Consider the following 56,271-nt stretch of genomic DNA (forward strand, 5'->3'; position numbering starts at 1 on the left):
GGTGACCTGCCACTGAACTTTCATCCAGCGGCGGTTAGAGCCTCGGCGGCTTTGAATACGCCAAATGGCGCGGTGTGAGCAACCGGCGGAAACGCGAAGCTTTCATCTTGCGCAGCGTTGGAGCCGGTTGCGGCGATGGTCCCGGCATAGTCTGCCGGGGTCTGATATCCGAGCGATGAGTGCGGCCGGAAATGGTTATAATCGTCAGCCCATTCAGCGATGGCGCTGCGGGCATGATCGAGGCCGAAGAAGAGGCTCTCGTTGAGCAATTCGTCGCGCATGCGACCGTTGAAACTCTCGACATAACCGTTCTGCATTGGCTTTCCCGGCGCGATGTAGTGCCACTCGACCTTGTGATCTTTCGACCAGGCAAGAATGGCATTCGAGGTGAATTCGGTGCCGTTGTCGGAGACAATCATGTCAGGCTTGCCGCGTCGTTCGATCAGCGTCGTCAGTTCCCGAGCAACACGGCGACCGGAGATCGACGTGTCGGGGATTGCCGCCAGGCATTCGCGCGTCACATCATCGACAACGTTTAGCACCCGGAAGCGTCTACCGCAGGCAAACTGGTCGTGGACGAAATCCAGCGACCAGCGGGCATTGGCCTTCGCTTCGACCAGGATCGGCGCACGCGTGCCGACAGCACGCCGACGGGCCTTTCGCTTGCGAACGGAAAGCCCTTCCTCGCGATAAAGACGGTATATGCGATTGACCCCGGACGGCTCTCCGTCTCGCCGAAGCAGGATGAATAGCCGCCGGTAGCCGAAACGCCGTCGCTCATTAGCGAGGTCACGCAGCTTCGCTCGCAGATCGACCTCCGGCGGTCGATTGGACCGATAACGGATCGTCTTGCGGTCGGCGGATACGATCTGGCAGGCCCGCCGTTCCGAAAGACCCATGACGGCCTTCAGATGCGTGACGGCTTCACGCTTGGCGGCAGGCCCTACCATTTTTTTGCAAGAAGCTCGCGGAGCGCGGCTGCATCAAGCATCTGTTCGGCCAACAGCTTCTTCAGCCTGGTATTCTCGTCCTCAAGCGCCTTCAGCCGCTTCGCCTCGGACACTTCCATGCCGCCATATTTGGCTTTCCAGTTATAAAACGTCGCTTCTGAAATCCCGTGCTTGCGGCAGAGGTCGGCCGCCTTCGCGCCAGCCTCCTGCTCCTTCAGCACACCGATAATCTGCTCTTCCGTAAATCTCTGCTTCTTCATTCGTCCGTCCCTTAATAGGCCGGACTCTAATCCATTCTGGAGGAAATTCTCAGTGGCAGGTCAACCAGCGAATGACGGTGGCTGGTCCCGATGTCTTCCCCTTCGTTCTCCACTTTTACCAGGATACCGAGCACGAAGATGACCGGGCCGAGCATCAGGACGCGGACCAACTTGACCAGAGTACCGGTCTGGACAGCTAGGACGCCGACCGGTGCCGTTGCAGCCAGAACCTGTGGCACGGCATAGACCGAAAGACCTGCAAGCACGCCATATTGCGATGTACTCATCCCGGCATCGAAGTAAAGCATCGGCAGCAGGAATACGGCGAGCACGCCGAGCACAGCGGTAAACGATAGCGCTGCTGCTATCTCCTCCGAGCCTGCCTCGATGACCGGCGCAACGGCGACAATTGCTGAATTCCCGCAGATGGAATTGCCGCAGGCGATCAACGTTGCTAGTTTCGGTGGCAGTCCAAGCAGGCGACCTACCATGTAGCTGACTGCGATCGACAGGACGACGACGACCGCAATGCCGGCGATCAGCGCAACACCGGCACCACGGATGGCGGCGAGGCTGATAGATGCTCCAAGCAGGACAATGGCGATCTCGAGCAGGATCTTTGCGCTGAAATTGATGCCGGGGTGGTAGGAACTTGGCAGCGGCCGGATCGTGCAGACCGCGATCCCTAGAGCGATCGCCAGCACCAGACTCTCGATCCACTTGCGGCCGCACAGGATCATCTCTGCCCGTTCGCCGGCAAATGCGGCGATCGCGACAGCGGTGCAGAGAGTCAAGCCTGGGATGATGGGGGAGATGCGTTGGAGGTGGGTCATTTCTGTACTGCCGATCGGGCTGGTGTTTCCTGACGGCAGAATGTCTCACCTACAATCATCGACATCTATCGAATATTATCCTACGTTTTGTTAGATGAAATAGAATGATTCACTGATGACCTTTGAGCAGCTTGCAATTTTCGTCGCCGTCGCGGAGCGCGAACATCTGACCAATGCTGCAGACGCTATCCATCTCACGCCTTCTGCTGTCAGCACAGCTATCAAGAATCTCGAGGCGTATTACAGTGTGGAGCTCTTTCACCGCGTGGGACGTCGTATCGAGCTCACGCATACCGGCCGGACATTTCTCGACGAAGCCAGGGCGACGCTGGCACGCGTGCATTCCGCCGAGCTGATACTTTCGGAACTCGGCGGTCTGCAGCGCGGGCGCCTTACGCTTTGCGTCAGCCAGACGATCGCAAGCTACTGGCTTCCACCCATTCTGATGCGCTTCCATCGCGATTATCCAGGTATCGAACTCGATCTGGCGATCGGCAACACGCGAACGGTTTCCGATGCCGTGATCCAGGGGCAGGCGGAGCTTGGATTCGTCGAAGGCGAACTGGATGCCCCTGTGCTGTCTTCGCAGGTGGTCTCGCAGGATGCCTTGGTTGTCGTTGTTGGCGCCAGTCACCCTTGGGCCGACGGGCGAACCTTGTCCACGCAGGACCTCGTCGCCGGGAGCATGTGGGTGATGCGAGAGGAGGGATCCGGCACGCGGTCGGAATTCGAGAATGCGATCGACCAATCGGGTGGATCACACAGCGACCTGCAGATCGCACTGACGCTTCCCTCCAACGAGGCTGTGTTGTCGGCCGTCCGTTCTGGCGATTGCGCGGCAGCGATTTCGAGCGTTGCGGCCGGCCTTTATTTGCAACAAGGCTTGCTCGTTAAAGCGGCCTTCGATCTTCCGGTTCGAAATTTCCGGCTGCTACGCCATAAGGAACGCCACGCCAGCAAGGCGGCGTTGACGCTTGCGGCAATGTGCCGGTCTTGAAGCGGACCGAGCACGACCCGTTTTGTCAACTTTGTTGGCGGATCATGGAACACAATACCGCTCGGCCATTTTTCCCCGGGATGACGAGTCACGCCCTTGACGTGCTGGAACACGCCTGCACACCCCAGTAGCATCCTCCGGCGAGAATGGCCGTCTCGGACGTATCATTCACTGTTTCGTCTTGCGCTGGTGCGGGAATAACCCAGGCGTCTTCAGCGGCACATGAGGTCTGATAAAAGCCGAGCACGGCAATTGCTATCGCGAACACGCTGACGTATTCGGTCCCCTCTTTCCGCAGGATCGAATATTGGTCCCCGGTGAGGAGCTTGCGCCACGCCTCATCTGTGGCTTACGGGAAAAGTCCCGGCTGCCCTCGCAGTACCGGAGCTTGCCGCCAAACGGACACGAAGTCCGACAGCACCGACGCCGGCTGCCAGGATAAGAAGTCGTCTGTTGAGTTTCATGTCCATCACCAATGTCGCATGGTGGCTCGGTTGAGCCGTCTGCATGAGTGAACATCGCAGGCTTCGAATTATTCCAGCCGCCCGTATTTTCTGCGTACCGCCGCGACATTATCGCCCGCAATTTTCGTAGTTAGATGGAATAAACGCGCGTCCCGGATGTCCACATCGCTGGAAATCACTCCATGCATCGAAGGACATCTCGAATGAAACATACTTCTGTTCTCCTCGCGTTCGCCGGCGTCGGTGGCCTTTTTGCCGCCAGCCCAGCATTCGCGCATGCCCATCTCAAGAGCGCAAACCCCGCCGCCGACAAGGCGATCGTGTCGACCGCGCCGACGGCGTTGACCCTAGATTTCACAGAGGGTCTGAACCTTGCCTTTTCCGGCGCCGATCTGCTGGACGCTTCAGGTTCGCCGGCGCAGCAGGGCAAGGCGCAGCTGTCGAACGGAGACCACACCCTCAACATTCCTCTGCAGTCAACGCTCAAGCCCGGCGATTACACCGTCAAATGGCATGCTCTTTCGGCTGACGGTCACAAGACCGACGGTAGCTACAGCTTCACGGTCAAGCCTTGATTGATCCGCTAGGGCTTTGGATCTTCGGCCGTGTTGTTATCGACACGGCTCTCATGGTGCTCTGGGGGTGTACAGGATTCTTGTCCACCATCACTCCGCCACCGCTACGACCCGTACTCGCGCGGCGCGTATGGGGCATCTCCGTAATTTGCATAATGATGCTGGTCGTGGGGCTCCTGGCCATCCTTCCTGCGCAGATCGCGGTCGTGACCGATGATTGGCGCGCCACCGTCGACCCGCAAACGCTCTGGTCGTTTCTCACGCTGACGAGCGGTGGGCGGGTATGGGATATTCTTGCCGGGGGTTCGTTACTGCTTGGACTGGGCCGTTGGCTTCAGCCCCGCCGCCATGCTCTTGTGGCCGTTCTGGCCGGCTGCTGCTTGGCGAGCCTTTCCCTCACAGGGCATGCGGCGATGACGACCGGCCTTCAGCGCGCTCTACATGCCAGCATCGACATCGTCCATATTCTTTCCGCCGGAGCATGGCTCGGCGGTCTTGTCGCTTTCGTATTTATTATGGCGGCGACGCATGACATTCCTCAGCGGCCTCACGCAGTGGTGGCGTTGTCCCGATTCTCGACACTGGGCCACGTCGCCGTCGGACTTGCAATCTTGAGTGGGGTAGCCAATAGCCTGCTCATCCTGGGACATCTACCGACAAACTTGCAGTCGCCTTATCAAACACAGCTGCTCATCAAGATCGGGCTTGTTGTGATCATGACGCTTACAGCCGTCGTCAATCGATATGTTTTCGTTCCCCTCTTGCGGAAAAGGCAGCGGTTTGCGGAAACGGCGCTGCAGGCCGGTGCGACCTTCGAGCTCTTGCTTGGTGTGATCGCAGTCACACTCGTTGCCGCCTTTGGAACGATGGACCCGTCCTGATACTGCGGGATGCCGCGATCCGGTGCAGCATCCAGAAAAATTTCAGATTGACCGGAATAATCCGCTGTCGGCGATGTCTACCCCTCTGAACTCTTCGAGAGCGATCAGGAGATAACAATGACCGCCTTCTTTCGCAGTACCCGTATTCTTGTCACCACATCGCTGCTCGCCATCGTCTCGGTATCGGCGTTTGCCCAGGATGCACCAGCCCATCATCACGAAACCGCTTCCGGCACCACCGGCGAAGCACCGTTCCTGCAGGAAAACGACGCAGCCATGGTAAAAATGATGAACGACATGGCGGTCAAGCCGACAGGCGATGTCAATCGCGATTTCGTCGAGATGATGCTCCCGCATCACCAGGGCGCCATCGACATGGCCGTTGCCTATTTGCGCTACGGCAACAACGAGCAGCTCAAGCGGATCGCCCAGGAGATCATCGTCGATCAACAGCAGGAAATCGCCGCCATGCGCTTGGCGCTTGGCGATCCGCTCCCGGCCTTCGACGCGGCGCCGACGCAGGTCGATCCCAAAGAGACGAAGGCAGCACAGAACTCCGACCAAGAGACGTCATCGAAGGCCCCGGCCATGCAGATGATGATGATGAAACCGGCCAATTGAAAAGGACCGAGACATGAGAACCAACCTGAAGATCCTTGCACTTCTGGCAAGCACCGTGCTTGCCCCCGTGGCAGCCTTTGCGGGCCAGGCGCCTGGCCTTGCCTCCGATCCGGACATTCCGATCAGCCACAAGGACCGCGTCTATGCGGCCGAGCAGTTCTCCAATACGGTGTCGGTCTCCGATCCGGTCGACAACAAACTGCTTGGTGTCATCAAGCTCGGCGATCCCCAGCCCGGCAACCTGAGCCCCCTTTACAAGGGCCAGGTCCTCGTCCACGGCATGGGGTTCTCCCCGGATCACAAGACGCTCGCCATCGTGTCGATTGGTTCAAATTCGGTCACCTTTATCGATACGGCGACCAATGCCGTGAAGCACACGACCTATGTCGGCCGTTCCCCGCACGAGGCCTTCTTTACGCCTGACGGCAAAGAAGTCTGGGTGACGGTGCGTGGCGAGGACTATATCTCAGTCATTGATGCGAATACTTTCGAAGAAAAGACCCGCATCAAGGTTGCTTCCGGTCCGGGCATGCAGATATTCTCGCCGGATGGCAAGTATGGCTATATTTGCTCATCCTTCAATCCGGATGTCGCTGTGGTCACCGTCGCAGACCATCAGATCGTTGGCCATGTGAAACAGGCGAGCCCGTTCTGCCCGAACATCGCGGCTTCGGCTGATGGCAAGCAGGTCTGGTTTACGCTGAAGGATGTCGGCAAGACGCAGGTCTTCAATGCCGAGGCACCCTTTGACCTCATCAAGACGCTGGACACCGGCCCGATCACCAACCACGTCAACCTCGTCGTCAACAAGAACGGCAGCTTTGCTTATGTGACGGTTGGTGGCCTCAACGAAGTGAAGGTGTTTCGCACCGACAACTTCGAGCAGGTCGCCACTATCCCAGTCGGCAACCTGCCGCACGGTATCTGGCCGTCAGGCGATGGCACGCGCGTTTATGTCGGGCTTGAAAACGCCGACCAGTTCGCTGTCATCGATACTTTGACCAACAAGGTTATCGCCAACATCCCGATCGGCCAGGCGCCGCAGGCCGTAGCCTATGTTCCGAACGCCGTGCCCGAAGGCGATGGCATGCAGAATCTCGTGCCCCTCGGTGCCGCGGGTGATGCTGCCCATCTCAAGCTTGCAACCAAGGGAGACAAGAACAAGAAGCAGACAACGAGCGTGACCCTGTTCAATCAGGGGCTGACGCAGGTCGTCCAGGCTGCGGTTGCCGGTTTGGATCCCAAAAAGCCCTACATCCTTGCTCTCGCCGATAAACCAGACGGTAGTGGCGAGTTCCAGAGCCTCGCGGCCTTCATGACCAATCCGGCTGGTTCGGCTATTGTCAACGCCGTCGGTCCGATCCGGCAGATCGTCGAAGCCAAGCACAAGGACGAAAAGCGCTATCTCGTCGTCGCCACCTCGGCCGATGGAAAGCCAGGCGAAATCGTTCAGGTTCAGGCAGATTAAGTGAAAGTGGCCCGCCCGATCGGGGCGGGCCACCCCACAGGAAGCTGAATACGGATGGATGATCTTCTCTCTCAGGTCGAGCCGATGATCCCGGCATTGCGACGCTATGCCCGTAGTCTCGTTCACGACACGGTCGCCGCTGACGATCTTGTGCAGGACTGCCTTGAACGGGTGATCTCTCATTGGCAGCGGCGCCGCAATGATGACGCTCGCACCTGGGTCTTCACAATCCTGCATAATCTTGCGGTCAACCGACTGCGGCAGGCCGCCCGGCACGGCCGGCATGTCGGCATAGAAGACATCGCGGAAGATCTGATGTCACAACCCCCGACACAGGAGGACGATCTTGCAAGAGCCGATGTCTCCTCGGCGATCCAGCAACTGCCGGAGGAACAGCGAAGCGTGCTGCTGCTGGTATCGGTCGAAGACCTTAGTTACGCCCAGGTCGCCGAAGTCCTGGCAATTCCGATCGGAACCGTGATGTCGCGACTGTCGCGCGCACGTGAGCGCCTGCGGCAGATCTTGGAAAATCCCGCCAGGGGCGCTAGACCGGGCTCGCATCTGCGGAGAGTGAAATGACAGACAGGCCAATCACCGAAGACGATCTGCACGCCTATATCGACGGGCGGCTCGACGCTGCACGTGGGGACGAAGTTTCCGCATATCTCGAAAAGCATCCTGATGTCGCCAGCCGGACAGCGTCCTATAACGCACAGCGCACAATTCTTCACCGCGCCCTCGATCCAATTGCTGACGAGCCGATCCCGATCAGGCTCAATCTCAATCACATGATTGACACGCGTCGGAAAAACAGGGTCTCCACTTGGCGGCTTGCCGCGGCAGCCGTCGTGCTTCTGTTCGCTGGCGGATCCGGCGGCTGGTACATGCGCGATATGACGCTCCCCCCAACCGAAGGTGTGGTCGCCCTCGCCCGGGAAGCCTCTGACAGTTTCGCCACCTATGCGGCAGATCGGACCAGACCGGTGGAGCTCCGGGCCGACAATATGGTCGAGCTGGTAGACTGGGCGACGGAACGAATGGGGCAGAAGCCTGTCCTGCCGGACCTGTCCAAATCCGGATACCGGCTGATGGGCGGCCGAGTGGTCTCCACGCCTCATGGTGCCGGCTTAATGCTGATGTATGACAATGACCAGGGCACGCGCCTTGTCATGTTGACGAGACCGATGGCCGTGGACCAGACTCGGACGATGACGCCCCATTCTCAAGGCAAGGTAGACGGCTGGGCCTGGGCATCGAACGGGATGGGTTATAGTCTTGTAGGCTCGTTACCCTCCGAGGCGTTGCATCCACTCGCTGACGATATTCGCCGGCAGGTGCAGGGCGAGGCCTGAACTTCAGCCGGGATTTTAGATGCATAGTAATCCTGGGCGTAGATGCTCTCGCCACGGACCATCAGCGTCAATTGGCGCTTACCCTCGCCGCACTGGCTGCCAAATCCATTAGACGTGTCGAAACGACCAGGGGCAACGCCATCGCCGGTGAGAAGGGATGAGCCTTTACACCACTTGGAACGACAAAAAAGATACCTCAAATTCCTCGGGCGCTATTTGAGATGCCTTAAGATCGGCGGCTGGCGAAGCTAAGCGGATATCGCTTTGTCGCATCTTGCCGCGAGAATGGCTTGCAGATTCGGAAAGATGATAAGCTCACCTCCGCGCTTGACGAGGCGATTGGGCTTGTCTGCGGTGCTCGTGCGACCAGATGGCTTCGTCGCTTGGGTTAGTGATGCTGTCCCGAGCTATGAGGAATTTGGTAAAGCCGTGTCGCGTTGATTCGGCAGTGTCGATGCGTAGTTATTGAGATGTGCAACTAGCGCTCGTTCCACAAGCTTTGAACTTTTCGAACAGAAGGGCGGGCGACAAGCCGCTGCAAGTGAGTCTGTACGTTTACCGACAGTGTAATCCCATTTGGCGCGGCCCATCGCTCGACGTAAAACAACGCTGCGTCGGCCAGGGTGAACCGGTCACCGACTGCGTAGTCATGGCGGCCGAGTTGCGGATCAAGTATTGCAAACGCGGTTTCGACGACTTGCAAGCCCTGACGTTTTACCGAAGCATTTCCTAGCCCAAATGTTCCGTGCAGCATATCCTGCGGTTCAAACGCTTGTGGCACGAATATGCGTCCATAGCCCTGGCCGTGGATTGTACCCTCCACATAATCCAGAATCTCGACCATTCGAGATTCGGTGTCTGGATCACTCGGAACAAGCCCGGCATCTGGATTGGTGCGCGCCAGCCAAGTCGCGATTGCGCCGAATTCCGTCAAAACCGACCCGTCGTCGCGCACGAGCGTTGGAACTTTGCCTTTCGGATTAATCTCCAGGAAGGGTGGCGCTCTGGTTGCGCCACCCCCCACATCGATCTGCTCGGTTTCGTAAGGCTTGCCGATTTCCTCCAGCAAGACATGGATTCCAATCGCGCACGTGTGGGGACCCCAGTAGAGTTTCATCGCGCGGCGTCTCAGACGAGCAATTCGGTACGATATTTGGGCGAGAGCTCTTTCGCGAGCTTACCCTTAGCGGCCTGCTCTTCCGGGTTGAGTTTAGGTGGAGGTGCGTCGCGGCTTTCTACCGGGACTCCCACCGCCATGAAGAATTCATCCTGACCGGCCGGGGTACACATGCACAACATGTGGACGGTGCTACCAGAGATGTTCTTGAATACGTGCGGTGCATTCGCGGGAATGTTAACGCTCACAGGTGCTCTGACAGTCTGCGTCTCGCCGTGAAATGTGAATTCGAGTTCGCCCTCGAGAAGGGTGAACATTTCCTCGAAGTCGTGACGGTGGGGCGGCGGGCCGCTCCCGTCGGGAACGAGCATGTCGATCAAGCAATATCGGCCGTTTGTGTCTTGCCCGGAGACAAGGATCGTATAGGTATCTCCAACCACCGAAACATGGCGCACATCCGCGCCATCAGGATTGGAAACAGTGAGATTGCGGTTCTGGTCGTCGGCAGGAATCGAAGTTGCTGACATATCAATCTCCTTGGGTTTGCGTGTTTAATTGCGGATCCGGGCAGCCATTTCCAATATGCGGTCTATGACGGCCTTTGGCGCTTCCTCCGGCATGAAGTGCCCGCAGTTCGTCTCGACGGACGCTTCGACGTTTTGCGCCACAAGGCGAACAGCCTCGCCGACCTTGGCGCCCAGCCCTTTTTCGCCGCCCATGGCCATAACGGGCGGCGTTATCTTGGCGGCCATCAGCGGTTCGGTCTGCTCGATGCTGGTGAACGCCGCGCGATAGATGCCCAGGCTGCCAAGCACCCCTTCCTGCCCGGAAAACGTCCGAAGATATTCGTCCACGACTTCGGGCGAAAAAACGTGCTTCTGCACTGTCGCACCGCCCTCGTAAAACCACCCGAGGAATGCGCGTTCGTTGCCGACGATCAGGCGTTCGGGAACGCCCGGTGCCAGCGGCAGGATCCACCACCACATGGACCCCCGCGTCATCGCCTGCGGGGTGTAGGAGAACACTTTACGCAGCATATCTCCAAGCATGACCGGGGCTTCGATATAGAGAAGCCCGGAAACCTCCTGTGGATAATCGGCGGCCCAGATCAGAGCCGGCAAGGCGCCCATGTCGTGGGCAGCGAGGATGACTGGCCTACCACCGCCAAAACCGATCTTGGCGACAAGCGCCCGCATTTCCTCAGACAGTGCGCGGGCATCGTACCCTGCCACGCCTGGCGGTTTATCGCTGTCGCCATAGCCACGCATGTCGGGAACAAGCACTGCCATACCGGCGTCTGCAAGTGACGGCGCGACCTCCCGCCAAGCATGACTGGTGGATAAAAAGCCGTGCCAGAGGATAACCGGCTGACCATCGGGGTTGCCACCGATCAAGGCATGCAACTTCACGCCGTTTATGGATACTATTTCGCTCCGAAATCCCGCAATTCCGGGCCCTGCTCCGTCCGTCTTCATGGCTTTGCCCATTCGACAGGCAGCATCGGCGAAATAGCGGTCATCGCTTTAACCAGTGGACCGCCCTGCGGGGTGCTCCAGTCCTGAACAAGTTCCGCGACCATGGTGTTTGTCGAGGTTAGCCAAACGCCGGAACGTTCCATGCGGCGTCGAGACATATCCTCGCCGATTTCGGTATCCGTGCCGGAGGCGTCCATCACCGCCTGCACCTCATAGCTTGCCTCCACGGCCGATATGGCGGGAAAAACGAGACATATATCGGTCGTGACGGCGGCCATGATAAGCTGACGGCGTCCGGTGGCCTCGATTGCCTTGACAAAATTAGGGTCCGTCCAGGCGTTGACGATCCCGCTTCGCTTTACTCTTTTGGCATAAGCGTCGGGCATCGCTTGCTGGATAGCCGGGTGCAACGGCCCCTGGATGTGATCCTCCTGACTGGATGTCAGAACGATCGGCATTCCATATGCCAGCGCTGCCTGGCCAAGAAGCACGGCGTTGCGGACCGCTGTATCCGGCATGATGTTCTTGACCAGTTGAACCGTTCCAACTTGATGATCTATAGCACGAGCGCAGCGGAGTCCGGTGTAAAATGGGGAGACATATCTTTTCCTTTCCAGGTTTGTGCTTATTGGCTGAGAGCGGGGTAATCGGTGTACCCGCGCGGTCCTTCACCGTAGAAAGTAGACGGGTCGGGCTTGTTGAGTTCCGCATCCCTTCGGAAACGCTCAGGGAGATCTGGATTGGCGATGAAAGGTGGGCGTGTCGCAAACTTTCTGGGTTAACTGCATGTTGACGATCGCCGGAGAAATTCCCGCTTCCGATGTTGTGGAGCGTGCCATGATTCTGAATGCCATCGCTGAGAAGCTAAAGCGCCAGTCGAAGGACGATTTCAAAGGGCGGCATTTCGAGGCATGGCTCATCGTGCAGGCAGTGACCTGGTATCTGCGCTATCCGCTCAGCTACCGAGACTTGGAAGAGATGTTCCGAGAACGCGGTTTTGAGGTCGATCACAGTACAATCAATCGCTGGGTTCTCGCCTATGCACCACTAATCGAGAAACGGCTACGTCAGTTTCGTCGCCCGCATTGTGGCTCGATCCGGATCGATGAAACCTACGTCAAGATCCGCGGCAAGTGGCGTTACCTGTACCGTGCCATCGACAAGCATGGAAACCCGATCGACTTCCTGCTCACCGCAAAGCGCGACCTTGATGCCGCGAAGCGATTCTTTCGAAAGATGCTCAAGGACGAGCCGCTCCTCTCGCCGGGGAAGATCGGCACCGACGGCGCCAGCACCTTCCCCTCAACGATCAAGGCGGCAGTCGATGATGGGCACCTGCACCCGGATCCGGTTCACTATGTTACCAAGCATCTACAGCAAGGCATCGAGAGCGACCACTTTCGAGTGAAAAAGAACATGCCGAAGATCGGCGGATTCCAATCTTTCAGCTCGGCGCGCAGAACGATTGCAGGTTTCGAAGCGATGCTCTGGCTGAAGAAGGGCTTCGGCTTCACGGGTGAGTGGACCGTCAATGATCAGAACGATCTGCTCGCGCGCCTCTTCGGACTTCAAAAAGTTAATAAAGCGTGAAGCCCACCCCATTCGGGGTGAACTGCGGCCAAACCCCAACTTTGCGACAAGACCCTTGCGGCTACTGGCGGCGCGGCAAGCAAACCTTCTCTACGGCCGCGATCTTTCAGCCGCGCTGAACGATCTTGATGAAGCTATCCGTCTGGATCCCTTGCAAGCGGGTTTTCGTCACCCGTGCGTCCATCCGGAGTTGGCTCGGACAATCCGACCGGGCCATGGCCGATCTGAACCAGGCGCTATCGGTCGAGCCGAATTCGGTGCACGCGCTGACCAATCGCGGTCTCGCGTTTGCCACCAAGGGGACGTGGCTCGAGCGCTCCGTGACTACGACGCCGCTCTGATATTGACGCCTGACGATGCAGGCCTTTACGGCTTCCGCGCCGCCGCGCGGCGTCAGGCAGGTGACGAAGCGGGGGCTAAGGCCGATGACGCAAAGATGGCGGAGTTAATGTTCCGTGCAAGCCAATAGAGATCTTGCATCCGCTACCCACATCCAAACCCATGCTATTTTAAGGTTCTCATTCGGCTGCGATCCAAACCCATTTGGCGGAAGAAGCCGACAATATCCCTGCACTCCTGCGGGTAGACGCACGAATTCATTATATCTAAATTTCTACTTGATAACCTAACTCTTCTTTTAGCATAGAGTGGGGATCACATGTTCAGCGGCGCGAAAAGCAAACGGATTGCGGAACTCCAACACAAGCTCGACGCGGTTCTGGAGCGTTCGAACCTGTTGGATGAAGCCTGTGGGATTGGCCTGTGGGAGGCCGTGTTGCATAATGGCGACGCGCTTCACGCGGAAAGCCTTTGGACATGGTCGGCGGAATTCCGTCGTTTGATTGGCTATAGTGACGTGCAATCGTTCCCCAACGTTGTCCAGTCGTGGTCGGACAAGCTTCATCCTGATGATGTTGCACCGACCTTTGCCGCCTTTGGAAAGCACCTCGAAGACAAGACTGGCAAGTCCAGGTACAGCGTCAATTATCGCCTGAAAATGCGCGACGGTTCGTACCAGTGGTTCCGGGCAACAGGCGGGTGCGCCCACCAAGCGGACGGAAAGACGATCAGAGCCTGTGGATCTCTCACCAATATCAACGACCAAATTCTCTTGCAGGAGCGGATGGAAAAGGAAGCCGCGAGCGATCAGGTGACTGTCAGTGCTCTGGCCGAAGCTCTTGCCGAACTTGCCCACGGGAACCTGACCCATCGCATCACCGCGGAATTCTCTGCAAAGACTGCAGCCCTCCGTTCCGATTTCAACGAGACAGCTGCCAAGCTGCAGGACACCTTGAACGCCGTGTCTGTCGCAGCGTCCGGCATTCTCTCCGGATCGAGCGAAATCAGCACGAGCTCTGACGACCTGTCGCGAAGAACGGAACAGCAAGCGGCTTCCCTCGAGGAAACCGCCGCTGCCCTTGACCAGATTACGGTCAACGTCGCTAACTCATCCAAGCGTACCGAGGAAGCCCGTTCAGTTGCTGTCCAGGCCAATAGCAGCGCCGCGCAATCGGAAAAAGTTGTCTCCAATGCCGTCGACGCCATGCACAAAATCGAGCAGTCTTCGAACGAGATTTCCAACATCATCGGCGTCATCGACGAGATCGCTTTCCAGACCAACCTTCTGGCTTTGAACGCGGGCGTCGAGGCGGCGCGTGCGGGTGAGGCGGGCAAGGGCTTTGCGGTGGTCGCGCAGGAGGTGCGTGAACTCGCCCAGCGTTCTGCCAAGGCCGCTAAGGAGATCAAGGATCTGATCCGGAATTCGTCCGTCGAGGTTCAGAGCGGTGTCAAGCTGGTCAGCGAAACCGGTGAAGCCTTGAAAACCATCGAAGGCTATATCGTCACCATCAATCAGCACATGGACTCCATCGCCACTTCGGCCCGCGAGCAGTCTGTGGGTCTTGCCGAAGTCAATACGGCCGTCAACCAGATGGACCAGGTCACTCAGCAAAACGCAGCTATGGTCGAAGAAAGCAATGCAGCAAGCGCCACTCTCGCCGAGGAGGCTGGACGTCTCAATCAGTTGATCTCGCAGTTTCAGCTAGATTCTCCGCAGCGTCCCAATTCTTCCGTCAAGTCGGCAGGTGCGAACCACCGGCCTGTTCCATCGCCGGTGAGCCGAATGACAGGCAATATCTCCGGGGCCTTCTCTGGCAACGCTGCTTAATCGTTGACTCGGACGCACCTTTACGTGAGGTCGCCTTAAGCGTTCATCGCTTCAGGCGACCGGGACTTTTCCGAAAACGTTGTTCGAAAATGAGATTACTCGCGGCTTAGGTAAAACCAGCGATTCAGCATGCCTCCAGATTACCGGTTCGGTTAACGCCGCGGGCATCCGGCGATGCTACGCCTAGTGGTGAAGGAGCGGCCATGTTGATAGAAGTTCAAAACAGTATTCTAAAAATGGTCGCCCAAGGCGACGATCTCCATACAACGCTCGAGACGCTATGCTTCGAGCTCGAAAGACTGTTGCCAGGAACACGCGCATCAATCCTGACCCTCGATATCCGCGGTCTGCTCCATCCTTTCGTGGCTCCGAGTTTACCAGATGACTATTCGGCGGCCCTGGATGGCATTGCGATCGGGCCGGCTGCAGGATCATGTGGGACAGCCGCATACCTGCGGCGCGTTGTCGTGGTAGATGATATCGAGAGCGATCCGAGGTGGTCCGCTTCCAAACATCTCGCGCGGGCTGCAGGCCTGAAAGCCTGCTTTTCCAGCCCAATCTTCGGCAGCAAGGGCCAGGTTCTTGCGACATTTGCGCTTTATTTCGATGAGACTCGCGGACCAACAGCCTTCGAGCAAAGTGTGGTGGAAGGGTGCTTGCCGCTGTGCATGATCGCTCTGGAGCGTCACGAACGGGTACTCGAGCGGGAACGTCTCGCCTACACCGACGCCCTGACCGGGCTAACCAATCGCGCCAAATACAACAAGGACCTCGAAACCCTACCTGCATCGGGTTGGTCGCTCTTGCTGATCGACATCGATAACCTCAAGACCGTCAACGACACGTTCGGTCATTCGGCTGGGGACGACCTTATTGCGGCCGTCGCGTTACGCATTGCTGACGCAGCAGCACCCTCTGTAGCCTACCGTATTGGTGGCGACGAATTTGCTGTCATTCTCAATGAAGGAGCAAGTGACGATCTGGTTAAGCTCGCTGAACGTATCGGTCAGAGCGTCAGCGTACCGGCAGTCTGCGGCGAGCATACTGCATTCCCGACCGTCACCATCGGTATCGCCCTCGCGCTCGCCGGCCTCAGCGTTGCCCAGGTTCGGCAAAATGCCGACATCGCCCTCTACCATGCCAAGGAAGAGAACCGCGGAGGCGTGCTCATTTACGACGCCGATCTGACGACAGCGATCTCCAGACGTTCGGAAGCGATCCACAAGGTGGCTGCCGCACTAAAAGATGACAGGATAGAAGCCTGGTACCAGCCGATCGTTCGCATTGACACCACAGAGATTGTTGGTGTGGAGGCTTTGGCCCGTATGCGCGCCATGGACGGAACGATCGTGCCGGCCGCCGAATTTTTTGAAGCGACCAAGGATGCTCAGGTCGCGGCCGCACTAACGCGACGCATGATCGAGTGCATCGCTCGCGATGTGGGCGAGTGGCTAAGACTTGGCATACCGTTTCAGCATGTAGGCATCAACCTGTCTGCCGCGGATTTCTCATGCACGGATTTGCCCGAGAGCCTTGAGGACGCGTTCAAGCGTGAGGGGGTGCCGCTACACCATGCCGTGCTGGAAGTAACGGAGTCCGTCTATCTCGGTGACCGCGATCGACGTGTCGCCAAAAAAATCGCGTCTTTGCGCGCCGCAGGCTTGCGTATTGCCCTCGATGACTTCGGAACGGGTTTTGCGTCTCTTACCCATCTGATCACCGTGCCAGTCGACATTATCAAGATCGATAAGTCTTTCACCGATCTTCTCGGACCTAACGATCCCGGAACGAGTATCGTCGAGGGTATCCTCCACATCGCCAAACGCCTTGGCATCAAGGTCGTCGTCGAGGGTATCGAGACGCTCGAACAGGCCGAGCTCCTCCTTGAGCGGGGCTGTGTCCTCGGTCAGGGTTATCTGTACTCGAAGGCTCTCCCAGCCGATCAGATCTGCACGCTTCTGCGCGAACGCGGACAGACACGGGACAGCGTTTCAGAACTGAAGGCTACCCTCGACAGCATGCGTGGCGAGCCACGTTTCCTCCCTCGACGAGACACAGCTTGATCAGCCGGTCTTCGTCTCGCACAAGTGCCGCCGCGAAATTACTATTCCGCAAATTTATCTCACCCAGCGCAACTAGGAATATCCCAGTCCATTCGGGTACTGTTCATTCTGGTCTCTCGACGTGCGGCCATATGGATACAGTGCCTTTATAAGTGGCGCACAATAATGCGGCGCCAAGGAGACCTGGATGGACCTGCTTTTCGACAAGACCGGTGAAGTGCAGAATACGCCCCTGTTGGGTTTCCGCACGGTCAATGTTCTCGGTATCCTGGCCGTGGTGAAGCTCGACTTCAGGCAAGATGGGGAAACGCCTACCTCTGTCCAACTTTCGCTTACGGCGCAACAATGCCGTGAACTTGGCCGACAGCTTCTGTCCCAAGCTGACGTGCTGGAACTGGAGCGGCCGACGGCGCCGCAGTGAGTATTTTCGACCAACACCATAGTCCCGCGGCAACTGTTGAGACCATTCGTTCAGGGTTGCACCAATCTACTCGACAACCGCAGCCCCAATATTCCGGCCCGGCTGCGATCGGCGGTCTTAGAGGAAAACCCAAAACGTCTGGGTTTCACCCAATCCGCGCGAAGTAGGCACCTCGCAGCGCCTTCCAATTCGCCAATCCCGCGAAGGACGACCTTCGCTCAAATGCATCATAAAATATTCACGCGGTTTTTATCGAGGATGAATAGCTGTTGCGGTGTCTTGAAAAAGGGGAGCCGAGTGCCGGATTTTTTCACGCTGTATGTCGTTGTCCTGCTTCTCAACCTGTCGCACTGCCTGATCTGGAGCTTGATTGCCTATCGTTACAGGGATCTTCAGGCCGCGAGGTATTGGCTTGCCGGCAGTGCCGCGAGCGTCGTTGGCGGGGTTGCGCTTTCGCTTCAGGGCGAAAGCGGCTTGATGCTGAACACTGTCGCAGGCAATGGCTTCATTATTCTCGGCTTTTACCTGAACTGGTGTGGCGCGCGGTGCTTGCACGGCGACAAGGCGAATTGGATCCACGCATTATCCTTGCTAGCCGGCAGCATTTTCCTGATGCTCGCCACGTTCCACCTCTGGTATGGCCGCAATCCGGTTTACACATTGGCTCAGTCAATCCCGCTAGCATTGACAGCAATCTACCTGATGCGACGCTCCCGCCGAGACCTGGGGGCGATCGTTGCCAGCACAGCCATGGCCATGGGCGGGTTGTCCCACTGCGTCATCGCTTGCGGTAACGTGCTTATCGTCACTGGCCTGAACCCTGACCTCCAGCTTTATCAGGCGGCATCGATCGATCTTCTCGTTTTTTTGTTTGCCGCCGTCATCTGGAACTTCGGGTTTCTCATATGCGCTTTCGACCGGCTGCAAGCGAAGGTCGAGCAGCTGGCAAATGAGGATGAGCTGACGGGGATCGCAAATCGCCGGATGTTCATGACCCGCCTGAATGGGATTTGCGGAGAACAGGACGGCGTCAGTTTCAGTCTGCTGCTGTTCGACCTCGACCGGTTCAAGGCCATCAATGACAAACATGGCCACGCCGCGGGCGACGCGGCACTCAAGCACGCTGCCGCAGTAATCACCAGGCAGTTGCGAAAAGGCGATCTGTTCGCCCGGCTCGGCGGGGATGAATTCAGTCTGCTTCTGCCGGGCACAACGGCAGTGGAGGCGACAGCAATCGCCAAACGGATCGTGAGCGCAGTAAAGGCCACGACCGCTACATGGCAAACCCTTCAGCTAAGCCTCACAGTGAGCATCGGGATTGTTTCGTTGGAAGGGAGTCGAATTAGCCCGGAGACTCTCTTAGAAAATGCAGACCGTGCGCTTTACGAAACAAAACGTAGGGGCCGGGATGGGTACAGCCTGTTTGGCTCCCCTTCCGAATCCGCGAGCAATATCGTTCGCCTAGGCGACTTCTCGGCTTCCGGCTCCGCCGCCAGGACCTAGGCGGGATGCCGACTGGTCTTTACGGCGACCAATAGGTTCGAGCGGCTCCCTATGAAAGAGTCGCAGCCTGGCGAGAGAGAGAAGCCCCTCGTTGGGAGGGGCTGCGCAAAAGTTGGGCCATGTACAGTCGGCGGTTTCTACGGAAGTAGAGTCGCGCCCGGCCAGACTATCTGTCGCAGTCACTTGGCGGGCGCAGAGCCAACGATCTGGCCGCTTGGCTCTGAACTCAGCCAGCGATAGGTCACACCACCGACGATACCGCCAGCGATCGGCGCGATCCAGAACAGCCACAACTGCTGCAACGCCCATCCGCCTGCAAATAGAGCCACGCCGGTGCTGCGGGCCGGATTGACCGATGTGTTGGTCACGTCGATGCTGATCAGGTGGATGAGCGTCAAACCAAGACCGATTGCCAGTGGCGCGAAGCCAGCGGGCGCTTTGCCGTGCGTGGCCCCCATGATGATGAACAGGAACACTGCCGTCAGCACGAATTCCGCCACCAGGCAGGCGAGCATGGAATATTGCCCAGGAGAATGCTCTCCGTAGCCATTCGAAGCGAACCCACCGGTGACGTCGAAACCGGCCTTGCCGCTGGCGATGACATAGAGAACAGCAGCTCCGATGACGCCGCCGATGACCTGCGCTGCGATGTACGGTACAATCTGGTTGGCGGGGAAACGACCACCTGCGGCCAATCCTACCGTCACGGCCGGATTAAGGTGGCACCCCGAGATATGGCCGATCGCGTAGGCCATTGTTACGACTGTCAGGCCGAAGGACAATGAAACCCCAAGGTATCCAATGCCGACATTGGGCAGGCCCGCAGCGATCACAGCGCTCCCGCAGCCGCCAAACGTCAACCAGAATGTGCCAATCGCCTCGGCTGAATATTTCTTCATGTTCATGGATTGCCCCATTTTAGCCAAGTCCCCACGACTGGCATCCGAAGGCGATACTGTGCGTAGATTGCGCGAAGCCGACATACATTCAGGTAATGACCTAAGAAAGCTGTTACTTTCGAGGAGACGAAGAAGGGCGCCGCCGAGAGCATTTTTCCTGCTCGCCGAGCGGTTACTGGATGACGCCGTTTGCAAGCTCAGCAACCACTCCGTCAAGGTACTATGGTCCGCTATGCGGCCTTCCATCCACGATCAGCATCTTCGAAATAAGCGGATCACTCCGTTCCAGCAATCAGACCATTTTCAGCATGGTCTGGACGCCACGATTGAGAGAATTCGCTACAGTGCAGATCGACCAGGCTTTATCGATCAAGGGTTTCGGGTCGGACCCGTCCAATGTCGTGCATTTCACGGAAAGGACGGCGCTGGTGGCGATAAGAGGCACACCGTCCAGTTCCAGCTGTACGGTTACGACTATCTCTCCGATCTCGACGCCGAGATCATGGGCTACATATCGGAGGTCGTTACAGTAGCAACCTCCGACCGCCAAAGCGAGTAGCTGCCCGCCGTTGAAGCCGAGGCCCGAACCACCGGCCTTGCCTTCGGGCCTATCGACCACGATGGTATGGCCTCCGGCCCAACCAACTGCGGCTTCCGTGCCGACGATATTCCGCAATTCGACGATCGACTGAACCATGCCTTCACTCCCTCCGTATGGTTTCATGGCAGGCTCATGGCGTAAGCGGACCAAGTCAAGCAGGATCATCATTGACTGATGCTGATGTCGCCAGCTTCCAATAGTTTAGAACAACAGGAGCTTGAAACCGGTCATATTTCGGGGCTACTCTCAGCAATCCTCATGGCGAGCTCTGCATGTTCTATGTCATCAATCGGCGTTGAAGATCGTGGAGCAACCAGCTTCCTGCGCGCCCCAGAGGCCGGTTGCGAATATGAGCCGCATAGACTTGTAGCGTTCCGTCCTGCGACAGACTTCCTGTAGCGATGTCCAATATTTTGAGCCGACCTGCCGCAATGTATGGCTCGACCAGATAGGGTGGCATCTTGCACCAACCAAAGCCTGCAAGCAGGAAGTCGAGGCGACGGGCCAGATCGACAAACCTCCAGACCCGACGACTGATGACCCGGTAGCTCGGACCATCCGTGTCGAGGGCGTCAGACAGGACCAGTTGCACATGGGCGCGGTTGTTGAGCAAGCAATCGCACTATAAAAAGCCTGTCGCAGAGTCAAATGGTTGCGGGATTTGAAGAGGAACTGTCATGCCCACCGGTACTTTTAAATTTTTCGATGATGACAAGGGATTTGGTTTCATCACACCGGAGACTGGCGGAGCGGATGTCTTCGTGCACGTGTCTGCTTTGCAGCAAGGCGGGTCGGTGAGCGAAGGTGACAAAGTCAGCTTCGAGGTGGGGCAGGATCGCAAGACCGGAAAGTCCAAGGCCGAGAACGTCAGCTTACTCTGATCCTTGACGAGTCGATTAGCCTGCCTATGAACTGGCAGGCTAACTGCACCCTACATCTGCGGATTTACTGAAAATTCCGGCTCTTCACTTTCAGCGTGTCGATGTGCAGGTCAGGGATATAATTTCACGCGCCTTGACGCCCATCGGCGGCCGCTCGCGGCTATCCGGGCGGCCGGGCGAACTCGTTGCCCCGTCTTGACGGCAACCGGAAACAATCCCGCTCGCCCAGACTCGCCAGATCGCTGGCCAGATCGAACATCCGTTGCGCCACCAGATGCACGACGCCCTCTTCTCGCTTCACATAGACTTGGGGGATGAGCCGAACGTCATGGCCCATGCTCGCAAACTCTCGCCCCCAATAATGCGCCGTAACACACGCCTCCATGGCAACCAAACACGGCCGAAGTCCGGCCATAAATCTCGGGAAACTGCGATCGCGACAGTTTCTCGCGAAACAAAACCCGGCCATCGGCTGTTGCGCCGTGAACTTGAAAAATCTGCTTTGCAAGGTCGACGCCGACGGTGCTAATTTCCTCCATGGATGCCTCCTCCTGTGTTGGTGACGTAAGGCATCACCATCTTGGCACACTGCGATGCCGGTGGGATGGGCATCCAAGCCATCAGTGCAAATCAACATCTTAACGAAGAAATTTTTCCGCGAGCCTCGCCCACATCGCCGCCCCGACGGTGAGACTCTCGTCGGCAAAGTTGTATTTCGAGCTGTGCAGAATCTGCGAATCGACCCCGTTGCCGAGGCGTAGGAAGCTGCCTGGACGTTGCTCCAGAAAGTAGGCGAAATCCTCACTACCGGGGATGAGGTGGCAGGTGGAGACGTTTTCGATTCCAAAGAGTTCTTCCGCGACGCTCCGAGCAAACGCCGTCTCTGCATCCGAATTGACGACCACGGGATAGCCGTGCTCGAACAAGACCTCAGCAGTCGCGCCGTGCCCCTCTGCCACCGCCTGCGTCATCGCATGAATACGCTGTTCGAGGAGCGCGCGTATCGTCGGCTCGAAGGAACGAACGCTCAACGACAGCGTCGCGGTGTTTGGGATGACGTTCGATGCCTCGCCGGCATGGATTGCGCCAACCGTGATCACAGCAGTCTGGGTGGGGTCGACATTGCGCGAAACGATGGACTGCAGCGAAACAACGAGTGTGCAGGCGATAACCACCGGATCGACCGTCAAATGCGGACGGGAGGCGTGGCCGCCCCTTCCTGTGATGCTGATCTTCACAGTATCGGCAGCCGCCATCAGCGGGCCGGACCGCATCAGCCAATGTCCGGCAGGTGCGCCGGGATGATTGTGCAGGCCGAAGATCGCGTCGCTGGGAAAGCGTTCGAACAGACCGTCAGCGATCATCGCCTGCGCGCCACTTCCCACACCTGCCTCTTCGGCCGGCTGGAAGATCAAGTTGACCGTCCCGTCGAACCGGCGGGTCCTGGCAAGATATTCCGCTGCGCCAAGAAGCATGGTCGTGTGCCCGTCGTGCCCACAGGCATGCATTCGACCGGGGACAGTGCTCGCATAGGCGAGGCCAGTCTCTTCCGTGATCGGTAGAGCGTCCATATCCGCGCGGATGGCGACGCTTTTCGAGCCGGATCCGACCTTGAGGCGCGCCACCACGCCATGTCCACCAACATTGCGGGCGACTTCATACCCCCAGCCTTCAAGCTTGTCCGCCACGAAGCGCGCGGTTTCGATCTCTTCGAACGAAAGTTCCGGATGGGCATGCAGGTGATGCCGCGTTTCAATGAGGTCGTTCTTGATCGCATCGAAGTCGGAGATACGGGCATAGGCATTGTCGCGTGTCATCGGATGATCCAGAGTTCAGGCTAAGGGAATGGGCTGCGCTCCTTTAGCGAAGCGCAGCGTCTGGGGCGGGTCAGGCGCTGGCTTCAGATGAAGCGGGACAGGAAGGCCTGCGTGCGCGGATGCTGAGGTTTTCCGAGGACATCTTCCGGACGTCCCTGCTCCACGATGTGGCCGCCATCCATGAAGACGACGCGGTCGGCGGCCTCGCGCGCAAAACCGATCTCGTGGGTAACGACGATCATCGTCAGGCCCTGGCTCGCCAGGTCGCGCATGGTTGAAAGCACCTCCCCCACCAGTTCCGGATCGAGCGCCGAGGTCGGTTCGTCGAACAGCATAAGCTTCGGCTTTATCGCCAGCGCGCGCACGATCGCGACACGTTGCTGCTGGCCGCCCGAGAGATGCCGCGGATAGCTGCCGGCCTTTGCCGTCAGTCCGACGCGATCGAGAAGCAGCATCGCATTGTCGGTTGCTGCCTTCCGGCTCTCGCCGTGTATGCCGACTGGCGCCTCGATGATGTTCTGCAACACGGTCATGTGCGGATAGAGGTTGAACTGCTGGAAGACCATGCCGATCTTGCGCCGCTGCCGGGCAATGGCGTTGCTCGACAGCTTTTCCAGCCGGTCGTTCTTCAGGCGGTAGCCGATCTGCTCGCCGTCCACGAAGATCGACCCCTTGTTGATCGCCTCGAGATGATTGATGCAGCGCAGGAATGTCGACTTGCCGGAGCCAGACGGCCCGAGAATGACGACGACCTCGCCGGGAGAGACATCGAGGTGGATGCCTTTCAATACCTCGAGTCGGTCGAAGGACTTATGGACGTTACGCGCAGCGACGAGAGGTGCAACCGGCGCCGTTTCGATACTTTGCAGGATAGTAGTCGCCGGGATGTTCAATGGTTTGCCTCCTGTGCGATTGGGGTCAACGGGCCGGCATTCGAAGTAACATCGGCAGCTGCATTCCCTGAGCGGCGATCTCCGCGACCGTAATACCGTTCGATGTAACCCTGCCCGATATTGAGCACCGAGGTGATCAGCAGGTACCAGATGACGGCCACCAGAAGCATCGGGATAACTTCGAACGTTGCATTGTAGATCGACTGCACCGAGTAGAGGAGATCCGCCATTGCGATGACGCTGACAAGCGATGTGGCCTTGATCATGCTGATCAGCTGGTTTCCTGTCGGCGGAACGATTGAGCGCATGGCTTGGGGTATGACGATCCGCCAAAGCGTGCGGCCCCGCGTCATGCCGAAGGCTTCGGCTGTTTCAGCCTGGCCGCGATCGACCGAAAGCAGGCCGCCACGAATGATCTCCGCCATGTAGGCTGCCTCATTGAGCGCGAGGCCAACGATGGCGGCCGTCATCGGCGTGATGACTGAGTTAGTGTCCCAGCTTGCAAAAGTTGGGCCGAACGGGATGCCGATGGAGAGGGTCGGAAACAACGTCGAGAGATTGTACCAGAAGATCAGTTGGACCAGGAGCGGTGTGCCGCGGAAGAACCAGATAAACAGGCCGGCCAGCGTGAAGGCCAACTTGTCCGACGAGAGGCGCGCGATGGCGAGCAGCAGGCCGAGCACGACGCCAATGACCATAGCGACGATGGTCAGGCCGAGGCTGACATACAGCCCGCTGACGACCGTCGGATCGAAGAAATATTGGTAGACGACGGGCCAGCCGAAATTCTCATTATGAGCGACGACCCAAGCAAAGTTTGCGGCGATCGCCAGGGTGATCGTCCAGAGGATGAGCCGGTCGGTGCGGAACGGGCGATGCGCGGTCGCAACATCACGTGCGTCCACCGCACCCGACCGGGTGGGGTCCATGCGGAGCGTAGCACTCATTTTGGCAGTGCTCCGCCGAGATTGATGCCTGGCTCTTTCAGCATGTTGTTCTCAAGGCCCCACTTCTTCATGATCGCGGCATAGGCGCCGTTGTCCATGAGTTCCTTGACGCCGTCGCGAAGGATCTCGGCGAGCGGAGATCCCTTCGGCACGACCGCGCCCTGGTAGAGCGCTTCGAAGCCGTTCTTTTGCCCGACCGCCGTCAGTTCAAGTTGCCCGTTCGCCTGGGAAACGAAATAGGTCAGCGGTGCCTGCGACGAGAAGAAAGCGTCCGATCGCTTTGACCGCACAGCCAGGATCGAACTCGGCTGGTCGGTGAAAGACTGAATTTCCACGGGCGGTTTCCCGTCCGTTTTGCACTTTTCCTGCTGCGCCTGGATGACGCGTTCGGCCGAGCCGCCCGCCATGACAGCAATGCGATGGCCGCAGGCTGTGTCGAGCGAGGTGATTCCCTTCGGATTGCCCTTCTGGACCGCGAAAACAACGTATTCCTGAACCCAGTCCACGAAATCATTGGATTCTTCGCGGCTCTTGAAGTCGCCGACAGGGCCGAAGGCGAACTCGTAGCGGCCCGAATTGACGCCCGTAAGCAGAGCGGGAAGTCCGCCGACGGTTGCGTGCTCAATCTTCACGCCAAGGATTTCACCAAGCGCATCGGTCAGATCGGCGCTTGCGCCTGTCATCTCGGTGCCTTTGACTATTTCATAGGGCGGGAAAGAGCCATTGTTGACGGATATCATCTTTCCGGCGGCCCGGATATCCTCGGGAAGGCGCGCATGCAGCGCCTTATCGACGGTGAGTTTCGGCATGACCGCGTCCTGCGCAAGTGCGGTTCCTGATAGAAAGACGCTAGCGAGGACAAACGTGGTGATGGATTTCGACGACAGTGATGGCATTGGCAGTTCCCCTTTATTGGTTTTTATGGATCTTCAAGACGCTTGGGCTGGCCGCTCCAGCGAAGCGACGTTTGCTTCCCCTGGAAACAACTGCTCCGGAGACAGGCGAACCGGCAGGATGCCTTGAGCATGCAGTTCTTCGCCAAAGCCGGATATCATTGCGCGATTGGCTTCGAGCCCACTTCTGTTCCAGTCGGAGGGCAGATCCCGAGCGGTCTTCAGGATCTCGTCGAACATCCAAGGCGTCGTCTCGGCATACTTACGACGCTTAGCGGACCAGACCCGCTGCGATTCATCGATCAGGTCGCTCACTTCCTGGGCAAGCCAGGGATGCGCTGCAGCAATCTCGGTCTTGATGCCAATCAGATGCATGCCCGGGATAAAGCCGACTTCGTTGAAGTAGCGCTGCTCGGCGCTTCTGAAATCGGCAAGCACCTGCCGGAACGGCGACCCCGCCTCGAAGAACCCATCAGGCATGAACGGCGTAAACACTGCATCCAGCGCGCCTTCCCGGAGGAGCTCCATCATGGGCCGCTCGCCCTGGCACGCCTCGATGCGGCCAGGGCGGCCGAACCCGTCGAGCCGATCGGTGACTGGATGCGTCTCGGTCAGGCGACCGGCAAACCAGTAGGCATCCTCCACACCAACGCCTTCCCGACGAAGGGCTGCACGCGTCCATGTATTGCCGGAATCGCGCCATCCGGTGACCCCGATACGTTTGCCGGCGAGATGATGAAGTTCGCTGATGTCGCTCGCCTTGGTGGTAATTATGCAGCGATGACGGAAACCCCGCATAATGAAGTTGGGAATTCCAACCACCGATGTATCGCCATCGCTGACGAGCTGGGCGTATCGACTAAAAGACATTTCCGATGCATCGTGATCAGCGTCACCACCGATGTGGGACGCAAGCGTACCAACACGATCGATCTCAACGGCGACGCGCGGTGACGAAACCTCTCCGAGAACCAGCGGCGTCATGTAATCCCAGTCACGAAGGGCAAGGCGCAAGCGTATGGACATGCAACACTCTCTCAGCATTTTTGACTTGCCCAAACGTAAATGTTCACATTTAGTCGCGCAAATGATATTACGTTATTGAACATTTAAATTGGCGGAAAAATGAGCAAGTTATACAACAGCGACTGGTTTGCTGAAAGATTGAGCGATCGAACAATCCGTGGTTTAGCTTTGGAAACCAGTGCCTTGATCCGTGCCGGCGCCTTGCCGGTCGGTGCCAAACTGCCGACGATCCGAGATCTCGCCTTTCGGCTGAATGTCAGCCCAGGGACGCTGTCGGCGGCCTGGAGCGACCTCCGGCGGCAAAAGATTCTCACCGGTCGGGGCAGGAACGGCACCTTCGTGAGTGGCGACCGGTTCATCGCCAAGCCCTCGCGACTGGCGAGTTCCGGACGCTATGGAAGCGACGTGCTCGATCTGACCCTGGCCGCGCCGGATACGCGCCTTTTGCCGCCGCTCGCGCAGGCGATGGCCTATGGTGCTTCGGCCGAAGGACTGAACAGCTATGAGCGAAGCCGCATATTGCCGGAATTAGAATCTGCCGCACGCGAGACGTGGCCATACCAGGCCGAGGCGTTTCTGGCGACCAATGGAGGCTATAATGCCGTCTACACCCTCTTGCATGCGCTTGTCATGCCGGGCGCGGCGGTAGCTATTGAAAATCCGACGGCAATGCGGCTGCTCGACATTCTCGAGGATTGCGGAGCAAGGATCGTTCCTGTCGCGTGTGATGCCCAGGGTCCAATGCCCTCCTCACTCCAGGAAGCAATGGCGTACAAGCCCGTGGCGTTCCTGTTCCAACCGCGTCTACATTCCGTGACAGGACACACGGTCAGTGGCCAGCGCCTCACCGAACTTGCCGACATTCTTGTAGCAACCGATACGCTGATCATCGAGGATGACGGAGTAGCTGAAATTTCCGCTGCAGCACGCCATTCGATGGGGGAGAGGTTTCCCGAGCGCGTGATTCATGTCCTGTCGTACTCGAAGACATTCGGTCCTGACCTGCGCCTTGCCGTCCTCTCAAGTTCCGCGGCAATCGTTGATCAGATCCAGTCCTACCGCAGCTTCAGCGCCGGCTGGACGAGCCGCATCCTGCAGGGTGCTGCGGCGTGGCTGCTGCGTGACCAGGAGACTGGTAACCGCGTTGCCGAGGCGCGCGAAATCTACCAGCAGCGTAGGGATGCTCTGACAATGGCGCTGAAGGATCGCGATGTACCAGTGGCAGAGGGTGCCGGTCTGTGCGCATGGGTGCCTGTTGCGTCTGCCCCATTTGCGATGGTGACGCTCGCAGCCAGGGGCATTGCTGTTCATCCCGGTGCAAAGTTCTCGGTTTCCCCCAACAACCACATCCGCGTGGGGACGGCAACGCTCACGGATCGTTGTGAGGAGGTTGCCGACGGGATCGCGCTAGCCTGTTCGGAGCCATGACCAGCAACACCGTTTGCGAGCAAGATGTGAATGCGGGTTTCGCTCCAATATACCACGCGCGATCCCACGCCTTGAGCAGATTCGAACGCAGGGACCTGCAGTTATTGGTCGCGGCGTCGGCTAAAAACCTCTGCGGAATTAGCTTTTCTCGCCAGTACGCCTGTCAGCTCAAGCACGGTGGCGTTCCAATGTGATCTTTCAGCGCTAGCGTGAATCCCTTGGCGTGATGGCCATGTGCCAGGCTGTCATCCTGCAGATGCGCGAGCGCCAGAGCGGAACCATCATCAATGTCACGGAGAGCGTCACTTTGGGGTAATTCCCACCTCGCGGCAGCTTATACCGCCACCAAACAGGCTATTGAGGGCTTCTCGGCTTCGCTTGCGCATGAGCCCGGTTATTTCGGGGTCGGCGTGAAGTTGGTCGAAGCGGGTTGCGCCAACCACCCGGTTCGGGGCGAATGCCATCTTTCCTGTCTCGCAACTCCTTCCCGGCGGCTATGCAGACTTCGCATAGCCAATTCTTGACGCCTTCGCGATCCCGGCCCTGACCACCACGGAAAGCGATGTTACAGAAGCAATCTGGCAGTCCGTCCACGATACCGAAAACCAGCTCCGCTTCCCTGCCGGAGCGGACGCTGTCGCGCTTGCTCGGCCGCGCTGAGGGAGATGCTGGCAAGGGCGGCAGTTGCTGGATTCGCCACGCTTTCTGCTGCCCTCCATGCCTCCCGCCCATAACAGATCTAAACCAATTCTTCTGTGCCGAGACAGAGTTGTTCCCCGCCAAGGCCTGCAGAGATAAGTGAGCGAGGCGGCCTGATACCGCCAAGCTCGTACTTGGTGTCCAAAAGCCACTAAGCCTCAATGAACGCCAACAGGTCGAGGTTGATTACGTCGGCATGGGTTGTCAGCATCCCGTGCGGGAAGCCCTTGTAGATTTTCAGAGTGCTGTTCTTGAGCAGCTTGGCCTGAAGCTCCACGGCGTCCTTGTACGGTACGATCTGATCGTCATCGCCTTGCGTAACCAGCATCGGCACAGTTATGGCCTTGAGGTCTTCGGTCTGATCGGTCTCCGAGAAGGCCTTGATGCCGTCGTAATGCGCCTTGGCGCCGCCCATCATGCCTTGGCGCCACCAATTGTTGATCACGCCTTGCGAGACCTTCGCGCCTTCGCGGTTGAAGCCGTAGAATGGGCCTGAGGCGACGTCGAGGAAGAACTGCGCACGGTTGGCAGCGAGAGCACTCCGGAAACCATCGAACACTTCGATAGGCGTACCATCGGGGTTCGCCGCAGTCTTGACCATCAGAGGCGGAACGGCGCTGACGAGAACAGCCTTGGCGACACGTCCCTGCGGCTGACCATACTTGGCAACATAGCGAGCAACCTCGCCACCACCGGTCGAGTGGCCGATGTGAACGGCATTGCGCAGATCAAGATGTTCGGCAACAGCCGCCGCATCGGCGGCGTAGTGGTCCATATCGTGACCTTCGCTGACCTGGGATGAGCGGCCGTGGCCACGGCGGTCATGGGCGACAACGCGGTAGCCCTTGCTGACAAAGAAAAGCATCTGGGCGTCCCAATCGTCGGACGAGAGCGGCCAGCCATGGTGGAACACGATCGGCTGGGCGTCTTTAGGACCCCAATCCTTGAAGAAGATTTCAACGCCGTCCTTGGTGGTCACGAAACTGGTGGTCATTGGTTCAATTCCTTGTGGTTTACGGGAGATTTGCTTGCTAGAAGCGAGGGTCGGCATGGCCAAAGCCAGAGACATCGTGGTACCGGTCAGCAGAACCTGTCGGCGCGACATGGAAAACTCATTGGTCATCGGAGTGCTCTTTCGAATTGACAGCCAAGGGCTACTCGGCGCCGCGAGTGCTTTCGAACAGGAACCAGGCGCGTCGCTCAGCCTCGTCAACCCAGTTCTCAATCAGGCTAGCGGTTGCGATGTCCCCATGTTCGTCGCAGAGATTGTGGGTCTGCTTCATCAACGAAACCAGCGTCAGGTTGTCGTCGCGCAGTTCGGCCAACATGTCGGCAGGGGTGACGAAGTCAGCATCGTTGTCGAGCAGGCGTGTCGTCTTGGAGATATGACCGATCGAACGGATGGTTGTGCCGCCGATCTTGCGAGCCCGCTCTGCAATGTCGTCCGTCATCGCAAAGATCTGCTCGCCCTGCTCATCGAGCATCAGGTGGTAGTCGCGAAAATGTGGTCCACTCATGTGCCAGTGGAAATTCTTGGTCTTGAGGTAAAGCACGAAGACATCGGCCAGAAGTGCTGTCAGTGCACCAGCGATATCGGCGGTCGCGTTCGTACCAAGCGTTGTCGGGGTCGAGAGCGGCGACTTGCGGTGTTTTTCAGCGAGCGTGCGGTCCATGATGGTCTCCATTGGGGTTGTGCAAGTTGATGGAAACTTTTTAGACGAGGCAGCCACCCCGCAATATCCAATGCTTGGCTAGTCGAACCCACACCTTGGTATAGTTTCGCATCTCTCTCACTGAAGTTAGGTTTCCGAGGTCTTCGGCCCTCCCGAGAAGACGTGCTGGGCCTCATGCCCTGGAAGGTTGGTGCCCCCTCTCCCGAACCTTCGGATTCGCAATCCGATAAGGCCATCCCAGCTACTCTGGGGTGGCCTTTTCTTTATTGCACCTATGAGATTGAGTTTGCAGCGGAATAGTCGATTTTGGATTTGCGTTTTCCAGGCTAGGATGGCTTGATGGCTCGATTGGCATCCATCTGGAAAATTGACATTGCGCTTATCTGGTCTTGTGAACCCGAAACAACGGTTGTCACCTTATGAGAAAGGGGTCGTCTCTTTCGCTTTTGTGCTTGCGGCCACACTTTTTTATCTCGACACCTTCACGGAAATCCAAAGCGCGCTTGCCACACTCTACGTGATCACGCTGCTTTTGTCGGCGGAAACGCTGACGGAAAAAGGCACCCTGCTCTTGGCCGGCGTCTGCATTGGCCTTTCGGCGCTCTCCTATGTCGCAAGCCATGGACTGCACGGCGACCTTGCCGCAGCGCTTCGCCTAACAGTTGCCATTGCCGCCATGGTCATTACCGCCCTGTTGATCATTCGAAACCATCGCGCGCGACTTGCTTTGATAAAATTCAATGCCGACTTGCAGAGCAGCGAGGAACGTTATCGAACGATCTTCGAGCAGAGCCGCGTTGCCCTCTGGGAGCGCGACTATTCTCAGGTGCGGGAACTGTTGATGAAGCTTCGTGAGAATGGCGTATCCGACCTCCGGGCCCACGCCCGGGAAAATACGGGCTTCATCGCGGATTGCATCGCTCGCATCCCAACCGTCGCTGCCAACGCTGCCGCACTCGAACTCCTTGGCCACGTCGATGCGGGGGATATCAGTGCGATGCGCCGCTATATCGCGCAGGATGACGCAACGTTTCTTGAACTGATGGTGGCGATATTCAATCGACAGAGCTCGTTCGAAGGAAAAGGCTCCATCATCACCAGCGACGGCACAACCAGGATGGTTTTGCTGACGGTCGGGTTTCCGGAAGACATCGCCAACTTCAACCGAGTCATCGTTGGCATGTTCGATATCACCGAGCGCGAGATGGCGCAAAAGGCACTGTTCGAAGCACAGGCCGAACTCGCACTTGCGTCGCGAGCAGCAACGGTCGGCGCGCTCTCGGCATCACTTGCACACGAACTCAATCAGCCGCTCGGCGCGCTTGTCGTCAATGCGCAGACCTTGCAACGCTGGCTCGATCGCGACCCGCCAGATCTGGCGGCTGTATCCCGCTCTGCCGAGCGCATCGTGCGCGACAGCCAGCGGGCCAGCGACATCATCCAGAGCACCCGATCGATGTTGAGCGAGCGCGCACCGGTCCTTGAACCGGTATCACTGGCCGATCTCGTCAGCGAGACCCATAGTTTGATGGAGAGCGAGCTCTCCAAAAACCGGATTGTATTTGAAACCATTGAAATGCCTGGGATAAACAAAGTCCGCGCGGTCCGAATCGAATTGCAACAGGTGTTGATCAACCTGTTCACCAATGCTTTACAGGCCATGTCAGCGACGCCGGAAGAGCTTCGACGGATATCGGTGACGATAGAGCCGGCTGAGAACCAGAGTGTCAGTGTCATGGTCCATGACAGCGGCCCAGGTCTCAACGCCGAAATCCTCAAAAACCTGTTCAAACCGTTTTGCACCACCAAGGCAACTGGCCTCGGCATGGGTCTTGCTATCTGCCGCAGCATGCTGGAAGCGCGCGGCGGCACACTGACCGCCGGCAATCACGCAGAAGGCGGCGCGCTGTTCGAAATGATTGTACCGATGGAGGCTATCCATGAATGATGCGAGAAAGTCCGCCAAAGCGCAGAGCGGTGACACGCCGGTGGTCTACGTCGTGGATGATGATCCTTCGATCCGCGAGGCTCTGGTCGATCTCTTCCGCTCCGTCCGAACGGAGGCACGGGCATTTGAAAGCGCGCAGGACCTACTGGACAACGCCGATCTTAAGCGACCGGGCTGCATCCTGCTCGACGTGAGGCTGCCCGGCGCCAATGGTCTCGACTTCCAGCTTCATCTGGAAAAGCTTGGCAACCAGATGCCGATCATTTTCATGACCGGCCATGGCGATATACCGATGACCGTGCGGGCGATGAAGGCAGGTGCTGTCGATTTTCTGGCCAAACCGTTTCGGGATCAGGATATTCTCGATGCAGTGTCCGTGGCTTTCCAGAAGGACCGTGACATCCGTCAGCAATCGGCGACCAATGGTGCCGTTGCCGAGTTGGCTGGGACGCTGACGCGCCGCGAGCACGAGGTCATGGCAGCTGTCGTGCAGGGGCTGATGAACAAGCAGATTGCTTTCAACCTTGGCATCAGCGAGATCACGGTCAAGCTGCATCGTGGCAATGTCATGCGGAAGATGGACGCACGCTCGGTCGCCGATTTGGTGCGCAAGGCAGAACTGCTCGGGCTATAAGCCAAAACCTACACCCATGTATGATACAAGGCGTCCTTGAGAAGGCGCATATAGCGGGCATTGAGCGAAACACGGTAAGGCCCGAACAATTGTCCAGAATACCAGTCATAGCCATCGTCGACGACGACCAATCGATCCGCGAAGCCCTTGACGATCTCGTTCTCTCCTGTGGATACGAGAGCCGCCTGTTCACGTCGGCGGAAGAGTTTCTCGCAGACCCTGATCCGTCTTCAATTGACTGCATGCTTGTGGACGTCAAAATGCCCGGCCTCACGGGCATCGAACTCCAGAGCGCGCTGAACGAACAGCAGTCACCCAGGCCGCCGATGATCTTCATGACGTCCTATCGCGACGCCAAGACGAGGACGGCGGCCATGAACGGTGGCGCGTTTGCCTTTCTCGGCAAGCCTGTCAATTTTGGCCAGTTGGTGCAGTGTCTGGAACAGGCGCTGAAGCAGTAAAAATATTGAACGTCACCAAGGAGCAAGATTCCATGTCGCACGGCTGCTCACACACATCGACGATCCGCACGGTTCGGCCCATGACGCTGGGCTGCGAGGAATGCCTGGAAACGGGCCAGGCGTGGTTTCATCTGAGAGTCTGCCGCGAGTGTGGCCATGTCGGCTGCTGCGACCAATCTCCCGGTCGCCACGCCACCGCGCACTACCACGCCACGCGGCACCCGATCATCGAGGGTTACGATCCGCCGGAAGGATGGGGCTGGTGCTTTGCCGACGAGGTTATGGTGGACCTGCCCGACCAAACGCCACAGCGTGGTCCAATCCCCCGATATTACTGAATGGAGACACCAATCCGCATCCGCCAAACGACATTATAATCCAGGGAGAATTCATGGCCGATCTCAGCAGCCGCCAGCACCAGATGTTCCCTGTATTGAGCCCGCGCCAGGTCGAGACGGCCAAACGTTTTGCCAGTGGCGAACCGCGGCAATTTGAACCTGGGGAATTCATCTACAAGGTCGGCGATCACGCAGCGCCTGCCTGGCTGGTGCTGGAAGGCTCCATGGATGTCTTTCGCCACGAAGGCCTGTCGCATGAGGCGCCTATTACCACCCATGGTGTCGGCCAGTTGTCGGGCGAGGTCAATCAACTTTCGGGCCGCCCGACACTGGCGGGTGCACGGGCCGGCTCCGACGGCTGCACTGCCGTTGCGTTCGATGCACCCCATCTTCGCGCTCTGGTGATCGGCTCGGCGGATGTCGGCGAGATCATCATGCGCGCCTTCATTCTGCGCCGCGTTGCTCTGATCGATGCTGGCGCTGGTTCTGTTCTCGTCGGGGCTGCCGGCAATGCCCCACTATCACGACTGCAAGGGTTTCTCGCCCGCAGTGCCTTTCCCTATATCGTGCTCGATTCTGCCAGCGAAGGCGAAGGCCGTGATTTGATCGAACGCTTGGGCATCCTCCCATCCGAACTGCCGCTGATGGTTTGCCCCAATGGAACTGTGCTGAAGAATCCGACCGATGCGCAAGCCGCAGCCTGCCTGGGCATGACCCCTGAACTCACGCCGGGCAAACTCTATGACGTTGCCGTCGTTGGCGCCGGACCGGCAGGCCTTGCTACCGCCGTGTACGCTGCCTCGGAAGGGCTTGACGTCATTGTCATAGACGAACGCTCGGTGGGAGGACAGGCAGGCGCATCATCGCGGATTGAAAACTATCTCGGCTTTCCGACCGGCATATCCGGCCAGGCGTTGGCCGGACGTGCCTACAACCAGGCTCTGAGATTCGGTGCGGAAATGGTTCTGCCCGTCGCGGTCGATAGTCTGGTCGCGCCCGAGGGCGACGCCGGTGTGTTGACATTGGAGCTCGCAGGTGGAAACGCCGTGACGTCGCGCACGGTCGTCATTGCTTCCGGGGCGCACTACCGGCGGCCGAATATCGCCCATATCGAACGCCTCGAAGGCAACGGTGTTTCCTACTGGGCCTCGCCGATCGAGGCAAAACTATGCGCCGGCGAAGAGATCGCCTTGGTAGGCGGTGGCAATTCGGCCGGCCAGGCCATCGCTTTTCTCGCACCTCAGGTCAAGACATTGCATCTCGTCGTCCGGCGCGCGCTCGAAGAGACGATGTCGCAATATCTGATCGACCGCATCAGGGCTTTCCCCAATGTCGAACTGCACATGCACTGTGAAGTGAACGCGATCGAAGGCAATCCCGCAGGCGGCTTGGAAACCGCCACCCTGCGCAACCGACTGGATGGCAGCGAACGACAGCTGTCACTTCATCACCTTTTCCTGTTCATCGGAGCCGATCCCAATGCAGGTTGGATCAGCGACCGCGTCCATACCGATGAGAAAGGCTTTATCGTTACCGGTCAATCGTTCGACGCGCTTTGCAGTTTTTCCCGCAAGCCACTGCCGCTGGAAACCAGCCTTCCAAATGTCTTCGCCATCGGCGATGTCAGGGCTGGATCAACCAAGCGGGTGGCCGCCGCAGTTGGGGAAGGTGCTGCCGTGGTCTCTCAAATTCACCAGGCGCTGAGCCTGATGAAGATTGCGCACTGAAGAATTCGGACTTCTCATAATCAAACGACCTGCTGGAAGATCCCAGCGGGTCATTTGTCATTCTCTAACTAATAAAGATCGGTTGTCGGTCAGAGCTGGCCAAGCCACCGGATCGCCTGATGGTATCGTAGCGTCGATGTGGGCCGGTGTTGTGGCAGCACCGCAAACATGAGACCGGCAGCAACCAGGGCCAGCGCCACGCCGATCCAGAACATTTCCCGCCAGCCGGCACTGTTCGCCGACGAAGCAAGACAGGGTGCGGCTGAACAAGATGCCCGACAGCACGCCGGCCATGACCGTCCCGATTGTTGCGCCACGCTTTTCGGGTGCTGCCAGCGATGCCGCGAAGGGCACGATCCGCTGTGCGACCGTCGAGCAGGCTCCAACAATGACCGAGGCTAAGACCAGCATCCACGCCGACAGCGCCAACGCTGCAAGTGTCAGTGCTGCCGCCAGCACCACGAACTGGCCGATATTCATCTCTGATGAGCAGCATATTCGAGACCTGCATGAACGCGCTCGCGCGCCATCTGAAGTGCATAGCGACGCCAGGCACTCGGGGTCGTGCCGGTTTTATTTCGGAAAATGCGCGAAAGATGCGCTTGATCTGCTAGACCGCAATCCAGGGCAATTTCGCACAGAGGAGCATTGCCTTCCAACATCAATTTCTTGGCATGCTCCACCCGGCAGTGGATGAGGTGGTTGTGGGGAGAAACTCCGTAAGTGGCCTTGAAGGCTGCGGAGAAATAGCTGGTGCTCAAATTACAAAGGTTGGCAAGGTCCTCGATCAGCATCGATTGCGAAATGTTGCCCTCTATGAATGCATCCAGTCGCTTTACCTGCCATGCTGCGAGCCCGCCGCTAAAGATGTCACTGCGCTCGCTCTGGACCGCCCGGGGACGAAGAAGACTGGAAGCCCGTCTGATCAGTTCCAACGCGTTGGTTTCATCCTGTTCCACGCAGGTCACAGCGCGCAGAAGCAACGCTGAGACCTCGCCAGACATTCCACCCTCGTTTGATCCAAACGCGAACAGAGCTTCCGAGCGGCCAACAAAAACGGTGTTCATGTTCATCGTGATCTCCATGTGGTTGCGAGCATTCCGCTTGCCTTAAAAGAGATCATTTTGGCCGACGGCTAAACCATACGGTCATAGAGTTGGGGATAGCCGTGGGGTTAGCGTAACTAAACTAAAGTGTAGTTGCGCACCCCGTCCGTCCGCTTTTGGATACCTTGGAGATCTCCGCTCTATTTCCTTTCGTGGACACGGGCGAGAGCGCCCGCGTTTTCAGCGGTCTCATGTTGTTTCGAAAGGGCCTGAAAGGAAATCAGACCTTGATTTGGAAGGTCGACTAAGTGCCGGTCTCCGGTTCAGGATCGGCAAGGTTTATCGGGGGTATTGAAACGGCCAGCAGCATCGCTACCGATGTACAGAGTGCTATAGCGGCGAACACCCATCGGAATGCGTACAAAACCGCATCCATATGCGCAGTTTGCTGGGCAGTAGCGGTCACATTTTCCATTGTTGCCTGGACTGTTGCGGCGGAACCTGGAGCATAGTGTTCGATAGCAGCGAGCAAAATAGCAGAGGTCACAGCCGTGCCGATGACCCCGCCGACAGATCGTGAAAATGTTAGTGTCGCGGTGGTCACTCCCAGCCGGCTTTTTCCACCGGCCCATTGTGCAAGCGTCTGGGCAGCGGGCATCGTCGTGCCAAGCCCAAGCCCGAAAAGGATGGACGATGCGGCAATCGCCACAGGGCCATAGCTTAGGGTGGCGGCGAGCGAGACGAAACCCAAACTGGCGACAGCAAGTCCCCAGATGAGCGGATTGCGCGGTCGTCCGGTCGTTGACATGTGGATACCGGCCCACGTTGAGATACCGGCCTGCGCCAGGGTAAGAGGGATAAGGAGCAGTCCTGACGTTGATGGACTGATCCCATAGGCGAGTTCCAGCAGGAGCGGAACCTGAACCAGCCCGGCAAACAAGGCCGCTGCAAACAGGAGGACGCAGAGTGCGGCACGCCATACGACCGGTTGCTCCAGCAGATCGGGAGAGAGCAAGGGCGTAGAAACATGCCGCTCCACCGGCAGGACAAAAGCAAGACCCAGGCAGCCCGCGAGAAGTAAAAGGATGACACGCACGGATGCCCAGCCGAGGGCGGGGCCGAATCCGAGCGCCAGCAGAAGTGCGACCGTAGAGGCAGCGAACAAGGTCGTGCCCGGGACGTCGAAAGAAAACCGGCCCTCCGACGGATCGGATTTCACTCTCAGGGCAGCAACAGCTGCAATCAGACCCAAGGGAAGATTGATCCAGAAAATCCAGCGCCAGCCAACGTGCTCCGAGAGGAGACCTCCCAGAAGTGGCCCCAGCGTGCTGCTGAGGGCAAAGATGGCTCCGAACCATCCCTGAAAGCGCCCGCGATCACGCGGACTGACGGACTGGCCAATCAGCGCCTGCGACAAGGTCATGAGACCGCCGCCGCCGAGCCCCTGCAAAGCCCGAGCTGCTATGAGGGTGTCAAATCCTGTGGCCAGCGCACAGGCAATCGAGCCGCAGATAAACAGAACCAGAGCGCCAAGCAGGGCTGTTTTGCGGCCGATGGAATCGCCAACGCGACCATAGATCGGCGCCGCAACCGTCGCCGCCAGCAGGTAAGCGGTGATGACCCATGCAATATTGCTGAAATTTCCCAATTGACTTGCGATGACAGGCAGCGCGGTAGCGACAATCGTCTGATCGAGTGAACCCAGAAACATAGAGGGGGCCACAGCAACAAAGATGCCGATGAACTGCGTCGTTGTGATCTGCGAAGTCGAGCTCGCCTGCGATGGGATTGATTGCAATGGCACGTTGTCCGTTGGCACGGGAACCTCTCCAAAAGGCGCGGCAAGCGAGCCCATTTGGCAACCGCCAGCGCGATGTAGTGAACGGGTAGATGTCACGAGGCTCGTAAAGGGTTTGGTGGTGACGCGGTATCGGGGGCGCTGGTCGGCAGGGAAAGCCCAAGCCCCCGCTCCCGCTCATTCCCAAGGCCCTCACCATCACACCGGTTTGATCATATCTCGGGCGTAGTCAAGGCCGACGCCGTAGCCGCCGCCATGGTCCACGACAATGCTGCGGGCAACCTCGTACGTTTCGTGTCGGGTCCAGTCGCGCTGCATTTCGAGCAGGAACTGAAGCCAGGATGTCATGACGGCACCTGCCTGCTCCATCCGGCGCAATGCCGCCTCGTGGCTAACTGGCGTCAAGCCGCCGCAAGCATCGGCCACGACGAAAACCTTATACCCTTCATTCAGCGCCGAAAGCACCGGGAAGCTGACGCAGGCTTCCGTGAGCAGCCCGGCAAACACCAGCGTCTTGCGTCCGGTAGCGGTGATCGCAGCCAATGCGGCCTCATCTTCCCAGAGGTTCATATTGCGACGCTCGATGGGAACGATATCCGGCAGGACAGCGCGCAGCGGTGGCATCAACGGCCCGCTGTAGACCTTCGATGCCGAGGTGCTGACGACGGTCGGAATGCCGAAGGCGACTGCCGTGCGGGCAAGCGCTATCGCATTGCTGCGCAGGGCCTGCCGGTCTGCCGAGCCCGTGGCGAACGCAAGGCCGGCCTGTTCATCGACGAGAACGATGGCACAGTCCGAAGGAGCCAGGAGAGGAATAGACGGCATAGGGATGTCTCCAATAATGATCTTCGTAATGGATCCCCACCAACGCAGGGGTGGTGGAAAACTTTGACGATAGCGATAAGGGGCAAATAACCGGCGTGAACCATTGTGTCCCTCGCCGAGGGTTTCTTGCATTGTTCAGGCCTCTGGATCAGGGGAGCGTCTCTTTGTTTCCAGACCGGCTGACGGTGATCGTGCCATCCGGCGCTGTCAAAATTTCAACCCGCCTTTGCCCTTGGGCGTCGATCAAAACGACGCCCGACCCGCCGGCATTGTTCAGAAACAGATAGCTTGACGCACCGCCCGGTCGGTCAAATTTGACATGCGCACCTTTGTCATCGATCTCAAGGGAGGCCGTTGGCGCGGTCGCGTCCGTATTGGCGAGTTTGATGGCTGGGCGATCAGCGTCATCGAGAGACAATGCAAGGCCTTGTTGACCGTCGCGACGCAGGAATATGATCGCCGGTTTGCCAGACTTCCCTGACAACACGATCAGTGGATGACCGCTATTGTCGACGATCTGAATCTCTTCCGTGATGATTTTCGGTGGCATGGCGTCCATGGGATTTCTCCGATCGCTTGATGTTAACGTTTCCGATTGCCCGTACTGATCGCAGCGAGAAGCACCGGCCGCCGCTCGGCGACAGCTGCATCCTATGGGTGTGAGATGCACATCGGTTGAGGCAACGATAAGCTAGCGCCTTGGCTGCTACGGCTCTTGAACAAACAAACGGGGCTTAGACAATGCGCTTCCATTCGCGCGAAAACGGCGCGTTCGCCGTCTGCGGAGCGCATGCACGAGAGGCAGCGAACTGTTCAATCGCCCTCTGGCGTCGCGACCTTCGCGATGAAAGCCAACGCCGAAACAAACACAGGGACCGCAAAGCACCAGACCGGCGACAGCACGAAGGCACCGGCCGCCAAGGCACATCCTGATGCAAAGGCAACGACGCTGAAAATCATGCGCTTGAGCCGCACCTTGGCAGCAGTCACATCGTCGACAGGGAGCCTGGAGATCAGGTCGGCAAGATCGAGCATGATCTGGGTGGTCGTTCCGGTCATTAAGGTCGATGGTGGCGATTTGGTCAGATGCACACGGTGCAACGCGTTCTGGATCGCCATAGCTGCGATCATCGTCATCCCGATCGCCAGACTTGCACCACTATTGGCGTCGCGAAAAGGACCATAAGAAACGGCAAGAACCGCGACGACGAGCAAGAGAACCAGCTTTACCAGCAGAAGCGGGCGCAGTACCGCCAGCCCGTTATTCTTGAGCAATGTACAGCCCACCCTGGTGAGCAGAACAATCACGCAAAACATCGGCAACGCGAGTAACTTCGCCAGAGTGCCGCCCGAACCCGTCGCGACCGTGGCGCCGAGCGTCACGAAATTGCCCGTTACATGGGCCGTGAATAGTCCGCCGAGGGCAAGAAAGCCGATTGTATCGACATAACCGCCATTAAAACTGAGGAGGAGAGGGAGTGGCAGAAACCTCATGACTGGTCCTTTCAAGGGCCGCTGGTTTGAACGAATCTATGATGGAAACACGGATTGCCTGCCGCACGTTTATTGATGGTCGCGCGACAGTCCTGTCTCAGCATTGGCGTCCGCAACAATTGGTATGAAGGGTCGTAACCATGGAGATACGAACCCTTCGCGCCATTGAATGGATGTCTGATTTGTCTCGTCAGTTGGCAAGCGAGGTGTGCACCTCGGCGACGTATCCGCCCGGGAACTCAACCATTGCGGCCTGCCGTCCACCCGCCTCGTAGGGTTCGATGAGGATCCGGGCACCATTTTCCTTCGCCTTCACGAGTGTGGCTTGGAGGTCCGGGACCGCATAGCCCGTCGTGTCATGCCCATACGGATATGGCAGGTGTCCGTCGGTGACGAGCACGGTCATCTCACCATAAACCGACGTGATGCGAATGCGGCGATAGGTATCGTCCGGCCTGCCGATTTCGAGACCGGGAGCCTTGCGGTCGTCGGACACCACCTTGCCTTTCGAGAAGCGGGTAAAGGCCGTGACGAAAGAGGAAGCAGCATCTGGTGACAGGTAAATCCGGTTTTCGGGCACGGCCGACAATGCGGGATAGTTTGGCGTCTTGGTGTGCCAGTAAAGCTGCATATTCACGCCGCCCGGCCATTGAATGACAGCATCGCGACCAATCGGATCGGGGAACGGTTCAACGAGAACGATAGCGCCCGCTGCACGAGCCGCCTTCACTGCGGCATCCATATCCGTTACGAGATAGCCAGTGCGTTCGAGGCCGAAGGGATAGGGAACGGGGGTCGTGAACCCGAACAGGGACACCGTGCCAGCCGGTGTTTGAAGCAGCTGCGATGATGTGCTGCTAGGCGTTGGCGTTACGTTGACAACCACCTGCTTTGTGCTGGTTCCGCCAAATGTCGCAAGGAAACTCTTGGCGAAATCGTCGACGGCAGCCGGGTCCACGTAGACATGTGTCGTGTCGTATTGCGGCGCCACGCCGACCTGCGGATGTTTGTCGCGTGCAGACGCAACGCCAGGCATGATGGGCAAAAGCGCGAGCGCTGCAACGATGCTGACTGTTCTTAGAAAGCGAAATGTCATGGTCAGAGTCCTTCTCTGTCAGGATGGGAAAGAAGATTTCCGGAGGCCACCAATACGAACGCGCAGGCAAGACCTACGTGCTCGAAAAATCCGTTCATCGTCATGGAGCGTGCCATGCCGGGCGGCATCTCCCAGAAGCGCAAGGCAAGAAGGGTTGCGAGCATTGTAAAGCCGGACAAGGCAAGCGCTGCCATCCAGCGATAAAGCCCGGTCACTACCAACGCCGGCATCGTCAATTCGAACACGATGACGACGATGGCAAACAGGGGTGCGGACGGCAGACCGAAATGGTTCATTTCATCGAGCGCGGTTTGAAAATCAAAAATCTTGATCAGCGCGCCCTGAATATTGGCCGAGCACAGACCCAGCAGCGCAAAAGTCTGAATTGTTCGGGATGCGGCAACAGGCTGTAACGCGGATGCCATGTTCTTTCCGATCATTGTCAACATCCCCTGCTTCAAACTGCCCAGCAGGCGCAACCAAGCGCGCCGAAAAAGCCTTTGAGATCAGCGATCGGCAGGGTCGATGTCCACGCGCCCGCATGGTCATGGCCATGCACGTTGCAGTCATTGGCGCATCCGCAAGTCGAAATCGCAGTGCGCCGCAGCGACCGCTTTCCGGCCCCTCCCGGGTCACCCCAGGCTGCATAGCCGCCGAATGTCCGCACAGGCGACCAGTCGGGCATAGCCGGTGGAACGTCGCTCTCATCGTATTTGGCGAAATCGCCAGCGCCATAAACGATCTTGCCACCGACCATGGTGAGATCCGAGGTGAGGAACGAGATCTCGTCCTCAGAGCAAGCGAAGAAGTCCTTGTCCGGAACGACCAGATCGGCGAACTGGCCCTTTTCAATGCGGCCCTTCTTGCCCTCTTCGTTGGAAAACCATGTGACGTTCTCCGTCCACATGCGCAGCGCAGTTTCTCGATCCAGGCAATTGGCGCGCGGATAGAGTTTCATGCCGCCGACAGTCTTGCCGGTGATCATCCAGGACAAAGAAACCCAAGGATTGTAGGAGGCAACGCGCGTGGCATCCGTACCAGCTGAGACCTTGACGCCCTTTTCAAGCATCTTGGCCACAGGTGGCGTGGCTTCGGCTGCACCAACGCCATAGCGCTCGACAAAATATTCGCCCTGATATGCCATCCGGTGCTGCACGGCGATGCCGCCGCCAAGCGCCGCGATCCGGTCGATCGAGCGATCCGAAATCGTCTCGGCATGGTCGAAAAACCAGTTAAGGCCTTCAAGCGGGATGTCCTGATTGACCTTTTCGAAGACATCGAGTGCGCGGCTGATCGTCTCGTCATAGGTCGCATGCAAACGCCACGGCCATCGGTTTTCGGCCAGAATGCGCACGACTTCTTCCATTTCGCCTTCCATTTCCGGCGGCATATCGGGACGTGGTTCGCGGAAATCCTCGAAGTCGGCAGCGGAAAAGACGAGCATCTCGCCCGCACCATTGTGACGGAAATAATCGTTACCCTGCTTGTATTTGACCGACGACGTCCAGTTGAGAAAGTCCTCCTTCTCTCCCTTCGGCTTCTGGGTGAAGAGATTATAGGCGAGCCGCACCGTCATCTGGTTTTCATCGGCAAGCTTCTGGATGACGGCATAATCATCCGGATAATTCTGGAAGCCGCCGCCAGCATCGATCACGCCTGTAACGCCGAGCCTGTTCAATTCCCGCATGAAATGCCGCGTCGAATTGACCTGATACTCGAGCGGCAGCTTCGGACCCTTGGCGAGAGTTGAATAGAGAATGCCCGCATTCGGTTTTGCCAACAGCAAACCTGTCGGGTTGCCATGGGGATCGCGAATAATCTCGCCACCCGGTGGGTTGGGCGTATCCTTCGTATAGCCCACAGCGCGAACGGCGGCACCGTTCAAAAGCGCCCTGTCATAAAGATGGAGCAGGAAGACCGGCGTATCGGGCGCGATCGCATTGATCTCGTCAATCGTCGGCAAACGTTTTTCGACGAACTGGTGTTCGGTGAAACCGCCGACAACGCGGACCCACTGCGGCGCGGGCGTGATTGCCACCTGCCTTTTGAGCATGTCCATTGCGTCGGCAAGGGAGCGAACGCCATCCCAACGGAGTTCCATGTTGAAGTTGAGGCCACCGCGAATGACATGGGTGTGGTTGTCGATCAGGCCAGGGAGCACAGGTTTACCTTTGAGATCGACGATCTTCGTCTCCGGCCCGGCAAACGCCATAATCTCTTGGTCATGGCCGACGGCCAGGAACTTACCCTCTTTGATGGCAACGGCGGATGCATTCGGATTAGTTCGGTCAAGCGTGGTGAAGAGACCACGGTGCAAGATCAGATCAGCGAACATGAGTTAGCTCCAGGGAAGGACGGTTGACGGCGCCGCCCGGGTTTCGAGGGACGTTGAAATGGCCGGCCTTAAGCCGGGCCTGTGCCATTTGATGGGTTGATGTTGCCGCTGTCCGCATTTTGCATATGGCTGGAACCGCTGGGCAGGTGTCCGAACATGTGCGGCTTGATCTGGTTCAGCCAACCGACAGCAGCAGGTTCCTTGGCCAGTACTGTTTTGGCGAACGGTATCACCTGCTCCCCGACAAGAATGCCCAGGAGGCCGACGAGCGCCACGATGGGAGGGGCGGGCGAACGCACATTGATCAGGCTGTAGATCACACCCACCAGCAGTCCGGCAGCAAGTGAGAGCAAATAGATCTTCATGGGGAAAATCCTCTTTAAAGGTTTTGAGCGTTCAGCAGTGTCTCGCCAAAGATTGATGCGGGCCGCATGAGGAATTCTGTCAAAGTCGCATCGCCATTGGCATGCAAGGATTATGGAAAGTATGAGGGTCTGCGTATTGTCACCAAATCTGCCTTTTGGACAATTCGCCGCAACAACCACGTCAAAGGCTTATCAGGAGCGAAGAACCGGAATTCCACGTCTAAAGGTGAAGGCTGGATCTTCCTTATAAGAACGGCGTGGAGCTGCGCGCGGACTGGCAACTGTCGGTCCACGTTGATACGGTTCGACTTGCCATTTCCCCGGCACCCGCGCGGACTGGACCAAACCGTATTAAAGCGATGTCTTCGGAAGAAGACTCATCCATATGCAGTCGTTTTTAACAATATTTTCGCGGAGGCACCGGCCAATATCGAGCGATCAAAGCCACCGTAATATCGCCAAACCATGGAGCATAACGATGACACAGACCGTTGCAGATCAGTTTGCCGCTACTTTGGCCGCCGCTGGGGTAAAGCGAATTTTTGGTGTCGTTGGCGACAGTCTCAACGGCATCACCGATGCGGTCAGGCGGCAGGGCAAGATCGAGTGGATTCATGTGCGGCATGAAGAGGCTGGCGCATTTGCGGCAGCCGCCGAGGCACACCTCACAGGTTCGCTCGCCGTCTGTGCCGGCAGCTGCGGTCCTGGCAACCTTCACCTGATAAACGGACTTTTCGACGCCCATCGGTCCCGCGTTCCCGTTCTGGCAATCGCCGCACAGATCCCCTCCTCGGAGATTGGCTCAGGTTATTTCCAGGAAACCCATCCGCAAGACCTGTTTAGGGAATGCAGTCACTATTGCGAACTGCTCGGCGACCCCGACCAGATGCCGCGCACGCTGGAAATTGCAATACGCGAGGCCGTCGGGCAGCGCGGAGTCTCCGTCGTTGTCATTCCGGGTGATATTGCGCTCAAACCGGCGAAGAACTCGTATGTCCCTAAACCGCAGACGCTGCTGCCAAAAGCGCCGGTGGCTGTTCCACCGCAGGAAGACATTGACACTTTGGCCAACCTGTTGAACGGTCAAGGGCGCGTCACCCTCTTTTGCGGCTCGGGATGCGCCGGCGCACACGATCAGGTCATCGCGCTGGCCGAAAAGTTGAAGGCACCGGTCGTGCATGCTCTGAAGGGCAAGGAGTTTGTCGAATGTGACAATCCCTACGACGTTGGAATGACCGGCCTGATCGGCTTTTCCTCGGGCTACTACGCCATGAAGGATTGCGACATCCTCCTGATGCTTGGGACCGACTTTCCCTACAGGCAGTTCTACCCAACCGGCTCTGGCGTGCAGATCGCCCAAATCGACATTCGCCCGGGCCAGATTGGACGGCGAGCCGCTGTCGATCTAGGGCTTGTGGGCGACGTGAAGGCAACCCTGGACGCTCTGTTGCCCGCAATCAAGGTTCGCACCGATGCAACACATCTGGAACAGGCTAAGACGCATTATCAGAAGGCCCGGAAAGACCTCGATGCACTGGCATCGGGCCATCGTAAGGGCGGGATCATTCATCCCCAACAGGTCGCTAAGGCTCTCAGCGATGCCGCATCCGACGACGCCATCTTTACCTGCGATGTCGGGCTTCCCACCGTCTGGGCCGCACGCTATCTGGCGCTCAATGGAAAACGCCGGCTGGTAGGATCTTTCTGGCACGGTTCGATGGCCAACGCGATGCCACATGCGATCGGCGCTCAGGTGACGTTCCCGCAGCGGCAGGTCATCTCCATGTCGGGCGACGGCGGATTTGCCATGCTGATGGGCGACTTCCTTACGCTCGCCCAGATGAATCTTCCGGTGAAGGTCGTCGTCTTCAATAATTCCGCCCTGGGGTTCATTGAAGTCGAGCAAAAGTCAGTTGGCTTCCTTCCGAACGGGACGGAGTTGAAGAACCCGAACTTCGCGGCGATGGCCGAAGCCGTTGGGATAAAAGGTGTCCGCCTGGAGCATCCGGAGGATGTCGAGAGCGGTATCCGCGAAGCGCTCGCGCACGACGGTCCTGTTTTGATCGACGCGGTCGTCGCTCGTACCGAATTGCCGGTCCCGCCTTCTATCAACGTGGAGATGGCAAAAGGCTTTACGCTCTACATGCTGAAGGCCGTCTTCAGCGGCAGGGGCGATGAACTGATTGACCTCACCAAGACCAATCTCTGGCACTAGGAGGGCATGTCAACCTTCCAGCGCTTGCCGTACCTCGCCTTGATGCCAGCAGAACCGATAGCCCTGCAATTACAACACTCAGCGAGAGCCAATCTTGTGAAATTCCCGGCTCTTGATCTTCCAGGCATCCAAGTGACGATCCGGCGCAAGCAAGTCCCTCGCCTGGGCGGAAACACTGTTTCGTGTGACCGAACGGCCGCTTGAGAAGAAGTGACCACCAATAAGCTGACTAGAAGCGAGATCGAAACGCTCGGTCGATCTTTACCGGGGACGGCACCTGCATTATATATTCTCCTCAAGGAGAATGATTATGGCCAACGCATCGTACGCCTACACGCCCGCCGAGGCCGCAGCAGTCAGCGGGATCGCTGTGAAGTCGGTGCACAATGCGATCGACAAGCGGATCATCGCGACTCATCTCATCGGCGACAAGGGTAGAGCGCTTACTGATGAGGATCTGCTTCGGTTGAAGCTCTGGTATGGCGTCGGATCGATCTTGTCCGCCGAGCGCCGCAAACGTCTTTTTGATACCATAGACCAGAACCCGAATGCCGATACCGTTAGGGCGGACGACTATCTTATCGTCGATGTCGCGCGGGCAAGGGAGCAACTGGCCGCACGTGCCGAGGCGCTTCGAGAAGCTGAACGAATGATCCAGAGTGTGAAGGGCGTCGTGAGCGGCGAGCCGGTGTTCAAGCGAACCCGTGTTCCAGTGCGAACGATCGCCGCGATGAAGACCCAGGGCGCAAGCACCGCGGAAATTGTCGAGGGTTACCCTTCGCTCACCGAGCGCATGGTGGAGCTTGCCGAGATCTGGGCTGTGGCCCATCCCGCCAGGGGACGGCCGCGGAAGCTCTCCGAGCAGGGCCTGAAGGTGAAGTCTGAGAAGCGTCTGCGAATTCGCAGCGAAAGTGCTGCTAAACCCTCCGGCTCACCTTCGTGAAGTTTCTTATTGATGAATGCCTTCACACGTCCCTCGTCGCCGTGGCGCAAGTGCACGGTCACGATTGCTTTCATGTGAATTGGCTGGGGCTGAGCGGCGAGACCGACTGGGATCTGATGCCTCGCATCGTAGCAGAGGATTTCACGTTCGTAACGAACAATGCGCGCGACTTCCGGAAGCTCTACGCAAAAGAGGCGTTGCATGCGGGTCTGGTGATAATAGTTCCCCAGGTGCTACCTGCGCTGCAACGAGATCTGTTTGCGCTCATCTTGCAGGACTTGGCAGGGGCACAGGATATGGTGAACGAGGTCGTCGAAGTGAGCCTCGATGGCGAGGACGCGGTTGTCACGCGCTATTCGCTTCCGGAGGCTTAGTCGCGCCCCCGCAACGCCCCGGTCTTCAGACCGTATCCTCGACAAGTATTCTTTGCCGACGGGGTTTCCGCTCGAGTCGATGAAGAGGCGACGACTGTCGCATCTCTAACTGGCCCAACTGTCGCATTACTAAATAGCCGTGTGACTTCTAATGTAAATGCAACAAGGGCTTAAAGGCTACTACAGGGCAAGGAGATCAGCCCTCGATCCGACCGGCTGGGCCGGGTTGAAAGGGCGGAGCGGGGGCGGGTGATGACGCACCCTTCGGCTTTAGCTTTCTCACTAGCAATTGTTCTTTTACCGCTCGATACTCGCTGGGACTTGCATGGCGCAGTTGGGGATCAAAGCCGCACGATGCTTCCGGAAATCAACCTGCAAGGTGACGTCGACATCGCCGCGCTGTCACCACTTCTTCGCGGCATGCTTCTTTCGGTTGCCTATGCTGACGGTGAGGGTGGCATAGGATTGACGGCGACCGGCGCCATGAACCGCAAGTTCGTGCATTGGGCCGCTGTGCACTTCCTCTGGCCAGGATTCACAGCCGAGGACCTCTACAGCATGAACAAGGTGCTCAATGAAAGCGACATGCCGCCGCTTTGGGTCGTGCGCGACATGGCCCGTCATCTGAAGCTTCTTCGCCGGAAAAAGGATGTGCTGCTGCCAACCAGACGCGGCCGGGAGTTTTTGGTGAACCCGCAAGCCTTCTTCGATCTGGTCGCCACGGATTATCTCTATTCCTATGTCCACGCCACCGAGCGGGAAGAGGAGGTCCGAGCGCGGTTACGCTGGTGGCGTCGTATCCAGAAACATGCGCAGCGCTTTGGCGGTGTTCGCTCTGCAGTCCATCGGTCGCTGCTTCTTTCGATTGTTGGCTTGCGAGAACAACTTGCCCATCAGCTTGATGAACATCGTCACCGCATCGTCCGTGAGCTTCTGGCAAAGCTTGATGACTTGAGCCACGATCAGAGCGTGGCGACGGCTGGCGTTGAAGTCGTTGGCAAGCCAGGCCGGCGTTGCGTTGCCCTCCCGGATCATCTGGTCCCACCGTCCGGATGATACGCGCGCCTGCAGTTCCTGATGGATCTCCAGCCGCCGCAGAAAAGCTATCCGCTCGGTCAGCCCGACGAGGTTCGACGCAGCCGGCGCTTCTGGCGCCGAACGCAGCCAATGAAAGCGCGTCTTGCTGATCGACGGATCAACCTCTAACAGCTTATCCAGTGATTGAAGCCTATCGAGCGGGATGTCTTCAATCAGGGTTTTTTCTGCCCGGCGCCGGGCTATGGCACGGCCGGCAAGGCCGATGCGTTCGATCGTGTCGATCGCCGGCAGAAGAGCTCCGCGTTCGCGAAACGCGGCGACAGTCGAACTGGCTATCGCAGCACCGTCGTCGGACATAGTCGCCGCTTGAATTGCCGCCAATAGCGCGGCGCGGCGATCTGGCGGCGTCGCGCTTCTCGTATCCAGATAGACCATCAGCCGCGACATATGATCCCGACGGGTTTCTGCACGACGTGCATAGAGGGCAAATTCGTCTGGAGCGGCGCCGATCTGATCAGCAACATACTTCAGCATGGCGCGAGGCGGAGTTTCTTCTGCTCCAAGCACTCGACCCGGGTATCGCATCAGACATAGCTGGATTGCAAAGCCGAGCCGATTGTGATTACGTCTCCGCAGTTCGATCTCCAGGCGATCCGCCAATGACAACGAATAGTGGCGGATTAAGCTGTCCTCGTCGATCGGGATATCGACAAGCCTCCGCCGATCTTGATCTTTGAGAAGCTTGCGCTTTGCCATCGCCCGACCCCAGTCATGACCAATCCGCGTGAAGCGTTGTCGAGTCGGGCCGGACAGAGAAATCAAAACTGGCGCATGTCGATGGCAATCCACAGAGATCGGATGTTGCACATCCGATCTACGGCATCGTTCCGGTTTCGTTCGACCTTAACGTACGATTTCGGACTGCTCTTGTTCTGACCCCCCTTTGCCAGGTCTTGACACTCTCTGAGGAATCCCCGAAGGCCGCGCGGAACGACTGAATGGCGAACCACGTCAGCGCGGCGAGCCCTCCCCAGCACAGCGTCGTCTGCCAGCCTTGTTCCACCGAGAAGGAGGCGGCAGCCATTGATCGAGGTGATCAAGACGACGCTTCGCAGGGACTGTGGCTGCAAGCCGATATGACTTGATTGAAATAAATAAACGCTTACATTGAAGCCATGATTACAGCCTTTTTCCACAGGGAGCCTAAGAAGCTCAAAACGGGCATTTAGCCCGGACGCGCGAACGTCGCTGCGTCCGGGAGTACCCGTTTTAGTCCTGTGTGACCGGATGTTCCGGCGAGGAGGCTTTGTGTCTGTCTGTCTCGAGATCATTCCTCAAGAAATTGTAGTTAATCTTCCCGGCACCGATCGTGTATCGGTCCTTCATAACTTGGCGTCCGTTTTGGCCTATGAAGTGCGCGTGCCACCGCGCGATATCGAGTCCGCGCTCCTTCGTAGGGAGCGGATGGGGTCGACGGCGATCGGCGGCGGCGTTTCGGTTCCCCACGCCCTCTTGGACGACATAGCCGAACCGGCCAAGTGTCTAGCAATACTTCGTCATCCAATCTGGTACGACTCTCCTGACGGGGAGCCCGTTTCGGTCATGTTGGCGTTGCTCTGGCCGTCCTCTCACGAGGACAGCTACCTTCCCTCTTTGGCGGGATTAATGCGACGACTGCGTGGAGTGAAACTTCGCGAGGCGCTTGCCGAAGCTCAAAGCGTCGAAGAAACGGCTCTAGCCCTTTCGTTTTCGCTGGAAGACGAAACTGGCAGAGACTTTGCGAACCCCCTTGCCTATTTGTGAGTGCTTACTTTGGAAAACATGATTCAGCTCTCGGGGCCAGTTCGCCTGAAGAGCTTCGCGCCTTCGGGCAACCGGCTTGTCGTCGATTTGGCCTCTCTGCAATCAAACTGCCGACGGTTTGCATGTAAAGAAAGATTCTTGCCGATGGTGGACGTTCGGAGCGACGCTCTTCGCCTTGGCGCGTCGTTACCCGTGGACACCGAAATCATAGTCGTCCAGGGAGCAGCCCCCGGCGAGGAGTTGGTGTTTGCCCGAAACCGATTAACGCCGACGCTCAACTCACTCGAACAGCTTCGGGATTGGTCGCAGACGTCGCGAGCGTCACGATGCGACCTTCCGGCGATATTGCAGTTCGACATCGGGGAATCTGGGCACAGCAGGCCATTTTATCTGGCGCTGGCGCGGGATCGTCAACAATTTCAGCCTGGATCTCGTCGTTCGAAGGGTCTGCTGCCGCCCGCCCTCGCGCGGACAGATGCGCTACAGGCAGACGCCAATCGTACCTGATTGCCATGAAGCGAAGGCCGAAGCACAAAAGCCCTCCGGCCAAGGCCGAGATGCCATAGGAAAGACCTAGCATATCACCAATGACGACAATGGACGCGCCAGCGAGTGCAGCAATGGCATAGAGATCAGAACGCAGCACTTGTGGGATGTCTGCGAGAAGAACGTCGCGCGTTATGCCGCCGCCGATGCCGGTCAGCATCCCAAGCAGCGCGGCCATTACCGGGTTCAAACCGAACTCGATCGCCTTCTGCGCGCCCGCGACGACAAAGAGCGATAGTCCCGCCGCATCGAACAGAAGCATCGGGCTACGCAGCCTGTCGACACCGGCATACCAGAAGATCGTTATGAGCCCCGCCAGCACAGAAACCAGCAGATATCGGCTATCCGTCAGAGCAGCCGGAGGAACTGCGCCGATCAGCAAACCGCGGGTGATCCCGCCAAAACTCCCGGCCACGAAAGACAGAACGAGGATACCGAAAATGTCGAGGCGACGATTGACCGAGGCAACCGCGCCGCTGAGCGCAAAGACGAAGGTGCCGACCAGGTCCTGGTGCCCGCCTGCAGCACGCCGACCGTGACAACCGCCGCATCGGTGGCGGCAACCTCGCGGGACACGATGGTCTGAAGCCGCAGGACAACGGATGCCGCCATAACAACGGGATCTATGCTTGCTTGCGGCATGGAGCCATGTGCGCCGCGCCCAATCAGTCGGATTTGCAAGCTGTCAGCTGCGGAGGTGATTGGCCCGGCGCTGCCGGCAACATTTCCGGTAGGACCGACCATGACATGCTGGCCAAGCACGACATCAGGCGTGGGGAAGCGTTTCAGCAGGCCGTCATCGATCATGGCCTAGGCCCCTTGGGCGGTTTCTTCACCAGGCTGGAAGACGGCCATCAAGGTACCCTTCCAATCTTTGCGCGTCTGCGACAACAGTGTCGCCGCACCGACCAGCCATGCGACGTGCATATCGTGGCCGCACATATGCCCTACCGGCACCGTTTTACCTTCCGCGTCCGTGGCCGTGACCTTGCTGGCATAGGCGAGGCCGGTGTTCTCGGCGATCGGGAGCGCGTCCATGTCGGCACGCAGCATCACCGTCGGTCCTTCACCATTGCGGAGCAGTCCCACCACACCCGTCTTGCCGACTCCGGTGGTCACTTCATAACCGGCTTTCCTGAGCCTATCGGCGGCGAGAGCCGCAGTCCGCGTCTCCTGCATCGAGAGTTCCGGATGGGCGTGAATGTCCTTATAAAGCGCCTCAACATCGGGCAGCAGCTTTCTCATGCTCGACGAGAGGGCGGATATGTCGTCGCGAGAAGTATGCTTCTTCATGACAATCTCCTGCCGACTTTGTGGCGACGGCCCCGCTTTTAGGCCTTCGATGGCCTAGCGTCGGTGATAATGATCATCGTTGTCACCTGTAGCGAAAGCAAGCCCAAATTCCGACGATCAACTGATAGTAATAGTGACCTCATCTCGCACTCGAGCATTCCTGGGGTGAGGCGCATCCGCCCGAGGCAAGCGACACGCGGTCGGGCGATCCGCGCGGACCTCGACCGCGCTAACCTCGCTTATGATCTAGGGACGCGCGGAGCTTTAGCGGGACCGCATCGAGCGCAACGACGACGTCACGCCATTTGAGGCGTGCTGTTGAATCCCCGGACGAACACCGACGATCATCCATCACGTAGGCTTCGATCATTCTCGGATAGGCGGCGCCGTAAAAACATCCACGTCGACCGATCGCAGAATGCTCTCCGTCACGCTTCCCAGAAGTACCTTGATGAGGCCCGTACGGCCGTGCGTTCCGATCACCAGAAGATCGGGCGCCACCTCCTTGATGGCCGCCATGATCGCTTCGACTGGGCCTCCTTCCTTGATACGCAGCGACCAGTTGTCGACGCCAAAGTTGTTCGCCTCCAGAAACGCGACCAGTTCCCTACCCGCCTGCAAACGTTCTGCCGCCACGTAGCGCGCTATCTCGTCCTTGCCTATTCCAGCATTAGACATTTTTCCCTTGGCGAACGCATCGAAGCCATGGACCAACGAAAGACTGGCGTCGCCTATCAGCCCTGTTTCCCTAGCCGTCCTGATTGCGCGTGCGGACGGCTCCGACATATCCACGGCGGCCATCACCTTTTTGTATGAATGTTCTACCTCTGCATTCACCATGAGCACCGGGCATGGTCCGGTACGGATCACGCGTTCGATGGTCGTTCCGACAAAGATATCGCGTAGCAACTGCTTGCGGTGTGCGCCCATGACAATGAGATCGATCGCACGCGCCTCGGCAGCTCTCAAAATGCCGTCGAAAGGATCGCCGGTGACAACTGCGGAGACACACTGAAGTCCCTGCAGTTCGGGGATCGAGGCTATTTGTTCTTCAAGATATCTCTGTGCCTCCCGTCTTTCGAGCTCAAATATATCTGAGGGTTGGTCATCGTCGACGACATGAATGAGCGTGAGTTCGGCGCTGGCGTCCCGCGCCAAAAGACCGGCCCGCCGAAGTGCACGTTGTGAACGGGTGGAAAAATCCGTCGCCGCAAGGATTTTCATGGCAGCTCCCCTTGTTCCTCTTCCCTGAGATCATAACCGCCTATCGTCAGCGGTATAATCTATTTGACAGTACTATCACTTGTTGGTGAGGCAGGCTGATCCAAGTCGCCTACCTGACGAGCTGCGCGGATCGGCCGCGACGCGAAGTTATCCAGCCGGCGCGGCCGTGGCAGACCGAGTGATGCGCCAGATGGTATTCGCGAGATCGTCTGCAACGATCAACGCGCCGCGTGGGTCGACGGTAACCCCGACAGGCCTTCCCCGTGCCTTCCCGTCTTCGGTCAGGAAGCCCGTTGCGAAGTCTACCGGGTCTCCGACGGGCTTGCCGTCCTTGAACGGGACGAAAACGACCCTGTATCCGCTTGGCGGCGTACGGTTCCAACTCCCATGTTCTCCCACGAAGGTTCCGTCGGTGAACCCTTCACCCATGGAGGGCATCGAGAAGGCCAGGCCAAGGGCCGCCACGTGCGAGCCGAGGCTGTAATCCGGCTTGATCGCAGCGGCGACCTTCTCGGGGTCCTGAGGCTGGGCTCTTGGATCGACGTTCTGGCCCCAATAGCTATAGGGCCAGCCGTAGAAGGCGCCTTCCCGGACTGAGGTCAGGTAGTCGGGCACGAGATCGGGGCCGATCTCGTCGCGTTCGTTGACCACGGCCCAAAGCTGGTCGGTGCCAGGCTGGATCGCTAGCGCGGTGGGGTTGCGCAATCCCGTCGCATAGGACTTGTGGGCGCCGCTCTGGGCATCGATCTGCCAGACCATCGCGCGATCGAGTTCGGCATCCAGCCCTCGTTCGGTGATGTTGCTGTTGGAGCCGATGCCGACATAGAGGAAGCGGCCGTCCGCACTGGCGGTCAAAGCCTTCGTCCAGTGGTGATTGATCACGGACGGCAGGTCCGTGACCTTGACCGGGGGACCTGACGCCTCCGTCTGACCATCCTGGTAGTCGAAGCGCACGAGCGAGTCCTGGTTCGCTACGTAGATGAAGCCGTCCACGAAGGCGAGGCCATAGGGCGCGTTGAGATTGTCGGCGAATATGCCACGCATCTCGTAGGTGCCGTCCCCGTCGGCGTCGCGCAGTAGCGTCAGGCGGTTTCCGCCCTTCTTGTCCGTCTTGCCCAGGGCCTTGATGTAGTTCGCGATAACGTCCTTGGGCCGCAGCGAGGGAGCGCCCCCGCCGGAGCCCTCTGCCACCAGGATGTCTCCGTTGGGCAGCACCAGCGTCTGGCGAGGCACCGCAAGGTCCGTCGCGATGGGCCGGATCGTGAACCCCGCCGGAACAGTCGGCAGTTCATCCCCCCACTGCGCAGGCAGGGCGATCCTCATGTCCGGCAGCAGCCCCCGCCGCGGCACCGGGAGATTGGGGTCGGGACCGTATTGCGGCGGCTCTCCGGCGTCGCTGCAGGCGGCTAGGACGACGGCGAATGCCGCGAGTACGAAACTCCTTCGCATTAGCTCACCTCCAGCGAGCGGCATCCAGAATAGCCGAGCCAGGCGCCCAAGAGGCCCACCAGCGCCACAACCACGGACAAGTAAAGCCCCGCCGGCATGACGGCCCAAGCATCCTTGGCATGTACCAATGCATTAATGAAGCCCAGCACGAACGAGCCCAGCAGCACGGCGAAGTAGGCAAGCGGCAGCGTAAGGCCGCCGCGCCGAAAGCGAATGAGATCGACCAGCGCCCAAAGGAGGGCGAACCCGTTCCCCACAAGGCCTCCCGCGATCAGCCAAGAGGAGAAGTTGGACCACTGGACTTGGAACGTGTTAAAGTAGGTGATGTCGCTGAAAAGCGCTGCAACGAAGAGCGCAAGCGGAAATGCGAGCAGCATGGCGTGAACCGGATGAAGCGGTCTCGCGTACGCGACGGTGACGTTCAAGGCCATGCCGAACCCCTATGTTGCGCCGGGTGGAAGGAAGATACCGCGAAAAAATGAAAAGTCCAAATCAAGGCATGGCAACGCAAGGAGAGGGCCGACGACTGATGTGGACAGGTAGGCGTCTGTCGAACTGTGCAGTCTTGAACGGAGAGAGCGATGTAAAAGACAGGTGTGAATGCAATCCACTCGCTCGAACTACCCCTGTCTCGGCAAGTGGTACAAAATCTGTCGGCTTGCAGAGTACCAGTATGAAACGGCTACGGATATCACCGCTCTTACATCACCCCTTTTGCACGCACCTCGGCTTTAGGTTAGAAGGACGGAAATGCGCTTAGCTATGCTGATTTCGGCGGGATCGCTTATCTTCTTGACGGGATGTGTCACCGCGCCAAAAGACGAA

54 protein-coding genes and 8 pseudogenes (1 of these 62 only partly in view) are annotated in these 56,271 nt (G+C 58.3%); 29 read left to right on the top strand and 33 right to left on the bottom strand.

What is annotated here, in order from left to right:
• Window positions 1–20: 20 nt before the first annotated feature.
• Both AC1DNK_RS25120 and AC1DNK_RS25125 read right to left on the bottom strand, forming a co-directional pair.
• Window positions 21–1,210 (bottom strand): IS3 family transposase gene (locus AC1DNK_RS25120; RefSeq protein WP_477943856.1). Its coding sequence is split into 2 segments (ribosomal slippage): window positions 21–958 and window positions 958–1,210, totalling 1,191 coding nucleotides; the frame shifts between segments, so codons are not numbered across the junction.
• 95 nt (window positions 1,211–1,305) lie between these two features.
• Window positions 1,306–2,043 (bottom strand): annotated as a pseudogene (locus tag AC1DNK_RS25125) (YeiH family protein); the annotation flags it as partial.
• 115 nt (window positions 2,044–2,158) lie between these two features.
• On the opposite strand from AC1DNK_RS25125, the gene AC1DNK_RS25130 reads away from it, so the two are divergent.
• From AC1DNK_RS25130 to AC1DNK_RS25165, 8 genes are all read left to right on the top strand, one after another.
• Window positions 2,159–3,040, top strand: a complete 882-nt coding sequence (locus AC1DNK_RS25130) for a LysR substrate-binding domain-containing protein (protein ID WP_477943857.1) — start codon at window positions 2,159–2,161, stop codon at window positions 3,038–3,040.
• A gap of 667 nt (window positions 3,041–3,707) precedes the next feature.
• A complete protein-coding gene (gene copC, locus AC1DNK_RS25135; RefSeq protein ID WP_477943858.1) occupies window positions 3,708–4,079 on the top strand; it encodes a copper homeostasis periplasmic binding protein CopC in 372 nt (123 codons plus the stop codon).
• Window positions 4,076–4,960, top strand: coding sequence for a copper homeostasis membrane protein CopD (gene copD / locus AC1DNK_RS25140; RefSeq protein ID WP_477943859.1), 885 nt, complete (start codon window positions 4,076–4,078; stop codon window positions 4,958–4,960). The genes copC and copD overlap by 4 nt, the downstream gene beginning before the upstream one ends.
• Before the next feature lie 117 nt (window positions 4,961–5,077).
• Window positions 5,078–5,581: a DUF305 domain-containing protein gene (locus tag AC1DNK_RS25145; RefSeq protein ID WP_477943860.1), complete on the top strand. Its 504-nt coding sequence runs from the start codon at window positions 5,078–5,080 to the stop codon at window positions 5,579–5,581.
• A gap of 13 nt (window positions 5,582–5,594) precedes the next feature.
• A complete protein-coding gene (locus AC1DNK_RS25150) occupies window positions 5,595–7,049 on the top strand; it encodes a YncE family protein (RefSeq protein WP_477943861.1) in 1,455 nt (484 codons plus the stop codon).
• 54 nt (window positions 7,050–7,103) lie between these two features.
• Window positions 7,104–7,628 carry a sigma-70 family RNA polymerase sigma factor gene (locus tag AC1DNK_RS25155; protein WP_477943862.1) on the top strand — a complete coding sequence of 175 codons (525 nt, stop codon included), beginning with the start codon at window positions 7,104–7,106 and terminating at the stop codon, window positions 7,626–7,628.
• Window positions 7,625–8,401 carry an anti-sigma factor family protein gene (locus AC1DNK_RS25160; RefSeq protein ID WP_477943863.1) on the top strand — a complete coding sequence of 259 codons (777 nt, stop codon included), beginning with the start codon at window positions 7,625–7,627 and terminating at the stop codon, window positions 8,399–8,401. Before AC1DNK_RS25155 ends, AC1DNK_RS25160 begins: the two co-directional genes overlap by 4 nt.
• 306 nt (window positions 8,402–8,707) lie before the next feature.
• On the top strand, window positions 8,708–8,842 hold the full coding sequence (locus AC1DNK_RS25165) for an aromatic-ring hydroxylase C-terminal domain-containing protein (protein ID WP_477943955.1): 135 nt from the start codon (window positions 8,708–8,710) through the stop codon (window positions 8,840–8,842).
• 37 nt (window positions 8,843–8,879) lie between these two features.
• Here the strand turns inward: AC1DNK_RS25165 and AC1DNK_RS25170 are convergent, their stop codons facing one another.
• Genes AC1DNK_RS25170 through AC1DNK_RS25185 form a run of 4 tightly spaced genes read right to left on the bottom strand, consistent with a single transcriptional unit; the run spans window position 8,880 to window position 11,511 of the window.
• Complete coding sequence (locus tag AC1DNK_RS25170) at window positions 8,880–9,518, bottom strand: glutathione S-transferase family protein (RefSeq protein ID WP_477943864.1); 639 nt, start codon at window positions 9,516–9,518, stop codon at window positions 8,880–8,882.
• An 11-nt stretch (window positions 9,519–9,529) separates the two neighbouring features.
• Complete coding sequence (locus AC1DNK_RS25175; RefSeq protein WP_477943865.1) at window positions 9,530–10,045, bottom strand: cupin domain-containing protein; 516 nt, start codon at window positions 10,043–10,045, stop codon at window positions 9,530–9,532.
• A 24-nt stretch (window positions 10,046–10,069) separates the two neighbouring features.
• On the bottom strand, window positions 10,070–10,993 hold the full coding sequence (locus AC1DNK_RS25180) for an alpha/beta fold hydrolase (RefSeq protein WP_477943866.1): 924 nt from the start codon (window positions 10,991–10,993) through the stop codon (window positions 10,070–10,072).
• Entirely contained in the window at window positions 10,990–11,511 is a 522-nt protein-coding gene (locus AC1DNK_RS25185) for an isochorismatase family protein (RefSeq protein ID WP_477943867.1), read from the bottom strand. The genes AC1DNK_RS25180 and AC1DNK_RS25185 overlap by 4 nt, the downstream gene beginning before the upstream one ends.
• Before the next feature lie 319 nt (window positions 11,512–11,830).
• Between AC1DNK_RS25185 and AC1DNK_RS25190 the strand changes: the two genes are divergently transcribed.
• The 6 genes from AC1DNK_RS25190 (at window position 11,831) to AC1DNK_RS25215 (ending at window position 18,737) form a co-directional block, all read left to right on the top strand.
• Entirely contained in the window at window positions 11,831–12,583 is a 753-nt protein-coding gene (locus AC1DNK_RS25190; protein WP_477943956.1) for an IS6 family transposase, read from the top strand.
• Between the two features lie 128 nt (window positions 12,584–12,711).
• Entirely contained in the window at window positions 12,712–12,924 is a 213-nt protein-coding gene (locus AC1DNK_RS25195) for a hypothetical protein (protein ID WP_477943868.1), read from the top strand.
• 317 nt (window positions 12,925–13,241) lie between these two features.
• Window positions 13,242–14,750: a PAS domain-containing methyl-accepting chemotaxis protein gene (locus AC1DNK_RS25200; protein ID WP_477943869.1), complete on the top strand. Its 1,509-nt coding sequence runs from the start codon at window positions 13,242–13,244 to the stop codon at window positions 14,748–14,750.
• A gap of 203 nt (window positions 14,751–14,953) precedes the next feature.
• Window positions 14,954–16,813: a sensor domain-containing phosphodiesterase gene (locus tag AC1DNK_RS25205; RefSeq protein WP_477943870.1), complete on the top strand. Its 1,860-nt coding sequence runs from the start codon at window positions 14,954–14,956 to the stop codon at window positions 16,811–16,813.
• A gap of 187 nt (window positions 16,814–17,000) precedes the next feature.
• Entirely contained in the window at window positions 17,001–17,234 is a 234-nt protein-coding gene (locus tag AC1DNK_RS25210) for a hypothetical protein (RefSeq protein ID WP_477943871.1), read from the top strand.
• Window positions 17,235–17,531: 297 nt separating this feature from the next.
• Complete coding sequence (locus AC1DNK_RS25215; protein WP_477943872.1) at window positions 17,532–18,737, top strand: GGDEF domain-containing protein; 1,206 nt, start codon at window positions 17,532–17,534, stop codon at window positions 18,735–18,737.
• 179 nt (window positions 18,738–18,916) lie between these two features.
• Here the strand turns inward: AC1DNK_RS25215 and aqpZ are convergent, their stop codons facing one another.
• Both aqpZ and AC1DNK_RS25225 read right to left on the bottom strand, forming a co-directional pair.
• On the bottom strand, window positions 18,917–19,642 hold the full coding sequence (gene aqpZ, locus AC1DNK_RS25220; protein ID WP_477943873.1) for an aquaporin Z: 726 nt from the start codon (window positions 19,640–19,642) through the stop codon (window positions 18,917–18,919).
• A 286-nt stretch (window positions 19,643–19,928) separates the two neighbouring features.
• Window positions 19,929–20,333 carry an OsmC family protein gene (locus AC1DNK_RS25225; protein ID WP_477943874.1) on the bottom strand — a complete coding sequence of 135 codons (405 nt, stop codon included), beginning with the start codon at window positions 20,331–20,333 and terminating at the stop codon, window positions 19,929–19,931.
• A 581-nt stretch (window positions 20,334–20,914) separates the two neighbouring features.
• On the opposite strand from AC1DNK_RS25225, the gene AC1DNK_RS25230 reads away from it, so the two are divergent.
• Window positions 20,915–21,118, top strand: coding sequence for a cold-shock protein (locus tag AC1DNK_RS25230; protein ID WP_477943875.1), 204 nt, complete (start codon window positions 20,915–20,917; stop codon window positions 21,116–21,118).
• A gap of 64 nt (window positions 21,119–21,182) precedes the next feature.
• Here AC1DNK_RS25230 and AC1DNK_RS25235 read toward each other — a convergent pair.
• The 7 genes and pseudogenes from AC1DNK_RS25235 to AC1DNK_RS25265 all read right to left on the bottom strand — a co-directional run.
• A pseudogene (locus AC1DNK_RS25235) lies at window positions 21,183–21,419 on the bottom strand (hypothetical protein); the annotation flags it as partial.
• Window positions 21,414–21,657 (bottom strand): annotated as a pseudogene (locus AC1DNK_RS25240) (IS110 family transposase); the annotation flags it as partial. The pseudogenes AC1DNK_RS25235 and AC1DNK_RS25240, both read right to left, overlap by 6 nt.
• Before the next feature lie 99 nt (window positions 21,658–21,756).
• The gene (locus AC1DNK_RS25245) at window positions 21,757–22,935 is read right to left on the bottom strand and encodes a M20 aminoacylase family protein (RefSeq protein ID WP_477943876.1); all 1,179 of its coding nucleotides are present in this window, start codon (window positions 22,933–22,935) and stop codon (window positions 21,757–21,759) included.
• An 83-nt stretch (window positions 22,936–23,018) separates the two neighbouring features.
• Entirely contained in the window at window positions 23,019–23,795 is a 777-nt protein-coding gene (locus AC1DNK_RS25250) for an amino acid ABC transporter ATP-binding protein (protein WP_477943957.1), read from the bottom strand.
• Between the two features lie 29 nt (window positions 23,796–23,824).
• Entirely contained in the window at window positions 23,825–24,775 is a 951-nt protein-coding gene (locus AC1DNK_RS25255) for an amino acid ABC transporter permease (protein WP_477943877.1), read from the bottom strand.
• Complete coding sequence (locus tag AC1DNK_RS25260) at window positions 24,772–25,671, bottom strand: ABC transporter substrate-binding protein (protein ID WP_477943878.1); 900 nt, start codon at window positions 25,669–25,671, stop codon at window positions 24,772–24,774. The genes AC1DNK_RS25255 and AC1DNK_RS25260 overlap by 4 nt, the downstream gene beginning before the upstream one ends.
• A gap of 33 nt (window positions 25,672–25,704) precedes the next feature.
• The gene (locus AC1DNK_RS25265) at window positions 25,705–26,694 is read right to left on the bottom strand and encodes a substrate-binding domain-containing protein (RefSeq protein WP_477943958.1); all 990 of its coding nucleotides are present in this window, start codon (window positions 26,692–26,694) and stop codon (window positions 25,705–25,707) included.
• 99 nt (window positions 26,695–26,793) lie between these two features.
• Between AC1DNK_RS25265 and AC1DNK_RS25270 the strand changes: the two genes are divergently transcribed.
• Together AC1DNK_RS25270 and AC1DNK_RS25275 are read left to right on the top strand one after the other, a co-directional pair.
• Window positions 26,794–28,122 carry an aminotransferase-like domain-containing protein gene (locus tag AC1DNK_RS25270; protein WP_477943879.1) on the top strand — a complete coding sequence of 443 codons (1,329 nt, stop codon included), beginning with the start codon at window positions 26,794–26,796 and terminating at the stop codon, window positions 28,120–28,122.
• Between the two features lie 214 nt (window positions 28,123–28,336).
• Window positions 28,337–28,782, top strand: a pseudogene (locus AC1DNK_RS25275) (SDR family NAD(P)-dependent oxidoreductase); the annotation flags it as partial.
• Window positions 28,783–28,972: 190 nt separating this feature from the next.
• Here AC1DNK_RS25275 and AC1DNK_RS25280 read toward each other — a convergent pair.
• Both AC1DNK_RS25280 and AC1DNK_RS25285 read right to left on the bottom strand, forming a co-directional pair.
• Window positions 28,973–29,944 carry an alpha/beta fold hydrolase gene (locus tag AC1DNK_RS25280; protein WP_477943880.1) on the bottom strand — a complete coding sequence of 324 codons (972 nt, stop codon included), beginning with the start codon at window positions 29,942–29,944 and terminating at the stop codon, window positions 28,973–28,975.
• Between the two features lie 31 nt (window positions 29,945–29,975).
• The gene (locus AC1DNK_RS25285) at window positions 29,976–30,494 is read right to left on the bottom strand and encodes a Dps family protein (RefSeq protein WP_477943881.1); all 519 of its coding nucleotides are present in this window, start codon (window positions 30,492–30,494) and stop codon (window positions 29,976–29,978) included.
• 373 nt (window positions 30,495–30,867) lie between these two features.
• Between AC1DNK_RS25285 and AC1DNK_RS25290 the strand changes: the two genes are divergently transcribed.
• The 5 genes from AC1DNK_RS25290 (at window position 30,868) to AC1DNK_RS25310 (ending at window position 35,602) form a co-directional block, all read left to right on the top strand.
• Entirely contained in the window at window positions 30,868–32,442 is a 1,575-nt protein-coding gene (locus tag AC1DNK_RS25290) for a PAS domain-containing sensor histidine kinase (protein WP_477943882.1), read from the top strand.
• Complete coding sequence (locus AC1DNK_RS25295) at window positions 32,435–33,076, top strand: response regulator transcription factor (protein ID WP_477943883.1); 642 nt, start codon at window positions 32,435–32,437, stop codon at window positions 33,074–33,076. The genes AC1DNK_RS25290 and AC1DNK_RS25295 overlap by 8 nt, the downstream gene beginning before the upstream one ends.
• Before the next feature lie 89 nt (window positions 33,077–33,165).
• Entirely contained in the window at window positions 33,166–33,537 is a 372-nt protein-coding gene (locus AC1DNK_RS25300; protein WP_477943884.1) for a response regulator transcription factor, read from the top strand.
• Window positions 33,538–33,569: 32 nt separating this feature from the next.
• The gene (locus tag AC1DNK_RS25305) at window positions 33,570–33,875 is read left to right on the top strand and encodes a UBP-type zinc finger domain-containing protein (RefSeq protein WP_477943959.1); all 306 of its coding nucleotides are present in this window, start codon (window positions 33,570–33,572) and stop codon (window positions 33,873–33,875) included.
• 53 nt (window positions 33,876–33,928) lie between these two features.
• Window positions 33,929–35,602, top strand: a complete 1,674-nt coding sequence (locus AC1DNK_RS25310; RefSeq protein WP_477943960.1) for an FAD-dependent oxidoreductase — start codon at window positions 33,929–33,931, stop codon at window positions 35,600–35,602.
• Window positions 35,603–35,694: 92 nt separating this feature from the next.
• On the opposite strand, the pseudogene AC1DNK_RS25315 reads toward AC1DNK_RS25310, so the two are convergent.
• The 10 genes and pseudogenes from AC1DNK_RS25315 to AC1DNK_RS25360 all read right to left on the bottom strand — a co-directional run.
• Window positions 35,695–36,082 (bottom strand): annotated as a pseudogene (locus AC1DNK_RS25315) (MFS transporter); the annotation flags it as partial.
• A complete protein-coding gene (locus tag AC1DNK_RS25320) occupies window positions 36,079–36,675 on the bottom strand; it encodes a helix-turn-helix domain-containing protein (RefSeq protein WP_477943885.1) in 597 nt (198 codons plus the stop codon). The gene AC1DNK_RS25320 and the pseudogene AC1DNK_RS25315, both read right to left, overlap by 4 nt.
• Before the next feature lie 277 nt (window positions 36,676–36,952).
• Window positions 36,953–38,467 carry an MFS transporter gene (locus AC1DNK_RS25325; RefSeq protein ID WP_477943886.1) on the bottom strand — a complete coding sequence of 505 codons (1,515 nt, stop codon included), beginning with the start codon at window positions 38,465–38,467 and terminating at the stop codon, window positions 36,953–36,955.
• Between the two features lie 177 nt (window positions 38,468–38,644).
• A complete protein-coding gene (locus AC1DNK_RS25330) occupies window positions 38,645–39,403 on the bottom strand; it encodes a hydrolase (protein WP_477943887.1) in 759 nt (252 codons plus the stop codon).
• A gap of 16 nt (window positions 39,404–39,419) precedes the next feature.
• Window positions 39,420–39,830 (bottom strand): hypothetical protein, encoded by a 411-nt coding sequence (locus AC1DNK_RS25335; RefSeq protein ID WP_477943888.1) that lies wholly within the window; start codon window positions 39,828–39,830, stop codon window positions 39,420–39,422.
• Window positions 39,831–40,084: 254 nt separating this feature from the next.
• Window positions 40,085–40,765, bottom strand: a complete 681-nt coding sequence (locus AC1DNK_RS25340) for a YoaK family protein (protein WP_477943889.1) — start codon at window positions 40,763–40,765, stop codon at window positions 40,085–40,087.
• Window positions 40,766–40,955: 190 nt separating this feature from the next.
• Window positions 40,956–41,801: a glyoxalase gene (locus tag AC1DNK_RS25345; RefSeq protein ID WP_477943961.1), complete on the bottom strand. Its 846-nt coding sequence runs from the start codon at window positions 41,799–41,801 to the stop codon at window positions 40,956–40,958.
• Window positions 41,802–41,863: 62 nt separating this feature from the next.
• On the bottom strand, window positions 41,864–42,301 hold the full coding sequence (locus AC1DNK_RS25350; RefSeq protein WP_477943890.1) for a DoxX family protein: 438 nt from the start codon (window positions 42,299–42,301) through the stop codon (window positions 41,864–41,866).
• A 17-nt stretch (window positions 42,302–42,318) separates the two neighbouring features.
• On the bottom strand, window positions 42,319–44,196 hold the full coding sequence (locus AC1DNK_RS25355) for an amidohydrolase (RefSeq protein ID WP_477943891.1): 1,878 nt from the start codon (window positions 44,194–44,196) through the stop codon (window positions 42,319–42,321).
• 68 nt (window positions 44,197–44,264) lie between these two features.
• Window positions 44,265–44,561: a XapX domain-containing protein gene (locus AC1DNK_RS25360; protein WP_477943892.1), complete on the bottom strand. Its 297-nt coding sequence runs from the start codon at window positions 44,559–44,561 to the stop codon at window positions 44,265–44,267.
• A gap of 478 nt (window positions 44,562–45,039) precedes the next feature.
• Here AC1DNK_RS25360 and poxB point away from each other — a divergent pair, with 478 nt between their 5' ends.
• The 4 genes and pseudogenes from poxB to AC1DNK_RS25380 all read left to right on the top strand — a co-directional run.
• A complete protein-coding gene (gene poxB, locus AC1DNK_RS25365) occupies window positions 45,040–46,776 on the top strand; it encodes a ubiquinone-dependent pyruvate dehydrogenase (protein ID WP_477943893.1) in 1,737 nt (578 codons plus the stop codon).
• A 310-nt stretch (window positions 46,777–47,086) separates the two neighbouring features.
• Entirely contained in the window at window positions 47,087–47,719 is a 633-nt protein-coding gene (locus AC1DNK_RS25370) for a DUF433 domain-containing protein (protein ID WP_477943894.1), read from the top strand.
• A complete protein-coding gene (locus AC1DNK_RS25375; protein WP_130685659.1) occupies window positions 47,716–48,093 on the top strand; it encodes a DUF5615 family PIN-like protein in 378 nt (125 codons plus the stop codon). Before AC1DNK_RS25370 ends, AC1DNK_RS25375 begins: the two co-directional genes overlap by 4 nt.
• Before the next feature lie 354 nt (window positions 48,094–48,447).
• Window positions 48,448–48,888 (top strand): annotated as a pseudogene (locus AC1DNK_RS25380) (hypothetical protein); the annotation flags it as partial.
• Here the strand turns inward: AC1DNK_RS25380 and AC1DNK_RS25385 are convergent.
• Window positions 48,889–49,887, bottom strand: a pseudogene (locus tag AC1DNK_RS25385) (DUF4158 domain-containing protein); the annotation flags it as partial.
• Between the two features lie 552 nt (window positions 49,888–50,439).
• On the opposite strand from AC1DNK_RS25385, the gene AC1DNK_RS25390 reads away from it, so the two are divergent.
• Window positions 50,440–50,934 carry a PTS sugar transporter subunit IIA gene (locus AC1DNK_RS25390; RefSeq protein ID WP_477943895.1) on the top strand — a complete coding sequence of 165 codons (495 nt, stop codon included), beginning with the start codon at window positions 50,440–50,442 and terminating at the stop codon, window positions 50,932–50,934.
• Window positions 50,935–51,078: 144 nt separating this feature from the next.
• A complete protein-coding gene (locus AC1DNK_RS25395) occupies window positions 51,079–51,441 on the top strand; it encodes an alanine racemase (RefSeq protein ID WP_477943962.1) in 363 nt (120 codons plus the stop codon).
• A gap of 91 nt (window positions 51,442–51,532) precedes the next feature.
• On the opposite strand, the pseudogene AC1DNK_RS25400 reads toward AC1DNK_RS25395, so the two are convergent.
• The 5 genes and pseudogenes from AC1DNK_RS25400 to AC1DNK_RS25420 form a co-directional block, all read right to left on the bottom strand.
• Window positions 51,533–52,084, bottom strand: a pseudogene (locus AC1DNK_RS25400) (trimeric intracellular cation channel family protein); the annotation flags it as partial.
• A 206-nt stretch (window positions 52,085–52,290) separates the two neighbouring features.
• Window positions 52,291–52,773, bottom strand: a complete 483-nt coding sequence (locus AC1DNK_RS25405; RefSeq protein WP_477943896.1) for a M20/M25/M40 family metallo-hydrolase — start codon at window positions 52,771–52,773, stop codon at window positions 52,291–52,293.
• 366 nt (window positions 52,774–53,139) lie between these two features.
• Complete coding sequence (locus tag AC1DNK_RS25410) at window positions 53,140–53,997, bottom strand: universal stress protein (protein ID WP_477943897.1); 858 nt, start codon at window positions 53,995–53,997, stop codon at window positions 53,140–53,142.
• A gap of 147 nt (window positions 53,998–54,144) precedes the next feature.
• Window positions 54,145–55,446, bottom strand: a complete 1,302-nt coding sequence (locus AC1DNK_RS25415; RefSeq protein ID WP_477943898.1) for a PQQ-dependent sugar dehydrogenase — start codon at window positions 55,444–55,446, stop codon at window positions 54,145–54,147.
• Complete coding sequence (locus AC1DNK_RS25420; protein WP_477943899.1) at window positions 55,446–55,877, bottom strand: DUF2231 domain-containing protein; 432 nt, start codon at window positions 55,875–55,877, stop codon at window positions 55,446–55,448. The genes AC1DNK_RS25415 and AC1DNK_RS25420 overlap by 1 nt, the downstream gene beginning before the upstream one ends.
• Window positions 55,878–56,196: 319 nt before the next feature.
• Here AC1DNK_RS25420 and AC1DNK_RS25425 point away from each other — a divergent pair, with 319 nt between their 5' ends.
• Window positions 56,197–56,271, top strand: the beginning of a protein-coding gene (locus AC1DNK_RS25425; protein ID WP_477943900.1) for a hypothetical protein. Its footprint extends 327 nt past the window's final position; only the first 75 of its 402 coding nucleotides appear in the window; its start codon is at window positions 56,197–56,199; its stop codon lies off the right edge, out of view.

This window comes from Rhizobium sp. 01N424 (assembly GCF_056399485.1).

Coding starts and splice junctions, on each gene's coding strand:
- AC1DNK_RS25395 (WP_477943962.1), top strand. CDS start 51,079: ATGGTGGACGTTCGGAGCGACGCTCTTCGCCTTGGCGCGTCGTTACCC.
- copC (WP_477943858.1), top strand. CDS start 3,708: ATGAAACATACTTCTGTTCTCCTCGCGTTCGCCGGCGTCGGTGGCCTT.
- AC1DNK_RS25280 (WP_477943880.1), bottom strand. CDS start 29,944: ATGACCAATGAGTTTTCCATGTCGCGCCGACAGGTTCTGCTGACCGGT.
- AC1DNK_RS25345 (WP_477943961.1), bottom strand. CDS start 41,801: ATGCCTGGCGTTGCGTCTGCACGCGACAAACATCCGCAGGTCGGCGTG.
- AC1DNK_RS25165 (WP_477943955.1), top strand. CDS start 8,708: ATGATAAGCTCACCTCCGCGCTTGACGAGGCGATTGGGCTTGTCTGCG.
- AC1DNK_RS25245 (WP_477943876.1), bottom strand. CDS start 22,935: ATGACACGCGACAATGCCTATGCCCGTATCTCCGACTTCGATGCGATC.
- AC1DNK_RS25360 (WP_477943892.1), bottom strand. CDS start 44,561: ATGAAGATCTATTTGCTCTCACTTGCTGCCGGACTGCTGGTGGGTGTG.
- AC1DNK_RS25370 (WP_477943894.1), top strand. CDS start 47,087: ATGGCCAACGCATCGTACGCCTACACGCCCGCCGAGGCCGCAGCAGTC.
- AC1DNK_RS25295 (WP_477943883.1), top strand. CDS start 32,435: ATGAATGATGCGAGAAAGTCCGCCAAAGCGCAGAGCGGTGACACGCCG.
- AC1DNK_RS25185 (WP_477943867.1), bottom strand. CDS start 11,511: ATGCCGGATACAGCGGTCCGCAACGCCGTGCTTCTTGGCCAGGCAGCG.
- AC1DNK_RS25260 (WP_477943878.1), bottom strand. CDS start 25,671: ATGCCATCACTGTCGTCGAAATCCATCACCACGTTTGTCCTCGCTAGC.
- AC1DNK_RS25335 (WP_477943888.1), bottom strand. CDS start 39,830: ATGGACGCCATGCCACCGAAAATCATCACGGAAGAGATTCAGATCGTC.
- AC1DNK_RS25210 (WP_477943871.1), top strand. CDS start 17,001: ATGGACCTGCTTTTCGACAAGACCGGTGAAGTGCAGAATACGCCCCTG.
- AC1DNK_RS25155 (WP_477943862.1), top strand. CDS start 7,104: ATGGATGATCTTCTCTCTCAGGTCGAGCCGATGATCCCGGCATTGCGA.
- AC1DNK_RS25355 (WP_477943891.1), bottom strand. CDS start 44,196: ATGTTCGCTGATCTGATCTTGCACCGTGGTCTCTTCACCACGCTTGAC.
- AC1DNK_RS25340 (WP_477943889.1), bottom strand. CDS start 40,765: ATGAGGTTTCTGCCACTCCCTCTCCTCCTCAGTTTTAATGGCGGTTAT.
- AC1DNK_RS25320 (WP_477943885.1), bottom strand. CDS start 36,675: ATGAACATGAACACCGTTTTTGTTGGCCGCTCGGAAGCTCTGTTCGCG.
- AC1DNK_RS25180 (WP_477943866.1), bottom strand. CDS start 10,993: ATGAAGACGGACGGAGCAGGGCCCGGAATTGCGGGATTTCGGAGCGAA.
- AC1DNK_RS25170 (WP_477943864.1), bottom strand. CDS start 9,518: ATGAAACTCTACTGGGGTCCCCACACGTGCGCGATTGGAATCCATGTC.
- AC1DNK_RS25285 (WP_477943881.1), bottom strand. CDS start 30,494: ATGGACCGCACGCTCGCTGAAAAACACCGCAAGTCGCCGCTCTCGACC.
- AC1DNK_RS25330 (WP_477943887.1), bottom strand. CDS start 39,403: ATGCAAGAAACCCTCGGCGAGGGACACAATGGTTCACGCCGGTTATTT.
- AC1DNK_RS25195 (WP_477943868.1), top strand. CDS start 12,712: ATGAAGCTATCCGTCTGGATCCCTTGCAAGCGGGTTTTCGTCACCCGT.
- AC1DNK_RS25200 (WP_477943869.1), top strand. CDS start 13,242: ATGTTCAGCGGCGCGAAAAGCAAACGGATTGCGGAACTCCAACACAAG.
- AC1DNK_RS25350 (WP_477943890.1), bottom strand. CDS start 42,301: ATGATCGGAAAGAACATGGCATCCGCGTTACAGCCTGTTGCCGCATCC.
- AC1DNK_RS25160 (WP_477943863.1), top strand. CDS start 7,625: ATGACAGACAGGCCAATCACCGAAGACGATCTGCACGCCTATATCGAC.
- AC1DNK_RS25255 (WP_477943877.1), bottom strand. CDS start 24,775: ATGAGTGCTACGCTCCGCATGGACCCCACCCGGTCGGGTGCGGTGGAC.
- AC1DNK_RS25145 (WP_477943860.1), top strand. CDS start 5,078: ATGACCGCCTTCTTTCGCAGTACCCGTATTCTTGTCACCACATCGCTG.
- AC1DNK_RS25420 (WP_477943899.1), bottom strand. CDS start 55,877: ATGGCCTTGAACGTCACCGTCGCGTACGCGAGACCGCTTCATCCGGTT.
- poxB (WP_477943893.1), top strand. CDS start 45,040: ATGACACAGACCGTTGCAGATCAGTTTGCCGCTACTTTGGCCGCCGCT.
- AC1DNK_RS25230 (WP_477943875.1), top strand. CDS start 20,915: ATGCCCACCGGTACTTTTAAATTTTTCGATGATGACAAGGGATTTGGT.
- AC1DNK_RS25190 (WP_477943956.1), top strand. CDS start 11,831: ATGATTCTGAATGCCATCGCTGAGAAGCTAAAGCGCCAGTCGAAGGAC.
- AC1DNK_RS25415 (WP_477943898.1), bottom strand. CDS start 55,446: ATGCGAAGGAGTTTCGTACTCGCGGCATTCGCCGTCGTCCTAGCCGCC.
- AC1DNK_RS25150 (WP_477943861.1), top strand. CDS start 5,595: ATGAGAACCAACCTGAAGATCCTTGCACTTCTGGCAAGCACCGTGCTT.
- AC1DNK_RS25205 (WP_477943870.1), top strand. CDS start 14,954: ATGTTGATAGAAGTTCAAAACAGTATTCTAAAAATGGTCGCCCAAGGC.
- AC1DNK_RS25175 (WP_477943865.1), bottom strand. CDS start 10,045: ATGTCAGCAACTTCGATTCCTGCCGACGACCAGAACCGCAATCTCACT.
- AC1DNK_RS25270 (WP_477943879.1), top strand. CDS start 26,794: ATGAGCAAGTTATACAACAGCGACTGGTTTGCTGAAAGATTGAGCGAT.
- aqpZ (WP_477943873.1), bottom strand. CDS start 19,642: ATGAACATGAAGAAATATTCAGCCGAGGCGATTGGCACATTCTGGTTG.
- AC1DNK_RS25405 (WP_477943896.1), bottom strand. CDS start 52,773: ATGAAGAAGCATACTTCTCGCGACGACATATCCGCCCTCTCGTCGAGC.
- AC1DNK_RS25410 (WP_477943897.1), bottom strand. CDS start 53,997: ATGAAAATCCTTGCGGCGACGGATTTTTCCACCCGTTCACAACGTGCA.
- AC1DNK_RS25310 (WP_477943960.1), top strand. CDS start 33,929: ATGGCCGATCTCAGCAGCCGCCAGCACCAGATGTTCCCTGTATTGAGC.
- AC1DNK_RS25305 (WP_477943959.1), top strand. CDS start 33,570: ATGTCGCACGGCTGCTCACACACATCGACGATCCGCACGGTTCGGCCC.
- AC1DNK_RS25130 (WP_477943857.1), top strand. CDS start 2,159: ATGACCTTTGAGCAGCTTGCAATTTTCGTCGCCGTCGCGGAGCGCGAA.
- AC1DNK_RS25265 (WP_477943958.1), bottom strand. CDS start 26,694: ATGTCCATACGCTTGCGCCTTGCCCTTCGTGACTGGGATTACATGACG.
- AC1DNK_RS25225 (WP_477943874.1), bottom strand. CDS start 20,333: ATGGTTCAGTCGATCGTCGAATTGCGGAATATCGTCGGCACGGAAGCC.